The organism is Microbacterium sp. NPDC055502 (genome assembly GCF_053643635.1).
Map to the genome: position 1 here is coordinate 168,957 of NZ_JBSHKJ010000003.1, position 55,100 is coordinate 224,056.

Annotated in this window: 58 protein-coding genes, 1 tRNA gene and 1 riboswitch (2 of these 60 cut by a window edge); of the genes, 44 read left to right on the top strand and 15 right to left on the bottom strand. The window is 71.6% G+C overall.

The features are described 5' to 3' along the window. On the bottom strand, positions 1 to 137 hold the 5' end (the start) of the coding sequence (locus ACWH95_RS17105; RefSeq protein WP_454121062.1) for a hypothetical protein. Its footprint begins 757 nt before the window's first position; only the first 137 of its 894 coding nucleotides appear in the window; it begins with the start codon at positions 135 to 137; the stop codon falls past the left edge of the window. Between ACWH95_RS17105 and ACWH95_RS17110 the strand changes: the two genes are divergently transcribed. Genes ACWH95_RS17110 through ACWH95_RS17120 form a run of 3 tightly spaced genes read left to right on the top strand, consistent with a single transcriptional unit; the run spans position 118 to position 3,360 of the window. After that, positions 118 to 1,512 (top strand): ATP-binding cassette domain-containing protein, encoded by a 1,395-nt coding sequence (locus ACWH95_RS17110; RefSeq protein WP_454121063.1) that lies wholly within the window; start codon positions 118 to 120, stop codon positions 1,510 to 1,512. The two genes, ACWH95_RS17105 and ACWH95_RS17110, sit on opposite strands and share 20 nt — an antisense overlap. Continuing rightward, the gene (locus ACWH95_RS17115; RefSeq protein WP_136030619.1) at positions 1,488 to 3,053 is read left to right on the top strand and encodes a hypothetical protein; all 1,566 of its coding nucleotides are present in this window, start codon (positions 1,488 to 1,490) and stop codon (positions 3,051 to 3,053) included. The genes ACWH95_RS17110 and ACWH95_RS17115 overlap by 25 nt, the downstream gene beginning before the upstream one ends. Before the next feature lie 40 nt (positions 3,054 to 3,093). Continuing rightward, complete coding sequence (locus ACWH95_RS17120; protein WP_028503536.1) at positions 3,094 to 3,360, top strand: DUF3039 domain-containing protein; 267 nt, start codon at positions 3,094 to 3,096, stop codon at positions 3,358 to 3,360. A gap of 2 nt (positions 3,361 to 3,362) precedes the next feature. Here the strand turns inward: ACWH95_RS17120 and ACWH95_RS17125 are convergent, their stop codons facing one another. Continuing rightward, on the bottom strand, positions 3,363 to 4,688 hold the full coding sequence (locus tag ACWH95_RS17125; RefSeq protein WP_454121064.1) for a nicotinate phosphoribosyltransferase: 1,326 nt from the start codon (positions 4,686 to 4,688) through the stop codon (positions 3,363 to 3,365). Between the two features lie 61 nt (positions 4,689 to 4,749). Here ACWH95_RS17125 and murI point away from each other — a divergent pair, with 61 nt between their 5' ends. The 4 genes from murI (at position 4,750) to ACWH95_RS17145 (ending at position 7,976) form a co-directional block, all read left to right on the top strand. Next, complete coding sequence (gene murI, locus ACWH95_RS17130) at positions 4,750 to 5,586, top strand: glutamate racemase (RefSeq protein ID WP_136030623.1); 837 nt, start codon at positions 4,750 to 4,752, stop codon at positions 5,584 to 5,586. 32 nt (positions 5,587 to 5,618) lie between these two features. Continuing rightward, entirely contained in the window at positions 5,619 to 6,356 is a 738-nt protein-coding gene (rph, locus tag ACWH95_RS17135; protein ID WP_136030625.1) for a ribonuclease PH, read from the top strand. After that, complete coding sequence (gene rdgB / locus ACWH95_RS17140) at positions 6,353 to 6,952, top strand: RdgB/HAM1 family non-canonical purine NTP pyrophosphatase (RefSeq protein ID WP_136030627.1); 600 nt, start codon at positions 6,353 to 6,355, stop codon at positions 6,950 to 6,952. Before rph ends, rdgB begins: the two co-directional genes overlap by 4 nt. Before the next feature lie 103 nt (positions 6,953 to 7,055). Beyond that, on the top strand, positions 7,056 to 7,976 hold the full coding sequence (locus ACWH95_RS17145) for a cation diffusion facilitator family transporter (RefSeq protein WP_136030629.1): 921 nt from the start codon (positions 7,056 to 7,058) through the stop codon (positions 7,974 to 7,976). A 15-nt stretch (positions 7,977 to 7,991) separates the two neighbouring features. Here ACWH95_RS17145 and ligD read toward each other — a convergent pair whose 3' ends face one another. Next, the gene (gene ligD / locus ACWH95_RS17150) at positions 7,992 to 9,980 is read right to left on the bottom strand and encodes a non-homologous end-joining DNA ligase (protein ID WP_454121065.1); all 1,989 of its coding nucleotides are present in this window, start codon (positions 9,978 to 9,980) and stop codon (positions 7,992 to 7,994) included. Between the two features lie 57 nt (positions 9,981 to 10,037). On the opposite strand from ligD, the gene ku reads away from it, so the two are divergent. Continuing rightward, a complete protein-coding gene (gene ku / locus ACWH95_RS17155) occupies positions 10,038 to 10,847 on the top strand; it encodes a non-homologous end joining protein Ku (protein WP_136030633.1) in 810 nt (269 codons plus the stop codon). A 23-nt stretch (positions 10,848 to 10,870) separates the two neighbouring features. Here the strand turns inward: ku and ACWH95_RS17160 are convergent, their stop codons facing one another. The 5 genes from ACWH95_RS17160 to ACWH95_RS17180 form a co-directional block, all read right to left on the bottom strand. Beyond that, entirely contained in the window at positions 10,871 to 11,635 is a 765-nt protein-coding gene (locus ACWH95_RS17160) for a DedA family protein (RefSeq protein WP_136030635.1), read from the bottom strand. A gap of 78 nt (positions 11,636 to 11,713) precedes the next feature. Continuing rightward, positions 11,714 to 11,795, bottom strand: a tRNA-Leu gene (locus ACWH95_RS17165). Positions 11,796 to 11,861: 66 nt separating this feature from the next. Further along, a complete protein-coding gene (locus tag ACWH95_RS17170; protein ID WP_136035702.1) occupies positions 11,862 to 12,443 on the bottom strand; it encodes a hypothetical protein in 582 nt (193 codons plus the stop codon). Then, positions 12,440 to 13,288, bottom strand: coding sequence for an endonuclease/exonuclease/phosphatase family protein (locus ACWH95_RS17175; protein WP_136035704.1), 849 nt, complete (start codon positions 13,286 to 13,288; stop codon positions 12,440 to 12,442). Before ACWH95_RS17175 ends, ACWH95_RS17170 begins: the two co-directional genes overlap by 4 nt. After that, complete coding sequence (locus tag ACWH95_RS17180; RefSeq protein ID WP_454121066.1) at positions 13,285 to 14,085, bottom strand: glycosyltransferase family A protein; 801 nt, start codon at positions 14,083 to 14,085, stop codon at positions 13,285 to 13,287. Before ACWH95_RS17180 ends, ACWH95_RS17175 begins: the two co-directional genes overlap by 4 nt. Before the next feature lie 141 nt (positions 14,086 to 14,226). On the opposite strand from ACWH95_RS17180, the gene ACWH95_RS17185 reads away from it, so the two are divergent. The 7 genes from ACWH95_RS17185 (at position 14,227) to ACWH95_RS17215 (ending at position 18,703) form a co-directional block, all read left to right on the top strand. After that, a complete protein-coding gene (locus tag ACWH95_RS17185) occupies positions 14,227 to 15,414 on the top strand; it encodes a CpaF family protein (RefSeq protein ID WP_454121067.1) in 1,188 nt (395 codons plus the stop codon). Continuing rightward, entirely contained in the window at positions 15,411 to 16,268 is an 858-nt protein-coding gene (locus ACWH95_RS17190; protein WP_206253168.1) for a type II secretion system F family protein, read from the top strand. Before ACWH95_RS17185 ends, ACWH95_RS17190 begins: the two co-directional genes overlap by 4 nt. Next, positions 16,265 to 17,203, top strand: a complete 939-nt coding sequence (locus ACWH95_RS17195) for a type II secretion system F family protein (RefSeq protein WP_454121068.1) — start codon at positions 16,265 to 16,267, stop codon at positions 17,201 to 17,203. Before ACWH95_RS17190 ends, ACWH95_RS17195 begins: the two co-directional genes overlap by 4 nt. 65 nt (positions 17,204 to 17,268) lie before the next feature. Beyond that, positions 17,269 to 17,448, top strand: coding sequence for a hypothetical protein (locus ACWH95_RS17200; protein WP_136030645.1), 180 nt, complete (start codon positions 17,269 to 17,271; stop codon positions 17,446 to 17,448). Between the two features lies 1 nt (position 17,449). Beyond that, a complete protein-coding gene (locus ACWH95_RS17205; protein WP_454121069.1) occupies positions 17,450 to 17,851 on the top strand; it encodes a TadE/TadG family type IV pilus assembly protein in 402 nt (133 codons plus the stop codon). After that, entirely contained in the window at positions 17,841 to 18,275 is a 435-nt protein-coding gene (locus tag ACWH95_RS17210) for a TadE family protein (protein ID WP_454121070.1), read from the top strand. The genes ACWH95_RS17205 and ACWH95_RS17210 overlap by 11 nt, the downstream gene beginning before the upstream one ends. After that, entirely contained in the window at positions 18,272 to 18,703 is a 432-nt protein-coding gene (locus ACWH95_RS17215) for a hypothetical protein (protein WP_136035714.1), read from the top strand. The genes ACWH95_RS17210 and ACWH95_RS17215 overlap by 4 nt, the downstream gene beginning before the upstream one ends. 12 nt (positions 18,704 to 18,715) lie before the next feature. Here ACWH95_RS17215 and ACWH95_RS17220 read toward each other — a convergent pair whose 3' ends face one another. Further along, entirely contained in the window at positions 18,716 to 19,945 is a 1,230-nt protein-coding gene (locus ACWH95_RS17220; protein ID WP_241115755.1) for an MFS transporter, read from the bottom strand. A gap of 122 nt (positions 19,946 to 20,067) precedes the next feature. Between ACWH95_RS17220 and prfB the strand changes: the two genes are divergently transcribed. Further along, positions 20,068 to 21,180, top strand: a complete 1,113-nt coding sequence (gene prfB / locus ACWH95_RS17225; RefSeq protein WP_136030651.1) for a peptide chain release factor 2 — start codon at positions 20,068 to 20,070, stop codon at positions 21,178 to 21,180. Between the two features lie 47 nt (positions 21,181 to 21,227). On the opposite strand, the gene ACWH95_RS17230 is transcribed toward prfB, so the two are convergent. Together ACWH95_RS17230 and ACWH95_RS17235 are read right to left on the bottom strand one after the other, a co-directional pair. Beyond that, a complete protein-coding gene (locus ACWH95_RS17230) occupies positions 21,228 to 22,343 on the bottom strand; it encodes a DUF2510 domain-containing protein (RefSeq protein ID WP_454121071.1) in 1,116 nt (371 codons plus the stop codon). A 31-nt stretch (positions 22,344 to 22,374) separates the two neighbouring features. Further along, on the bottom strand, positions 22,375 to 23,787 hold the full coding sequence (locus ACWH95_RS17235) for a DUF2510 domain-containing protein (RefSeq protein WP_454121072.1): 1,413 nt from the start codon (positions 23,785 to 23,787) through the stop codon (positions 22,375 to 22,377). 163 nt (positions 23,788 to 23,950) lie between these two features. Between ACWH95_RS17235 and ftsE the strand changes: the two genes are divergently transcribed. The 3 genes from ftsE (at position 23,951) to smpB (ending at position 26,489) form a co-directional block, all read left to right on the top strand. Next, complete coding sequence (gene ftsE, locus ACWH95_RS17240; protein ID WP_454121073.1) at positions 23,951 to 25,039, top strand: cell division ATP-binding protein FtsE; 1,089 nt, start codon at positions 23,951 to 23,953, stop codon at positions 25,037 to 25,039. Continuing rightward, positions 25,036 to 25,950 carry a permease-like cell division protein FtsX gene (gene ftsX / locus ACWH95_RS17245; protein WP_136034313.1) on the top strand — a complete coding sequence of 305 codons (915 nt, stop codon included), beginning with the start codon at positions 25,036 to 25,038 and terminating at the stop codon, positions 25,948 to 25,950. Before ftsE ends, ftsX begins: the two co-directional genes overlap by 4 nt. Before the next feature lie 62 nt (positions 25,951 to 26,012). After that, a complete protein-coding gene (smpB, locus tag ACWH95_RS17250) occupies positions 26,013 to 26,489 on the top strand; it encodes an SsrA-binding protein SmpB (RefSeq protein WP_136034311.1) in 477 nt (158 codons plus the stop codon). A gap of 9 nt (positions 26,490 to 26,498) precedes the next feature. On the opposite strand, the gene ACWH95_RS17255 is transcribed toward smpB, so the two are convergent. After that, positions 26,499 to 28,367: a S9 family peptidase gene (locus ACWH95_RS17255; protein WP_454121074.1), complete on the bottom strand. Its 1,869-nt coding sequence runs from the start codon at positions 28,365 to 28,367 to the stop codon at positions 26,499 to 26,501. Positions 28,368 to 28,554: 187 nt separating this feature from the next. Here ACWH95_RS17255 and ACWH95_RS17260 point away from each other — a divergent pair, with 187 nt between their 5' ends. Further along, the gene (locus ACWH95_RS17260; RefSeq protein ID WP_454121075.1) at positions 28,555 to 29,502 is read left to right on the top strand and encodes a methylenetetrahydrofolate reductase; all 948 of its coding nucleotides are present in this window, start codon (positions 28,555 to 28,557) and stop codon (positions 29,500 to 29,502) included. Between the two features lie 22 nt (positions 29,503 to 29,524). Continuing rightward, the gene (metE, locus tag ACWH95_RS17265; protein ID WP_454121076.1) at positions 29,525 to 31,837 is read left to right on the top strand and encodes a 5-methyltetrahydropteroyltriglutamate--homocysteine S-methyltransferase; all 2,313 of its coding nucleotides are present in this window, start codon (positions 29,525 to 29,527) and stop codon (positions 31,835 to 31,837) included. Between the two features lie 55 nt (positions 31,838 to 31,892). Here the strand turns inward: metE and lexA are convergent, their stop codons facing one another. Beyond that, positions 31,893 to 32,585 carry a transcriptional repressor LexA gene (gene lexA / locus ACWH95_RS17270; RefSeq protein ID WP_136034303.1) on the bottom strand — a complete coding sequence of 231 codons (693 nt, stop codon included), beginning with the start codon at positions 32,583 to 32,585 and terminating at the stop codon, positions 31,893 to 31,895. Between the two features lie 288 nt (positions 32,586 to 32,873). On the opposite strand from lexA, the gene ACWH95_RS17275 reads away from it, so the two are divergent. Genes ACWH95_RS17275 through hisH form a run of 4 tightly spaced genes read left to right on the top strand, consistent with a single transcriptional unit; the run spans position 32,874 to position 35,617 of the window. Further along, a complete protein-coding gene (locus tag ACWH95_RS17275) occupies positions 32,874 to 33,242 on the top strand; it encodes a LysM peptidoglycan-binding domain-containing protein (RefSeq protein WP_136034301.1) in 369 nt (122 codons plus the stop codon). A 34-nt stretch (positions 33,243 to 33,276) separates the two neighbouring features. Then, positions 33,277 to 34,371: a histidinol-phosphate transaminase gene (locus ACWH95_RS17280; RefSeq protein ID WP_205814367.1), complete on the top strand. Its 1,095-nt coding sequence runs from the start codon at positions 33,277 to 33,279 to the stop codon at positions 34,369 to 34,371. Next, positions 34,368 to 34,985: an imidazoleglycerol-phosphate dehydratase HisB gene (hisB, locus tag ACWH95_RS17285; protein ID WP_136034298.1), complete on the top strand. Its 618-nt coding sequence runs from the start codon at positions 34,368 to 34,370 to the stop codon at positions 34,983 to 34,985. Before ACWH95_RS17280 ends, hisB begins: the two co-directional genes overlap by 4 nt. After that, positions 34,982 to 35,617, top strand: a complete 636-nt coding sequence (gene hisH / locus ACWH95_RS17290) for an imidazole glycerol phosphate synthase subunit HisH (protein WP_136034296.1) — start codon at positions 34,982 to 34,984, stop codon at positions 35,615 to 35,617. The genes hisB and hisH overlap by 4 nt, the downstream gene beginning before the upstream one ends. 48 nt (positions 35,618 to 35,665) lie before the next feature. Here the strand turns inward: hisH and ACWH95_RS17295 are convergent, their stop codons facing one another. After that, complete coding sequence (locus ACWH95_RS17295; protein WP_240745374.1) at positions 35,666 to 36,532, bottom strand: MinD/ParA family ATP-binding protein; 867 nt, start codon at positions 36,530 to 36,532, stop codon at positions 35,666 to 35,668. Positions 36,533 to 36,788: 256 nt separating this feature from the next. Here ACWH95_RS17295 and ACWH95_RS17300 point away from each other — a divergent pair, with 256 nt between their 5' ends. Genes ACWH95_RS17300 through ACWH95_RS17310 form a run of 3 tightly spaced genes read left to right on the top strand, consistent with a single transcriptional unit; the run spans position 36,789 to position 39,020 of the window. Then, positions 36,789 to 37,496, top strand: coding sequence for a hypothetical protein (locus ACWH95_RS17300; protein WP_454121077.1), 708 nt, complete (start codon positions 36,789 to 36,791; stop codon positions 37,494 to 37,496). After that, entirely contained in the window at positions 37,493 to 38,239 is a 747-nt protein-coding gene (priA, locus tag ACWH95_RS17305) for a bifunctional 1-(5-phosphoribosyl)-5-((5-phosphoribosylamino)methylideneamino)imidazole-4-carboxamide isomerase/phosphoribosylanthranilate isomerase PriA (RefSeq protein WP_136034294.1), read from the top strand. The genes ACWH95_RS17300 and priA overlap by 4 nt, the downstream gene beginning before the upstream one ends. Beyond that, positions 38,223 to 39,020, top strand: a complete 798-nt coding sequence (locus ACWH95_RS17310; RefSeq protein WP_454121078.1) for an SseB family protein — start codon at positions 38,223 to 38,225, stop codon at positions 39,018 to 39,020. The genes priA and ACWH95_RS17310 overlap by 17 nt, the downstream gene beginning before the upstream one ends. A gap of 18 nt (positions 39,021 to 39,038) precedes the next feature. Here the strand turns inward: ACWH95_RS17310 and ACWH95_RS17315 are convergent, their stop codons facing one another. Then, positions 39,039 to 39,437 carry a DUF1844 domain-containing protein gene (locus ACWH95_RS17315; protein WP_136035894.1) on the bottom strand — a complete coding sequence of 133 codons (399 nt, stop codon included), beginning with the start codon at positions 39,435 to 39,437 and terminating at the stop codon, positions 39,039 to 39,041. 207 nt (positions 39,438 to 39,644) lie between these two features. Between ACWH95_RS17315 and infC the strand changes: the two genes are divergently transcribed. The 16 genes from infC to ACWH95_RS17395 all read left to right on the top strand — a co-directional run. Further along, positions 39,645 to 40,319 (top strand): translation initiation factor IF-3, encoded by a 675-nt coding sequence (gene infC / locus ACWH95_RS17320; RefSeq protein WP_136034288.1) that lies wholly within the window; start codon positions 39,645 to 39,647, stop codon positions 40,317 to 40,319. Positions 40,320 to 40,393: 74 nt separating this feature from the next. Further along, positions 40,394 to 40,588 (top strand): 50S ribosomal protein L35, encoded by a 195-nt coding sequence (rpmI, locus tag ACWH95_RS17325; protein ID WP_136034285.1) that lies wholly within the window; start codon positions 40,394 to 40,396, stop codon positions 40,586 to 40,588. A 31-nt stretch (positions 40,589 to 40,619) separates the two neighbouring features. After that, positions 40,620 to 41,006 carry a 50S ribosomal protein L20 gene (rplT, locus tag ACWH95_RS17330; protein ID WP_017202428.1) on the top strand — a complete coding sequence of 129 codons (387 nt, stop codon included), beginning with the start codon at positions 40,620 to 40,622 and terminating at the stop codon, positions 41,004 to 41,006. 84 nt (positions 41,007 to 41,090) lie between these two features. Then, positions 41,091 to 41,903, top strand: coding sequence for a TrmH family RNA methyltransferase (locus ACWH95_RS17335; protein ID WP_454121079.1), 813 nt, complete (start codon positions 41,091 to 41,093; stop codon positions 41,901 to 41,903). A 38-nt stretch (positions 41,904 to 41,941) separates the two neighbouring features. Beyond that, the gene (locus ACWH95_RS17340) at positions 41,942 to 42,613 is read left to right on the top strand and encodes a response regulator transcription factor (protein WP_136034281.1); all 672 of its coding nucleotides are present in this window, start codon (positions 41,942 to 41,944) and stop codon (positions 42,611 to 42,613) included. 3 nt (positions 42,614 to 42,616) lie between these two features. Beyond that, positions 42,617 to 43,993, top strand: a complete 1,377-nt coding sequence (locus tag ACWH95_RS17345) for a sensor histidine kinase (RefSeq protein ID WP_168443078.1) — start codon at positions 42,617 to 42,619, stop codon at positions 43,991 to 43,993. Then, a complete protein-coding gene (locus ACWH95_RS17350; RefSeq protein ID WP_454121080.1) occupies positions 43,990 to 44,949 on the top strand; it encodes a TAXI family TRAP transporter solute-binding subunit in 960 nt (319 codons plus the stop codon). The genes ACWH95_RS17345 and ACWH95_RS17350 overlap by 4 nt, the downstream gene beginning before the upstream one ends. 273 nt (positions 44,950 to 45,222) lie before the next feature. Next, positions 45,223 to 45,969: an amino acid ABC transporter ATP-binding protein gene (locus ACWH95_RS17355; protein ID WP_136034321.1), complete on the top strand. Its 747-nt coding sequence runs from the start codon at positions 45,223 to 45,225 to the stop codon at positions 45,967 to 45,969. A gap of 42 nt (positions 45,970 to 46,011) precedes the next feature. Further along, entirely contained in the window at positions 46,012 to 46,926 is a 915-nt protein-coding gene (locus ACWH95_RS17360; RefSeq protein ID WP_136034279.1) for a glutamate ABC transporter substrate-binding protein, read from the top strand. 81 nt (positions 46,927 to 47,007) lie between these two features. Then, entirely contained in the window at positions 47,008 to 47,655 is a 648-nt protein-coding gene (locus ACWH95_RS17365; protein ID WP_136034277.1) for an amino acid ABC transporter permease, read from the top strand. Beyond that, positions 47,652 to 48,578 carry an amino acid ABC transporter permease gene (locus ACWH95_RS17370; protein ID WP_454121081.1) on the top strand — a complete coding sequence of 309 codons (927 nt, stop codon included), beginning with the start codon at positions 47,652 to 47,654 and terminating at the stop codon, positions 48,576 to 48,578. Before ACWH95_RS17365 ends, ACWH95_RS17370 begins: the two co-directional genes overlap by 4 nt. A gap of 49 nt (positions 48,579 to 48,627) precedes the next feature. Beyond that, the gene (pheS, locus tag ACWH95_RS17375; protein WP_136034273.1) at positions 48,628 to 49,668 is read left to right on the top strand and encodes a phenylalanine--tRNA ligase subunit alpha; all 1,041 of its coding nucleotides are present in this window, start codon (positions 48,628 to 48,630) and stop codon (positions 49,666 to 49,668) included. Continuing rightward, a complete protein-coding gene (gene pheT / locus ACWH95_RS17380) occupies positions 49,668 to 52,172 on the top strand; it encodes a phenylalanine--tRNA ligase subunit beta (RefSeq protein WP_454121082.1) in 2,505 nt (834 codons plus the stop codon). The genes pheS and pheT overlap by 1 nt, the downstream gene beginning before the upstream one ends. An 81-nt stretch (positions 52,173 to 52,253) precedes the next feature. Then, on the top strand, positions 52,254 to 53,243 hold the full coding sequence (locus tag ACWH95_RS17385; RefSeq protein ID WP_454121083.1) for an NAD-dependent epimerase/dehydratase family protein: 990 nt from the start codon (positions 52,254 to 52,256) through the stop codon (positions 53,241 to 53,243). A gap of 7 nt (positions 53,244 to 53,250) precedes the next feature. Continuing rightward, positions 53,251 to 53,344, top strand: a riboswitch (TPP riboswitch). Then, the gene (gene thiM, locus ACWH95_RS17390; RefSeq protein WP_206253203.1) at positions 53,335 to 54,183 is read left to right on the top strand and encodes a hydroxyethylthiazole kinase; all 849 of its coding nucleotides are present in this window, start codon (positions 53,335 to 53,337) and stop codon (positions 54,181 to 54,183) included. It overlaps the preceding riboswitch by 10 nt. After that, a protein-coding gene (locus tag ACWH95_RS17395; RefSeq protein ID WP_454121084.1) for a bifunctional hydroxymethylpyrimidine kinase/phosphomethylpyrimidine kinase crosses the window boundary here: on the top strand, positions 54,180 to 55,100 show its 5' portion. The gene runs 1,230 nt beyond the window's last position; only the first 921 of its 2,151 coding nucleotides appear in the window; its start codon is at positions 54,180 to 54,182; its stop codon lies off the right edge, out of view. Before thiM ends, ACWH95_RS17395 begins: the two co-directional genes overlap by 4 nt.

The window sequence follows — 55,100 nt, forward strand, 5'->3', positions numbered from 1 at the left end:
TCAGCCGTGGCGCCCGCAGCGCGCAGCGCCGATGCGGCGCGACTCGCGGCGGCGAGGAACACGGCAGCGCGCACACCCGCGCGACCCCGACAGGCCGGCGCCTCCCGGGCGGCGGCGGTGAAGAACGCGGCGGCCACGCCGACGTCCCCACGGGCGGCGACGTCCACAGCGACCGCTGCGAAGACGGCGGCGGCGAAGGCGGCGGCGGCCAAGTCGGCAGCGGCGAAGAGCACGGCGCGCTCCGCGTCGGCGAAGACAGCGGCGGCCAAGACGGCTGCCGCGAAGGCCGCAGCCGAGAAGGCCGCAGCCGAGAAGGCCGCAGCCGAGAAGGCCGCAGCCGAGAAGGCCGCAGCCGAGAAGGCCGCAGCCGAGAAGGCGACGCACGAGGGGACCGGCGAGGAGGCGGCGGCCGACGGGGCTGCCGCGCTCGAGACCGTCACGGAGACGCCCGCCGTGGACGGTGAGGGCGTCGCGATTGCGTCCGCCACCGCGGTGGCGGACGACACGGCAGCTCCGATGTCCGCCGGCTCTGTGGGTGAAGCGGCGTCCGATGATCCGGGCGCGGACACCCTCGTCGCAGAGCTCGAACCGACCGCCGAGAGCACAGCCGTTCCCGTGCCCGCCGATGCGGTGGAGCCCGTGCAGAACCCCACAGCCGACGCGCTGACGGACGGCTCCGTCGTCGTCGTCGATCCGGAGACCTCGCAGGAGCCGCCGCTGCGTGCCGAGGGTTCCCGTGAGGACCAGCCGAGCACCGAGGCGATCCGCATCCGCGGCCTGGTGAAGCAGTTCGGCGACAACCGCGCCGTCGACGGCATCGACCTGTCGGTGCCCGCCGCCTCGTTCTACGGGATCGTCGGACCGAACGGTGCGGGCAAGACCACCACGCTCTCGATCGTCGCGGGGCTGCTGCGCGCCGACGAGGGGAGCGTCGTGATCTGCGGCATCGACCAGGCCGTCGACCCTCTCGCCGCCAAGCGCGTCATGGGAGTGCTTCCCGATCGCCTTCGCACCTTCGACCGCCTGACCGGCCGACAACTCCTCTACTACTACGGACTGCTTCGCGGGCTGGCGGCTGACGTCATCGAGAAGCGCGCCGCGGATCTGGCTCGCGCCTTCGATCTCGGAGACGCGCTCAACCGCGTGGTGTCGGACTACTCCGCGGGTATGACGAAGAAGATCATGCTCGCGGGCGCGATGATCCACTCGCCCCGCGTGCTGGTGCTCGACGAGCCCTTCGAGTCGGTCGACCCCGTGTCATCCGCCGTCATCCTCGACATCCTCCGCGCCTACGTCGCCCACGGGGGCACGGTGATCCTGTCGAGCCACGGCATGGACCTGGTCGAGCGGGTGTGCTCGCGTGTGGCGATCATCGTCAACGGCGAGGTGCTCGCGGAGGGGACGATCGACGAGGTCCGCGCGGGGCAGACCCTCGAATCGCGCTTCGTCGAGCTCGCGGGCTCCAGCGGCGAGGTGGAGGGGCTGGAATGGCTGCACACGTTCTCCGACTGAGGTTCGCGCTCCTCCTCGGCGCACTCCGCGGTGAACGCCGGATCCGCACACTGCTGTCCTTCGGGGCCGTCGTCGCCGTGACGGTCGTGGTCTGCGTCGCGGTGTTCAGCCTGACCGACGCCTCCGTGCCGGTCGCCAGCGCGGTCACCGTGCTCGGCGGTGCGGCGGTGCTGCTCGGCTTCCTCGTGGGGCCGCTGCTGGTCGGGGCGGTGGACCAGCTCGACCCCCGTCGGTTCGCGGTGTTCGGCGTCGACGAGCGCCGACTGCCCTGGGTGCTCATGCTCGCCTCGCTGGTGAGCGTGCCGAGCCTCGCCCTTCTCGCCGTCTATGCCAGCGTGTGCATCGTCGCGATCGAGGCGGGCGCGCCGTGGCCACTCGCGGTGATCATGTCTCTGCTCGGCCTGTTCATCACGGCCCTGATCGCCCGGATCGGCATGGCGCTGAACGCGATGCTGCTCCCGGAGCGTCGATCGAGGGAGCTCACCGCCCTGTTCGCGCTCGCCCTGATCGTGATCGCATTCCCCGTCGCCGTGTTCCTCGGTTCGTTGCGATGGGACGGTGACGTGCCCGCGTCGATCGCGACGCTCACGTCGGTGATCGGTGTCACTCCGTTCGCTGCGGCTCCGGCCTCTGCGTTCGCCGCGGCGGCAGGAGAGACCGGGACGGCGTGGGCGAGCGGTGCCGTCGCGGTGGTCACGGCCATCGCCCTCGCCCTCGTCTGGGCGTGGTTCGTCCGTCGTCTGCTGACGACCACCGAGCGGCCCGTCACGGCACGGGAGCGCACGGGCCTCGGCTGGTTCGGCCTGCTGCCGTCCAACGCTTTCGGAGCGATCGCGTCGCGCAGCCTCGTGTACTGGCTGCGGGACCGTCGCTACATCATGAACGTGATCGTCGTGCCCGTCGCCGGGGTGCTGACGGTGCTGCCGCTCATCGTCGCCGGTGTCCCGATCGAGATCGCGGCCCTCATCCCGGTTCCGGTGATGGCGCTGTTCTTCGGCTGGCTGCCCCACAACGACATCGCCTACGACTCGACCGCGCTGTGGACGCACGTGGCGAGCGGGGTACGCGGCCTTCCCGACCGCCTCGGACGGCTCGTCCCGGTGCTCCTCGTGGCCGTCCCGGTGCTCGCGATCGCGGTGCCGCTGTCGTTGCTGCTCGTGGGGAGCTGGACCCTCCTCCTTCCGCTGGTGGGTCTCGCGGTCAGTCTCCTGCTGTGCGCCCTCGGCATCTCGAGCGTGGTGTCGGTGGTCGCACCGTACGCGGTGTCGCGACCCGGGGACAGCCCCTTCCAGCAGCCACAGCGGCCGACGTCCCACGGTGCCTACGGCCCCGCCGCGGCGTTCCTCGGATCCATCGTCCTGAGCGTGCCGACGATCTGGCTCTTCGCCGCCACGATCGTCTCCGGTTCGGCGTTCGCGCCCGCGGCGTTCTGGGTGGGGCTGTTCACCGGCGCGATCGTGCTCGTCGCCGGGGCTGTGCTCGGCGGGCGCATCTTCGAGCACAGCGGAGAGCGGCTCATGGAGTTCGTCGAGACCGCGTGACGGCCGCCCACCGGCCCCACGACGCGGCTAGAATCGCGGAATGAGTACTCCGCTGGACAGCCCCGATCAGGGCGGCGTGGCAACGCTTGATCGCGAACTGGAAGAGCTCCTCCGGGAGGAGAACCTCGAACCGGGCGACCACGAGCGCTTCTCGCACTACGTGAAGAAGGACAAGATCCTCGAGTCCGCGATCACCGGGAAGCCGGTGCGCGCTCTCTGCGGCAAGAAGTGGACGCCGGGCCGCGATCCGGAGAAGTTCCCGATCTGCCCGACGTGCAAGGAGATCTACGAGTCGATGGTCGGCTGACCTCAGTCGGCCTCGAGGTAGACGGTCGGGATCGCCGGGTCGGACTTGCTGAGCGCCAGGGCGCGCACCGGCAGCTCCTCGCGCACGCGAAGGTGATGTGCGCGGGCGGCCGCCGTCCCGGCGACTCCCTCGTGCGCGGTGTCGATGTCGCCGTCCTCCACGAGAGTGACCTGGAGCGGCCGGCCGTCCGCGTGCTCAGCGGGCGTGTCGAGCTCTTCGAACCCGTCCGAGACGACGACGGTCTCCGCCGTCGCGACCCCGTCGGACAGCGTCCGGAACGCTGCCTTCCGCCCCCCGAACGACGCCTTGTCGGCGGAGGCCTTGGCCACCCCGATCCAGGCTCCGTCGGCATCCTGCCGCGCGACCAGCTTGTACACCATGCTCGCGGTGGGGTAGCCGGACCCGGTCACGACCGAGGTGCCGACGCCGTACGCGTCGACGGGTGACGCGGCGAGAGCGGCGATCGCGTACTCGTCGAGGTCGCTGGTGACGGTGATGCGCGTTCCCGTCGCTCCCAGCTCGTCCAGCTGTGCGCGGACCTCGGCGGCCACGATCGGCAGGTCACCGGAGTCGATCCGGACGCCGCCCAGCTCGGTTCCTGCCACGCGGATCGCCGTCTCGACGCCGCTGCGGATGTCGTACGTGTCGACCAGCAGGGTGGTGTCGACGCCCATGCTCGCGACCTGGGCGCGGAAGGCGTCCTCCTCGGAGTCGTGCAGCAGCGTCCAGGAGTGCGCCGCCGTGCCCATCGTGGGGATGCCCCACGTGCGGCCGGCCTCCAGGTTGCTCGTGGCGGTGAAGCCCGCGATGTAGGCGGCGCGGGCCGCGGCGACGGCGGAGCGCTCGGCCGCACGGCGAGATCCCATCTCGGCCAGCGGTCGCTCACCGGCCGCGATGCTCATGCGCGCCGCGGCCGTCGCGACCGCGGAGTCGTGGTTGAGCACGCTCAGCGCGAGGGTCTCCAGGACGACGGCATCCGCGAAAGATCCCTCCACCGTGAGGATGGGGGAGCCGGGGAAGTAGAGCTCGCCCTCGCGGTACCCGCGGACCGAGCCCGTGAAGCGGTAACGCTCGAGGTGGGAGAGCGTCTCGGTGTCGACGACCTGCTCGTCGCGCAGGAAGCGCAGCTCGTCGTCGCCGAACCGGAAGTCGCGGAGCAGGCTCAGCAGGCGCCCGGTGCCCGCGACGACGCCGAAGCGCCGGCCGCCGGACAGCCGACGCGAGAACAGCTCGAACACGCTCGGACGGAACGCGGTGCCGTCCCGGAGCGAGGCGGCGAGCATCGTGAGCTCGTAACGGTCGGTGAGCAGCACCGTCGACGTGGTCATCCGCCCAGCATAGTGAGCCGCGATACGCGCGCCCTGCCGCGCGCGGGTAGGCTGGGGAGTCATGAATGACGCGCCGATCGGGATCTTCGACTCCGGTGTCGGCGGGCTCACGGTGGCCAGGGCCATCCGCGCCCAGCTGCCCAGAGAATCCTTCGTCTACATCGGCGACACCGCGCACTCGCCCTACGGCCCGAAGCCGATCGCCGACGTGCGCCGCTACGCTCTCGAGGTGCTCGACACCCTGGTCGACCAGGGCGTGAAGATGCTCGTGATCGCCTGCAACACGGCCTCGGCGGCGATGCTGCGCGATGCGCGCGAGCGCTACGACGTCCCGGTGGTGGAGGTCATCGGCCCCGCGGTGCGCCGAGCCGTCTCGACCACGCGCAACGGCCGGGTCGGCGTGATCGGCACGGTCGGCACGATCGGCTCCCGCGCGTACCAGGACATGCTCGAGGTGAACGAGCGCCTGCAGGTCTTCACGGCCGCCTGTCCGCGGTTCGTCGAGTTCGTCGAGGCCGGGGTCACCGGAACCCCGGAGGTGCTCGCCGTCGCGGAGGAGTACCTCGCGCCGCTGCGAGAGGCCGACGTGGACACGCTCGTCCTCGGCTGCACCCACTACCCGTTCCTCCGGGGTGCCATCAGCTACGTGATGGGCGAAGGCGTGACCCTCGTGTCGAGCGATGACGAGACGGCCGGCGACGTCTACCGTCAGCTCGTGCGCGGCGATCTGCTGGCCCCTGCGGATGCCACCGCCACCTACGTCTACGAGGCGACGGGCGACTCGGCCGACGATTTCACCGCGCTCGCCAACCGGCTGATGGGCCGCGAGGTGCGCGACGTGCAGCTCGTCCACACCGGCGTCATCACCCTCCCCGACCCCGCGCTCGACGCGCGCTGATCCGCTCGCCCGTCCCGAACCGAGAGAAGCCCATGACCGACATCGTCCGTGCCGACGGCCGTTCCGCCTCGCAACTGCGCGAGATCACCATCGAGCGCGGCTGGAGCGCGCAGGCCGAGGGATCGGCCCTGATCAGCTTCGGGGGCACCAAGGTGCTGTGCACCGCCTCGTTCACGAACGGCGTGCCGCGCTGGCTCACCGGCAAGGGCAAGGGCTGGGTGACGGCCGAGTACGCGATGCTCCCGCGCGCGACCAACAGCCGCAACGACCGCGAGAGCGTGAAGGGACGCATCGGCGGTCGCACGCACGAGATCTCGCGGCTCATCGGCCGTGCCCTGCGCGCCGTGGTCGACACCAAGGCGCTCGGCGAGAACACGATCGTGATCGACTGCGACGTGCTGCAGGCCGACGGCGGCACCCGCACGGCGGCCATCACGGGCGCCTACGTCGCCCTTGCCGACGCCATCGAGTGGGGCCGCGAGAAGAAGTTCATCGGGCGCAACTCGACGCCGCTGCTCGACTCGGTCGCGGCGGTGTCGGTCGGGATCGTCGACGGCGAGCCCCTGCTCGACCTCGCGTACGTCGAGGACGTGCGCGCCGAGACCGACATGAACGTGGTCGTGACCGGTCGCGGCCTGTTCGTCGAGGTGCAGGGCACCGCCGAGGGGGCGCCGTTCGACAAGCGCGAGCTCGACGCGCTCCTGGAGCTGGGACTCGCGGGCTGCGAAGACCTGAAGGCGCGGCAGCTCGCGGCGCTGGCGGGGGAGTGACCGTGCGCGTCGTCCTGGCGACCCACAACCCGCACAAGGTCGAGGAGTTCCAGCAGATCGTCGCCCAGGCCAGGCCCGACCTGGAGGTGGTCGGCTATGACGGCCCCGAGCCCGTGGAGGACGGCGTGACCTTCGCGGAGAACGCGCTGCTCAAGGCCAGGGCGGCCGCCGCGCACACCGGGCTTCCGGCGCTCGCCGACGACTCGGGCATCTGCGTGGACGTGCTCGGCGGATCACCCGGTGTCTTCTCCGCGTACTGGGCCGGACAGAAGAAGGACGCGGTGGCGAACCGGGAGCTGCTGCTCGACCAGCTCCGCGACATCGCCGACCCGCACCGAGCCGCACACTTCACGTCGACGATCGCGCTCGTGGTCCCGGGTGGAGCCGAGCACGTGGTCGAGGGGATCTGGCCGGGGCGGCTCGCGCACGCGGCGTCCGGCGACGGCGGCTTCGGCTACGACCCCGTGTTCGTCCCGGACGGCCAGGACGCGGGAGCCGAGCGCACGGTCGGGGAGTTCACCGCCGAGGAGAAGCAGGCGCAGTCGCACCGCGCCCGCGCCTTCACCGCCCTGATGCCCCTGCTCGCGGGACTCTGACCTGGGCGGCCGCGGAGAAGTCCTGCTGACGGTGAGAATCGTTACCCTTCCCGACTAGCCAGGATCGGCCGTTCCGGGGCGATCCCCGGTCTAGCCTGGAGGCATGCACGATCACGCGCCCGCGCCCGGCGGTCTCCGCTCGGCGAGCAGCAGACGCCTGCTCGCCATCTCGTTGACGCTGACCGCCACGGTCATGATCGTGCAGGTGGTCGGCGCTCTGCTCACCGGATCGCTGGCGCTGCTCGCCGACGCGGCCCACATGTTCACCGACGCCTCCGCGCTCGTGATCGCGCTCATCGCGGCCACCGTCGCCGCCCGACCCGCGGACGACCGTCGGACGTTCGGCTACCAGCGCGCCGAGGTGTTCGGCGCGCTGGTCAACGCGGTGATCCTGATCGCGCTGGCCACCGTGGTGGCCGTCCAGGGGGTCGAGCGCCTGCTGAATCCGAACACGGTGGAGGTCGCCGGCGGTCTCATGCTCGTCGTCGCGGTCGTCGGCCTGGTGGCCAACGCCGTGTCGATGTGGCTGCTCAGCCGAGCCCAGAAGACCAGCATCAACGTGCGCGGGGCCTACCTGGAGGTGATGGGAGACCTGCTGGGCTCGCTGGCCGTCATCGTCGCGGCCGCCGTGATCCTGCTCACGGGCTGGATGCCGGCCGACGCCATCGCCTCGTTGTTCATCGCGGCCATGATCATCCCGCGGGCGATCTCGCTGTTGCGCGAGGTCTTCTCGGTGCTGTCCGAATCGGCTCCGAAGGGCACGGCCGTCAGCGAGATCCGCACACACCTGCTCGGCTATGCAGGGGTGGTCGGCGTGCACGACGTGCACGTGTGGCAGCTCACGCGCGGAGCCCCGGTGTTCACCGCCCACGTGAGTGTGGAGCCCGCGCTCCTGGCGGACGGGCGCTCCGCCGCTCTCCTCGCCGAGATGCAGTCGTGCCTCGCCGACCACTTCGACGTGGCGCACTCCACCTTCCAGATCGAGCCAGCCGAGCAGTCGGACTGCGAGCCGCACCACGCGTGACGCGGCGGGCGGCGCTCACTCCTCGACGGTGATCTCGTCGGGGGTCTTGTCCGGCCGGAGGCCCCGCCACCGCGCGTGACGCAGGATGCCGTCCGGTGTCCAGTTGCCGAACTCGACCTCGCCCACGAGCTGCGGTCGCACCCACAGCGCGTCCGAGGCGTCGGGCCTCGGCACGCCGTCGAGCGGCGGAGCGGACACCCGCAGCGGCTCGAGGCGCGCCATCAGCTCGCGGAGCATCCGGTCGCTGAACCCCGTGCCGACCCGTCCCACGTAGCGCAGTTCTCCCTCGTCGGGCACGGCCAGCAGCAGGGACCCGAGCGTGCCGTCGCGTTCGCCCTTGCCCGGACGGATGCCCACGATCACGGCCTCCTGCATGCGCGTGTTCTTCAGCTTGAGCCAGGACGGTGAGCGGACGCCGGGGCGGTAGCGGGACGCGGGGTCCTTGACCACGACGCCCTCGAGACCGAACTCGTCGCTCGCGCCGAGGGCCGCGTCCACGTCGTCGAACACCGGCGGCACCTGGACCGGCGCCTCGAGGTCGGCGACCAGGTCTTCCAGCAGCGTGCGGCGTTCGCGCAGCGGCATGCCCGTGAGGTCGTGCCCGTCGAGCCGGAGCAGGTCGAACAGCATGTAGACGACGGGCGTGCGCACCACCTCGCGCTCGATCTCGCGCGGGCGGGTCAGGTGCATCCGGTTCTGCAACAGGGAGAAGCTCGGCCGTGCGTGGGCGTCGAACGCGACGATCTCCCCGTCGACGATCGCCTCGTCGACCGGGAGGAACGGCGCCCCGTCGGCCGTGAGCTCGGGGTATCGCGCGGTGATGTCGGTGCCGCGCCGGGCGTGGAGCAGCATGCGACCGTCGCGCCAGGTGCCGATCGCCCGGATCCCGTCCCACTTCACCTCGACCCACGACGGGGAGCTGAGGCCCCGAGCGAGCGCCGGCGTGCCGGTCTCGGCGAGCATCGGGTCGAGCGAGGGCAGTGTGGTGCCCGCGGTGGGCGCGGCGGCGGTGGCCAGCGGGCGCCGCTTGCGGGCGGGGGACTCGGCCGGCCGGGATGTGGCGGCGACCGCGGACTCGCGCGCGGGAGGCGCCGCGACCGGAGCGGCGGTGTGGGGGGACGGGTGGAGCGATGCGAGCGGATCGATGCCCGAGGCGGCCCGTGCCAGCACCTCGTCGAGTTCGAGGTGCGCGAGCCCCGGATCGTCGAGCTCGTCCCACGTGCGCGGCGCCGCGACCCACGGCCGCTCGCGCCCCCGCAGCGAGTACGGGGAGATCGTGGTCTTCTTGGCGTTGTTCTGGCTCCAGTCGAGGAACACGCGCCCGCCACGGACGGCCTTCGACATCACGCTGGTGGCGAGGTCGGGGTGCTCGTTCTCGATGATGCGGGCGAGCTCCTTCACGACCGCGGAGACCTCGGTGCTGGTCTGTTCCCCTGGCAGGGCGGCGTAGAGGTGGATGCCCTTGCTGCCGCTGGTCACCGGGAGCGGATCGAGGCCCATGCCCCGCAGGAGCACCCGGGCCAGGCGGGCGACCTCGGCGCACTCGGGCAGCCCGACGCCCGGACCGGGATCGAGGTCGAGCACCAGGCGGTCGGGGCGTCCGGGCAGACCGTCCGCCGTGAACCGCCACTGCGGCACGTGCAGCTCGATCGCGGCCACCTGGGCGAGCCACACCAGCGTCGGCACGTCGTCGACCAGCGGATACTCCTTCGGTCCGTCGGAGTGCTGGATGGCCTGGCGGGCGATCCACTCCGGGGCGCCGGGTTCGAGCTGCTTCGTGAAGAACGCGTCGGCCGGGGCCTCTGCGGTCCCCACCCCCTCCACCCAGCGCTTCCGGGTGACGGGGCGACCGTGCAGGAGCGGCAGCAGCTGCGGCGCGATCGCGGTGTAGTAGGCGATGATCTCGCCCTTGGTGGTGCCGGTGGCGGGGTACACGATCTTGTCGAGGTTCGTGACGCGCAGCCGTCGGCCGTCGATCTGCACGACCTGCGCCTCTCCCACCATGGGCCCAGCGTAGTCAAGGGCTGGTCGTGACAGGTGGGGCTGGTGTCTACTGGTGGGATGAGGACCATCTGGAAGGGCGCGCTGACGTTCGGGCTCGTGAACGTCCCGGTCAAGGTGTACTCGGCGACGGAGGACCACGACGTGCCGCTGCATCAGGTGCACGACAAGGACGGCGGGCGCATCCGCTATCAGCGCACGTGCGAGGTGTGCGGCGAGACCGTCGCGTACTCCGACATCGACCGCGCCTACGTGGAGGACGGACAGACGGTCGTGCTCACCAAGGACGACCTCGCGGCCCTCCCGGCGGAGAAGAGCCGGGAGATCGACGTGGTCGAGTTCGTGCCGTCCGACCAGGTCGACCCGCTCACGCTCGACAAGCCCTACTACCTCGAGCCGGATTCGAAGTCGCCCAAGGCGTACGTGCTGCTGCGCAAGACGCTCGAGCAGACCGACCGCACGGCGATCGTGCGCTTCACCCTGCGGCAGAAGACGCGACTCGCGGCGCTGCGCGTGCGGGGCAAGGTGCTGGTGCTGCAGACGCTGCTCTGGTCGGACGAGGTGCGCGAGGCGGAGTTCCCCTCGCTCGACGAGGACGTGCGGATCTCGAAGAAGGAGCTCGAGCTGTCGTCCTCCCTGGTCGACAGCTACTCCGCCGACTTCGACCCGGAGGAGTTCGTCGACGAGTACCAGAAGGAGCTCCGGACCCTGATCGACGCGAAGATCGACGCGGGGGAGACCTTCGATGTCGCGGAGACCTTCGGAGACACCGAGAAGGCGGCGGACGGCGGCGAGGTGATCGACCTCATGGAGGCCCTGCGGGCGAGCGTGGCGCGGTCGAAGGAGAAGCGCGCGAAGAGCGCCGGCTGACGTGCCGGACCCGGTGGACCGGGTCAGTGCTTGCCGTCGCCGTCCAGGTCGGGCGCGCGGTCGAACACCTCGGGATCGAGGGCGAGCTCCTCGGCCTCGCGGTGGTCGGTCACCACATCCTCGCCCGCCGCCGCGGCCTTCTTCGCCTTGTGACGCTCCGTGAGGTAGTGCCACAGCGTGACCGCGGCCGTGCCACCGACGGCGATCAGGAGGATCACGTCGATGTAGTCGACGACGAGGTCGCGCACCCAGGGGATGTACGCGATCAGGTAGCCGACCATCGTGAGTCCGAAGCCCCACAGCATCGCGCCGATGAGGTTGTAGAGGGTGTAGCGCCGCCACGGCATGTGGCCCACGCCGGCCGCGACCGGGGCGAAGGTGCGCACGATGGGGACGAAGCGGGCGAGGATCACGGTGATGCCGCCGAACCGCTCGAAGAAGGCGTTGGTGCGCTCGACGTTCTTCCTGCTGAAGAGGCCGGACTCCTTGCGTTCGAAGATGGCCGGACCGCCCTTGTGGCCGATGTAGTAGCCGACCTCGCCGCCGATGAACGCCGACAGCGCGATGAGGAGCGTGACGACCCAGATGTTCACGCCGAAGACGTTGCTGGTGTGGGTGAGCAGCCCGGCGATGATCAGGAGCGTGTCACCGGGGAGCAGGAAGCCGACCAGGAGCCCGGTCTCGGCGAACACGATGAAGCACACGACGAGCAGTGCCCAGGGCCCTGCCGCGGCGATGATCGTCTGCGGATCCAGCCAGGGGATGAGGGCGGTCGGTGCGTGCAGCATGCTTTCGAGCACGGAAGGAGTCCCGTCGGTCGTGAATTGTCGGCGGTAGTGCGATGAGGGATGCCACAGCACCCGTCGTGCGGAAGGTGGGACTTGAACCCACACGCCGTGAGGCACAGGAACCTAAATCCTGCGTGTCTGCCAATTCCACCACTCCCGCGCGGTGGGTTCAGTCTACTGACCCGGGCCGAGCTCCACTCTGGGGATCGGCCCGCAGTTTCCCGTCTCAGCGGCGCGGATCGCGCTCGAGTCCGACCACCGCGACGACGGCTCCCGCGACCAGGGCGCCGAGCCCGCCCATCGCCATGTCCCCGATCGTGTCCTCGTAGGTGACGAAGATCTCCGTCGTGATGAACGTGCGGCCCGCCCACTCGACCATCTCCCACAGCGCGCTGGCCGCGAGTCCGATGAGCGGGCAGACGACGAGCGGGAGACGCGGGCGGAACGCGGGGGAGCCCTGGGGAGGGACGATGCCGAGGCGCGCGAGCACCACGTAGCCGGTGGCGGCGATCACACCCGTGCAGAGGAAGTGCACCACGAGGTCCCAGCCCGGCAGCGAGCGGTACAGGTCGAACACGTTGCTCACGGCCGCGATCAGCACGATCGCTCCGACCGCGAGGTCGGCTCCCCCGCGCAAGCCGAGCGCACGGGGCAGCATGAGCGCCGGGAGCGCGAACGCCAGCACGCCCGCGTCGGTGGGGGTCGACCAGATCGCCGCGATGATCACGCTCAGCACGCCGATCGCCCGCACGCCGTCGGCCGCGTACTCGGCGACGGTGCGGGGCGGGCGGAGGAAGTCGTCTTTCATGCGCCCTCCCCGAGGGGACCCGGTGCCGGCGGAGCGAGGTCGACCAGGGCCTGAACCGGAAGGTGGTCCGACGGCCAGCCGCCGCCGTGCTGCCGCGGATCGATCCCCGCCCGGACCACGTGCACCTCCGCGGACGCGATGATCGCATCGATGCGTCGGCCGACCCGGGGCGTCCGGTAGTGCGCGAACGTGCCCCACGCCGGCGTCGCCCTGCTGTCTGCCACACGCCAGGTGTCGCGCAGCGCCCCGCCCGCGGTGAGTGCCCGCCACGGCGCCGAGCCCTCGGCCGCGTTGAGGTCTCCGGTGACGACGACCGGAGTCCCCGCCGCGACCGCCGCGGCATGCACCTCTGCGGCCTGCCGCCTCCGCGCCCACGGCGAGAACGCGTCCAGGTGCGTGTTGAGGAGCGTGAACTCGACCCCGCAGCGCCGGTCGCGGAACCGCGCGCCCACGACGACCCGCGGCAGGACGCTCGTCCACGCGATCGAGCCCGGCACCTCGGGACGGTCGGACAGCGCGCGCTGCCATCCGTCGAGCAGCTCGAGCCGCTCCCTGTCGTAGAACACCGGGCATCCCTCGCCGCGGGGACCGGGACGCCGACCGTGGCCGATCGAGCCGTATGCGGGGCCGAGGGCCGCCCGGATCGCACGCGCCTGCGTGGGCAGGGCCTCCTGCACCGCGAGCACATGCGGCCGCTCGGCGCGCAGCATCGCGGCGACGTGGTCCCGGCGGGTGGCCCAGCGGTCGGCCGCCCGCACCGCCAGCACACCGAGGTCGCGGCGCACGTTGACGCTCATGATCAGCAGCTCGGTGTCGCGCGGACGGCCGAGGAGCGGCGCGCTCACGACCGCCACCTCGCCGGAGCGGGGACGCCGAGCCGATGCAGCGTACGGCGCAGGGCCAGCCGCGTCCACCGCACGGGCGGGAAGTCCTCCGGCCAGTGGATCAGCACCGTGCGGACGCCGCGGTGCACGCGGCGGGCGAACGAACGGCCGCTGTGGAAGGGACGCATCGAGATGCCCATCCCCGCCTCGCGCGCCCAGCGGATGCGGTGGCGTTCGCCGAGGTGGAACGCGAGGTCGAGGTCGTCGTGCACCTCGGGGTCGTCGCGGTGCACCCGCTCGCGCACGTCGCGCCACGCCCAGCGCCGGAGCGCGAGGTTCGAGCCGAACAGCGGTGCATGTCCGAGGGCGCTGCCGCACACCAGGGCGTAGGCGAGCAGATACGCGGTCGCGAGCGGGCGGCGCAGCAGTCGCGGTCCGTCGAGGAAGAGCGCGCCCCCGGTCCACGCCGCGACCCCGGGGTCGCGCACGCAGGCCGCGAGCATGACCTCGACCCACTGCCGGTCCGGGATGCAGTCGGCATCGAGACGCAGGAGCACGTCTCCCGACGCGGCGTCGTAGCCGGCTGCGCTCGCCGCGGCCGTGCCGGGTGTCGCGCAGTGGATGAGCCGCACGCCGTGAGCGGACGCGACCGCGCCGGACGCGTCGGTGGAGGCGTTGTCGACCACCAGGATCTCGTCCGGGGCGCGCGTCTGCGCGGCGAGCGCCGTGAGGCAGCGGTGCAGTTCGGCGGCGTCGTCCTTGACCGGGATCACCACCGTGACGGTGGGGTCGGGGGTGGCTGGTGTGGCGCGCTGCACGTCGTCTCCTCGCGGCTCGTCGGCCCAGCGTAGGCGGCGGGTGGGACCTGCCGCGACACGGTTGACAGCGCCCGGGGCTGGTCGATAGGGCGGTGTGGATAACTCCGGAGGGGCCGCGGCGATCCTTGTCAGGATGCTCGGGTGATCCATCCCTCCACGGCCATCGCCGAACACGTCCGTCGTCGCCTGCGTGCCGAGGGCGTCGACCCGGCCGACGACCCGGAGCGTGCGAGATCCATCGCGCGCTCGGAGGTGCGGCGCTACGACGATCTCGCGCTGGCGCGCGGGGCGGAGCCCGTGGACGACGAGACCGCGTGCATCAGGGAGGTGCTCGCCGCGGTCGGCGGCTTCGGGGTCCTGCAGCCGCTCCTCGATGCGCCGGACATCGAGGAGATCTGGGTCAACGGCGACGGGGGTGTGCACGTGGCCCGCGGCGGCACATCCGAGCGCACCGGCCTGCGCCTCGACGAGACCGTCGTGCGCGACCTCGTGGAGCGCATGCTGCACTCCTCGGGACGCCGCGTCGACATCGGCCAGCCGTTCGTCGACGCGTCGCTGCCCGACGGCTCTCGGCTGCACGTCGCGATCGCCGACGTGGTGCGCGGCGCGTGGAGCGTGAACATCCGCAAATTCCTCACCGGGCACCGCACGCTGGACGAGCTCGTCGCGCAGGGCTCGCTGCCGCCCGCGACGGCGGCGGAGCTGGCGACCGCCATGCGCGAGGGGGCGACCGTGATCGTGTCCGGGGCGACGCACGCGGGCAAGACGACGATCCTCGGGGCGCTTCTCGCGGCGTGCGCGTCGTCTCAGCGCATCGTCACGGTGGAGGAGACCTTCGAGCTCGCGGTCGGCGGGCCCGACGTGGTGGCGTTGCAAGGACGGCAGCCCAGTCTGGAGGGCACGGGGGAGATCACCCTGCGACGGCTGGTGAAGGAGGCGCTGCGCATGCGCCCGGATCGGCTCGTGGTCGGCGAGGTGCGCGACGCCGAGGCTCTCGACCTCGTCCTGGCGCTCAACACCGGCGTGCCGGGGGCGTGCACGGTGCACGCCAACAGCGCGGTCGAGGCGATCGAGAAGCTCTGCCTGCTGCCCCTGCTCGCCGGACGGAACATCGACCGAGGTTTCATCGCTCCCGCCCTGGCATCCGCGATCGACCTCGTGGTGCACTGCGAGCGGGATCGGGAAGGACGACGCCGCGTCCGCGAGATCCTCGCCCCGTCCGGCGAGGTCCGCGACGGTCGCGTGCAGTGCCGGACGGTGTACGACGCGATGGCAGAGCAGCGGGGCACGGCGGCATCGTTCGCGGAGTTCGTCGGGGGAGCATCGTGAGCGTGCTGCTCGGGGCGATGCTGGCGGCCGGCCTGCTCCTGCTGCTTGCGCCCTGGCTGTGGCCGGTGGAGCGACGGGCACCCCGTGCGATTGCGCAGGGGCGCCTGACGCGGCTCGGGGAGGAGGCCGGCTTCCCCTCGCTTCCCGCATCCGTGCTGATCGCCGCGATCGCCGCGGCGGCCCTCATCGCCGGGTCGATCGTCTGGCTGCTGACCGGGGTCGCGGTGCTGGCATCGCTGGCAATCCTCGCGGGAGGCGTCGCCCCCGTCGCCTTCCTGCGAGGCCGAAGGCGGCGACTGCGGCGACTGCGCCGACAGCTCTGGCCCGACGTATGCGATCTGCTGATCGCGTCGATCAGGGTCGGGCTGTCGCTCCCGGACGCGGTGGCGTCGCTCGGTGAGTCCGCGCCCCCGGCGCTCCGACCCGCCTTCCGCGCCTTCGCTCGCGACCTGGAGGGCAGCGGGCGGTTCGAGTCGAGCCTCGACCGGCTGAAGGATGCGCTGGCCGACCCGATCGGCGATCGCATCGTCGAGACGCTGCGGATGGCGCGACAGGTGGGCGGCACCGAGCTGATCGGGGTGCTGCGGGCCTTGTCCGCGTCGGTCAGGGCGGATGCGGCGCTGCGCGGCGAGGTCGAAGCGCGGCAGTCGTGGATCCGCGGGGCGGCGGTGCTGGGGGCGGTCGCGCCCTGGGTCATCCTGACGCTGCTGGTGCTGCGTCCGGAGGGAGCGAAGGCCTACGGCACCCCCGAGGGCGTGGTGGTGATCTGCGTCGGGGCCGTCGTGTCGGTCGCAGCCTTCCGCATCATGGTCCGCATCGGGCGCCTGCCCGAGCCGCGGCGGTGGTTCGGATGACCGGGATCACGGCGCTCGCGGCCGCGGTCCTGCTGGGCGGCGGGTTCGCGGCCGGGGTCCTCCTTCTCCTCTCCCGGCTGCCCCGGTGGCGGGCGGCGCCGCTGATGTCTCGCATCGCCCCCTACGTGCGCGACGTGGTGGACGATGAGCGGCTGCCGGCGGCGGCGCTTCCCGGCGTCGGACGGCTACCCGCGCACCGGAGCTCTCCGGGCGAGCGGGTGCGCGATGTCCTCGAGCGGCTGGTGGGCGACGGCGACGTGCTGCGCAAGCGCCTGGCACAGGCGGGATCCGCGCTGAGTCCTGTCGCGTTCCGGGGCAGACAGCTCGCCTGGACCCTGGCGGGTATCGTGACCGGCGCTCTCGCCGTGATCGTGCTCGTGCTCGCCGGTCGCTGGTCCGTGCCGGTCGGCGTGATCCCGCTGATCGCCGGCACGACGGCCGCGATCGCCTACGACATGCAGCTCTCCGCCCGCGTCCGGGCTCGGCGCACGCGGCTCGCCGACGAACTGCCGACGACCCTCGAGTTCCTGGCGCTGTGCCTCTCGGCCGGCGAGAGCTTCCTCGACGCGGTGCGGCGCGTGGCCGGGGTGGGGTCGGGTGAGCTGACCGGGGAACTGCGCCGCGTCGTGCTGGAGGTGGGGACCGGGTCGACGCTCGCGGAGGGGCTGGGCGATATGGCCGCACGGCTTGAGCTGCCCGGACTCTCGCGCGCGGTGGACCAGATCGTCGCCGCACTGGAGCACGGAGCACCGCTGGCCGCCGTGTTGCACGCCCAGGCCGGGGACGCGCGGGAGGAGGCCAAGCGCACCCTCATCGAGCAGGCCGGGCGCAAGGAGATCCTGATGCTCCTGCCGCTGGTCTTCCTGATCCTGCCGCTGTCGGTGGTGTTCGCGATCTATCCCGGGCTGTTCATCCTGCGGCTCGGCCTCGGCTGACGTGCCCGGTGCCCGCCTGTGGATAACCGCGGACGCGGGTGGGCGCTCCCGGGCAGACTGACGGCATGATCACACGCCTGCGTTCTCCGCTCCGTGCCCTGGCCGACGACGAGAGGGGAGACGTCCCCGGCTGGGTGCTCGTGACGCTCATGACGGCGGGGTTGGTCGTGGTGATCTGGGCGGTCGCGGGGCCCGCGCTGACCTCGCTGTTCGAGCAGGCGATCCAGCGGGTGTCGGGTCTCTGACGTGCCCCTCCGTGCGGCCGTGATCGACGACCGCGGGTCGAACCCGGTGGAGTTCGTCCTGGTCGGCACGCTCCTCACCGCCCTCACCCTCGCGGTGCTGCAGTTGGCGCTCGCGGTCTACGTGCGCAATGTGGTGCACGACGCGGCGGTGGAGGGCGCCTACTACGCCGCCCTCGCAGACGTCTCGCTCGGCGAGGGGAAGCAGCGCACGCAGGACGTGATCACCCGCGCGATCGGCCCCGCCTACGCGGAGGACGTCGCCGTCGGGACATCGCGCCTCGCCGGCCGGGAGTCGGTCGACGTGCGGGTGAGGACCAGCCTGCCGGTGTTCGGCCTGATCGGCGTGCCGTATGGGCTGCAGGTCGAGGCTCACGCACCGGCGGAGTCGTTCGATGCGGGATGATCGCGGCTCGAGCTCCCTGGAGTTCATCGCCGCCGGGGTTCTGATGCTCGTGCCGCTGCTGTATCTGGTGATCGTGCTCGGCTCCGTTCAGGAGCAGACGCTGGGGGTCGAGGCCGCCGCCCGGCACGCGGCGCGCGTGATCGCGACCGCTCCCGACGCGAGGACGGCCGCCTCCCAGGGCGATGCGGTGCTGTCGAGCATCGCATCGCAGTACGGCATCGACGACGACGACGTGCAACTGGCCGTGACGTGTCTGCCACAGGGCGTTCCGTGCCCCTCCGCCGGTGCGACCGTCACGGTCTCGGTCGCCACCAGCGCCCGCCTGCCGTTCGTGCCCGCGGTCCTGGGCCTGGACAGAGCCGTGTCGGTGCCGATCGAGGCCGTGTCGGCGCAGAAGGTGTCGCGTCAGTGGGGTGCCGAGTGAAGGCGGGGGACGCCGCCCGGGGCACGGACGCGGAGGAGGGGAGCGTGCTGCTGCTCGTGCTCGGCTACGTGCTGCTCGCGCTCGCCGTGATCTTCGTGTGCGCCTGCGCGACCGACCTGTACATCGCCCAGAAGCGCCTGGACGCCCTCGCCGATGCGGCCGCGCTCGCCGGAACCGACGGCTTCGTCCTCACGGTGCAGGGGGAGACGCCGCGCGCGGAACTCACGGACGAGGCGGTGGCGGCGCAGGCCCGGCCGCTCGTCGAAGGTGCGGGCGGGGAGGAGGTGCTGGTGTCGGCGACCTCCCCGGACGGGGCTTCGGCCCGCGTGACCGTTCGCACGGCGTGGCATCCACCGCTCGTGTCGCCGTTCGTGCCGGAGGGTCTTACGCTGCAGGCGACCGCGACGAGCCGCACCGCCCTGCGGTGACCAGCCGGGGCCTCACGCCTCGGCGGGCGGATCCGGGCGGGGGACGAAGCGGGGGATCCACCGCAGGAACCCGGCAGCGCCGAGCAGTCCGATCACGCCGATGGCGCCCGCGGCGACGGAGAGCGTCGACACCGCGGTGATGGCGGAGACGAGGAGCGGGGCGACGGCGCCGCCGGCATCGGTCAGCGTGCGCCAGGACCCGAGGAAGGCGGCGGGCTCGCGCTCCGGGGCGACGTCGGCGCCGAGCGTGAGCAGGATGCCGCTGGAGAGCCCGTTGCCCACGCCCAGGACGGCGGCGAACATCCCGAACCACAGCACCGCGGCATCCCCGTCGTGGGTGAAGGCCAGGGCGAGGAACCCGACACCCATGAGCAGCATCGCCGGCATGGCCGCCCACAGCCGCCCGAACCGGTCCATCACCTGCCCGCTCGCGTAGAAGAGGGCGAAGTCGATCGCGCCCGAGACCCCGACGACCAGCGCGATCGTCGACGCGTCGAGCCCCAGCGACAGGCCCCACAGCGGCAGGACCACCTGCCGGGCGGAGCGGACGGCGGACAGAGACGCGGCGGCGAGACCGAGCCGTGACAGCAGTCGTCGCTGCCGCCACATGGTCTGGAAGATGCCCGCGCGCTCGATCGTCGGGATCGAGCCGCTCACGGCCTCTCCGCTGTCCTCCACGAAACGCTCGGTCGAACGCACCGGCGGGATCGTGGCCTCCGGGTCCGGCCCGAACAGCACGAGCAGCACCATCACCACGAGGCAGACGGCGAAGAACCAGATCGCCGCGGACTCGCTGCCGAACAGCTGCAGAAGCCCCGCGGCGACGAACGGGCCGATGAAGATGCCCAGACGGAAGCTGCCGCCCAACAGGGACAGTGAGCGCGCACGGAACGGCAGGGGTACGCGCGTGGTCATGAACGCGTGCCGCGCCAGCCCGAACGCGGCCGCGCACAGCCCGAGCACGAACACGGAGGCCGCGAGCACGCCGAGCGACGGCGCGAACAGCATGCCCGCTCCGGACAGCAGCGCCGCCGTTCCGGCGATCACCATCGTGTATCGCTCGCCGATGCGGCCCACGGCCCAGCCGGCCGGGAGGTTCCCGCAGAGCTGTCCCACCACGAGCGCCGACGCGACCAGCGCCGCCGTCGCCACGTCTGCGCCCATCGACGCGGCGATCACCGGGATCAGGGGGATGACGGCCCCCTCGCCGAGAGCGAAGAGGACGGTGGGCAGATACACCATCGGTCCGAACTGACGAAGGACCGTGGATGCGCTGCTCACCCTGCTCACGCTACTCCCGCGCGGGAGCAGCACCCGACGACGGCGTCCCCGCGGGCGCGGGCGGCACGTTAGGCTGAGGTGTCATGCTCGAACTAGATCTCTCCGCCGAAATCCAGGCGCTCAGGCACACCTTCGGCGACATCAGCGAGGTCGTCGATGTCAACCGTCTGCGCGAGGACATCGCGCGACTCAGCGAGGAGGCCGGTGCGCCCGACCTCTGGGACGACACCGAGAACGCGCAGAAGGTGACGAGTGCGCTGAGCCACCGTCAGTCCGAGCTCGCGCGCATCACCGGCATCGCCCAGCGCCTCGACGACCTCGAGGTGCTCGTCGACCTGGCCAACGAGATGGGCGACGAGGACTCCGCCATCGAGGCGCGCAACGAGCTCGGCACCCTGACCGACCTCATCAACCAGCTCGAGGTGCAGACGCTCCTCGACGGCGAGTACGACGAGCGCAGCGCGATCGTCACGATCCGCTCCGGGGCGGGTGGCGACGACGCCACCGACTTCGCGGAGATGCTCATGCGCATGTACCTGCGGTGGGCTGAGCGGCACAAGTACCCCGTCAAGGTGATGGACACCTCGTACGCCGAGGGTGCGGGCATCAAGTCGGCGACCTTCGAGATCGATGCCCCCTACGCGTTCGGCACGATCTCCGTCGAGGCCGGCACGCACCGCCTCGCGCGCATCAGCCCCTTCGGCTCGGCCGACAAGCGGCAGACGTCGTTCGCCGCCGTCGAGGTGATCCCGCTGATGGAGGAGGCCACCGAGGTCGACATCCCGGAGAACGACATCCGCGTCGACGTGTTCCGCTCCTCGGGCCCGGGTGGGCAGTCGGTCAACACGACCGACTCCGCCGTGCGCATCACGCACCTCCCGACCGGCATCGTCGTGTCGATGCAGAACGAGAAGTCGCAGATCCAGAACCGGGCAGCCGCCATGCGCGTGCTGCAGAACCGCCTGCTGCTGCTGCAGAAGGAGCAGGAAGCGGCGAAGAAGAAGGAGCTGGCGGGCAACATCACCGCGAGCTGGGGCGACCAGATGCGCTCCTACTTCCTCTACGGCCAGCAGCTGGTGAAGGACCTCCGCACGGGGCAGGAGTCGGGTAACCCCGCCGCGGTGTTCGACGGCGACCTCGACGACTTCATCTCCGCCGGCATCCGCTGGCGCAAGCGCCGCGACGACGACGACTGACGCACGAAGGCCCCGGATCGCTCCGGGGCCTTCGTCGTGTGCGGCGGTCAGCGAGCGGCGCCGCGCAGCGTGCCGGTCACATCGTCGTAGCTGTAGGCGATGCACTGGATCGCGCGGTCGCCCGCACGGGTCCATGACGCCTTCGTGGGCTGGTAGCTGTAGAAGTCCAGCTCCGACTGCTCGTACGGGACGCCGACGAATCCCTCGAACTGCGCCAGGCAGCCGTCCCACGCCTCGTCGAGCAGTGCGCTCTCGCCGGGGAAGGTCTGGTCGTCGACCTCATAGATGAAGTACACCTCGTCGGTGTGCGGCTGATCGCACGGCACGACCGGGAGCTCGAAGATCGTGTCCTCGCCGGTGTAGTCCACGTAGGGGAGGCAATCGCCCACCTCGAGGTCTTCGAACGCGACCATCTCGGCGCCGTCGATCGTCGACGGGTCGACGGGCGAACCGGACTCCGTCGCCGGCGCGCTCGGCGACGGCACCGGGTCTCCGGACGCCTCGACCGACGTGAGCCCGACCGCGATCAGGGCGACCGCGCCAGCGAGGGTCGAGCCGAGCACGGCCACGGCGAGCCCGGCGATGCCCGGCCACTTCGTTCCCCGCAGGAACAGCGAGACGAGCGACACGACGAAGCCGGCAGCCACGACGACCCATCCGATCGGCGCCGTGAGGGGCACGCACGCGAGCACGACCCCGACCAGCGCGACCGCGAGCCCGACCAGGCCGGGGACCGACGGACGCCGCGCGGTCGTGCTCGATGCGGCGGTCGGTGCGCCCGGGGAGCCGGGGCCCGGTGGCACGGCCGCTCCGTTGCCCGGGGCCGCGGTGGCTCCGGACCCCGGGGCTGCGGCGTACGGGGGCGCCGCGTACGGGGAGGACGGGGTGAACGGCGAGGACGGCGGCACGAACGGCTCGAAGGCCGCCTGGACCGGGGTGGCTGCGAGCGGCACCGCGGGCGTCGGCATCGCGGGCGTCGGCACCGCGGGTGCGGGCTCGGTCCCCGCGGTGGAGGCGGGAGGCTGCGGTACGCCCGACGACGCCGGGATCTCGGGCGCAGAGGGGTTCGGGTCGATGCTGCGGACGTGCGCGGTCCACTGCTGGCCGTCCCACCACCGCAGGCTGCCGGAGCCGTCGTCGTACCAGCCCTCGGGTGTCGTCATGAGCGGTGCCTCTGTCTTCTTCGGGCGACGCTCAGCGCGCGGTGGCTTCCACGGTCACGCGGGCGACCTCCTGGAACAGCTCGTCGCTGACGATCACGACGTACGATCCGCTCTGGGCGACATCGAACGACACGGTGCCCTGCGTGGTCTCACCCGCCGGGAGTTCACTCGATTCGAGCGTGGCATCGCCGAAGATGTCGTACTCGCCCTCGGCACCCTCCGCGGTCTCGACCGAGAAGTAGAGCGGGTTCACATAGGTCGTGCCCTCGAGCGTCTCCCACGTGAGGTCGATCACCAGGTAGCCGCCGTTGGTCGCCTCGAAGTCCGAGCCGTTGGTGGTGCCCCAGGTGGCGGACGTGATCGTCAGCTCCGCGCTGCCGGACATCTGCGTCACGGTGATCGGATCGCCGAGGCTGCCCTCGACGACCGTGCCGGAGCCGGTGCCGTCGTCCGTTCCGGAATCCGTGCCGGAGTCGCTCGTCCCCGTGTCCGAGCCGTCGTCGGGCAGCGAGTCGGAGCGGTCGACCTGGCTGGCGACGGCACCGAGGAAGAACACGAAGCTCATGATCGCGGCGATGATCGCGCCGAGCACCGAGACGCCCAGGCCCGTGATGCCCGGCCACTTCTTGCCCTTCAGGAACAGGGAGATGAGCGACACGATGAAGCCCGCGCCGAGGAACAGCCACGAGAAGACGACCGTGAACGGCGTGAAGGCGAGGAGCAGGCCGAGGGCGGCGAGACCGAGGCCGACGAGGCCCAGCACGGAGATCTTCGCCGGCGCCGGGGCTGCCGCGGCGTAAGCCGGAGCGCCGGGGTAGCCGCCGCCCTGAGCGGGATACGTCTGCGCGGTGGGGTAGGCCGCCTGTCCGGGGTAGCCGCCCTGGCCCGCAGGCTGCGCGGCGGGGGAGTACTGCCCGGGGTAGCCGCCCTGCGGAGAGGCGGCCAGTCCGGCGGGAGGCTGCGCTCCGGTCGGAGGCGGCGTGACCGTCCCGGACGCCGTGGCTCCGGGCGCAGACCAGTCGGCCACCGGCGCGGCACCGGGAAGCTCGTGGGCGCCCGAGGCCGGCGCGGCCCAGTCGCTCGCGGGCTCGGGTGCGACCACGGCCTCTGGCGCGGTGGCGGCGGGAGTGGTGGCGTCAGGTGCGGTGGCGTCGGCGGCGGCGGCGGTGGCGTCGGGCGTGGTGGCCTCGGGTGCGGTGGCCTCCGGTGCGGTGGCGTCGGGTGCGGTGGCGTCGGCGGCGGTCGCGTCGGGGGCCGTGGCCTCGGGCTGCGCGTCGGGCACCGCCGCGGCGGGCGCACCCGGCGTCGTCTCGGACTCGGATGCCGGGGACTCCTGGGCGGGCACAGCGGGCGTCTCGGGCGCGAAGTGCTCGGTCCACTGCTGGCCGTCCCACCACCGCAGCCGACCGGAGCCGTCGTCGTACCAGCCAGCAGGTGTCGTCATGGAAGTCCCCTCCGTGTGCGCGCTCGCGTGGGTGACGCGAATCGACTCTCCATGTATAGCAGTGGGCAGCGACGCCGACACCGTTTGCACAGGTCGACGGCCTGAGGCCGCGCGGGGTGTCGCAGCGGGTCAGCGCAGAGCCCGCGCTTAGGCTCGAATCGCCATGATTCGGTTCGAGAACGTCACGAAGCGCTACCGCGGGACGTCGAAGCCCGCCCTGTCCGGAGTCGACTTCGAAGTGCAACGCGGGGAGTTCGTCTTCCTCGTCGGCGCTTCGGGATCGGGCAAGTCGTCCTGCCTGCGGCTCATCCTGCGGGAGGACGTGCCCACCAGTGGTCGCGTCGCCGTCCTCGGCCGCGATCTCCGCTCCCTCGCGAACCGGAAGGTGCCCTACTTCCGTCGCCACATCGGCTCCGTGTTCCAGGACTTCCGCCTGCTGCCGTCCAAGACCGTGCACCAGAACGTCGCGTTCACGCTGCAGGTCACCGGCTCCTCGCGCGGTTTCATCCAGCAGGCCGTGCCCGAGGCCCTGGCACTGGTCGGGCTCGAGGGCAAGGAGAAGCGCATGCCGCACGAGCTCTCCGGCGGTGAGCAGCAGCGCGTCGCGATCGCCCGTGCCCTCGTGAACCGTCCGCAGGTGCTGCTGGCCGACGAGCCCACCGGAAACCTCGACCCCGCGACCTCCGTCGACATCATGCAGCTGCTCGCCCGCATCAACGCCGGTGGCACGACCGTGCTCATGGCCACGCACGAGGCGGGGTTCGTCGACCAGATGCGTCGCCGCGTGATCGAGCTGCGCGACGGCGAGATGGTGCGCGACGAGGTCCACGGCGGCTACGGCGACACCTCGAACATCCCGCGACTCGCGCCGGAGGAGGTGCGGGGAGCCGCCGCCGCGGCCGCCCTCACCGCGGTGCAGGAGGTGCAGCGGCAGACCGCCGACCTGTCGGTGGTGCGAGCCGCCCTGGCGGAGGAGCTCGACGCGCAGCGCCGCGCCGCCGCGGTCGCGACCCCGCAGCCGGAACGCGAGCCGCAGGTGGTCGAGCCGCCCGAGCCGCCGCGCCGCGGAGTGGTCGAACCGCCGGATGAGGCGGAGCGCGTCCCGGCCGAGGAGAAGGCTCCGGTCGAGCGTCCGGCCACTCCCCGCACGCACCCGATCGTGCTGCCGGAGGTCGACGTCGCCGAGCTCGGCGTGGCCGACCGTCTCGGCCTCTCCGACCAGGACGACGAGGAAGTGGGCCCGACCTCATGAGAATCGGCCTGATCCTGACCGAGGCCCTCGTGGGTCTCCGTCGCAACATCTCGATGGTCATCTCCGTCGTGCTGGTGACGTTCGTGTCGCTGACCTTCGTGGGCGCGGCGATCCTCATGCAGTCCCAGATCGGCGTGATGCGGGGCTATTGGGCCGAGCGTGCCCAGGTGGCGGTGTACATGTGCTCGGCGGTGTCGGAGTCGGACACCTGCGTCGACGGCGCCGCCAGCGAGGAGCAGGTCGCCGCGGTGCGCGCCCAGCTCGAGGGCGACGCGCTGGCGCCGCTGATCAGCTCCATGACGTTCGACACCAAAGAGGAGACGTACGCCAAGCTCGTCGAGCAGGTGGGCGAGGAGCAGGCGAGCGTGCTCACGCCCGACCAGGCGTTCGAGGTGTTCTTCGTCACGATGAAGGATCCGGGGCAGTCGCAGGTGCTCGCCGAGGCGTTCAGCGGACAGGCGGGCGTGGAGCAGGTGCAGGACCAGCTGCAGTACCTCGAGCCGCTGTTCTCCGCGCTCACCGTCGCGACCTACATCGCGGTCGGGATCGCCGTGCTGATGCTGATCGCCGCGACCCTCCTGATCGGGACGACCATCCGACTATCGGCCTACGCGCGACGCAAGGAGATCGGGATCATGCGCCTGGTGGGCGCGTCCAACCGGTTCATCCAGACGCCGTTCGTGCTGGAGGGCGTCTTCGCGGCCTTCCTCGGCTCGGCGCTCGCGTGCGCGGCGGTCGTCGCCGGGGTGCACTTCGGCGTCAACGGCTACCTGCGCGGGCGGGTCCCGTTCATCACGACCTGGGTCACCATGAACGACGCGTTCCTCGTGGTGCCCGTGCTGGTGGGGATCGGCGTCGTGCTGGCGGCGCTGTCGGCCGGCTTCGCGATCCGTCGCTGGCTGCGCACCTGATACCCTGAAAGGCTGCTCGGCCGGATCCTCGGTCGAGCTCGTCACGGCAACAGGAGAGCATCATGCCCAGGGAACGCGGGGAGAAGGTCGTCGCGACCAATCGTCGCGCGCGTCACGACTACACCATCGAGAAGTCGTACGAGGCGGGAATGGTGCTCACCGGCACCGAGGTCAAGTCACTCCGTCAGGGGCGCGCGAACCTCAGCGACGGATACGCGTTCGTCAAGGGGAACGAGGTGTTCCTCGACGCCGTGCACATCCCGGAGTACTCGCAGGGGCACTGGACCAACCACTCCGCCAAGCGCATCCGCAAGCTGCTGCTGCACCGTGAGGAGATCGCCAAGCTCTCCCACGCGGTCTCGGCCGGTGGTTACACCCTGATCCCGCTGAAGCTCTACTTCTCCGACGGCAGGGCCAAGGTCGAGATCGCTCTCGCGAAGGGAAAGCGCGAGTACGACAAGAGGCAGACGCTGCGCGAGCGGCAGGACACGCGCGAGGCCGAGCGGGCCATGCGCCTGCGCAACCGCGTCGGCGAGTAGCCCGCGCCGTCAGGGCGCCGGGGTGAAGCCGAACACGCGGCCGAGGAACGCGAGCTCGCGCTGCAGAGCGTCCACGATGTTCTCCGCGCTGCGGAAGCCGTGCCCCTCGGCCGGATACAGCGCGTACTCGTGCTCGATGCCGTTCGCGGCGAGGGCGTTGCGGATCGCCTCGGACTGCGACGGAGGCACCACGCGGTCCTCGCCGCCCTGGAGCAGCAGCACGGGCACGTCGATCCGGTCGGCGTGCGTGAGGGGTGAACGCTCGACGTACACGTGCTCGTCCTCCGGCAGCCGCCCGACCAGACCGTCGAGGTACGGCGCCTCGAAGTCGTGCGTCTCGGCGGCCAGCAGGCGCAGGTCCGCCACACCGTAGCGGCTGATGCCCGCCGCGAAGGTCCCGCCCCGCACCAGCGCCGACAGAACGGTCCAGCCGCCGGCCGAACCGCCGCGGATCGCGATGCGCGCGGGATCGGCGAGCCCCGCATCGGCCAGGCCCCGCGCGGCGGCGACCACGTCGTCCACGTCGACCACGCCCCACTGCCCGACGAGGCGGTCGCGGTAGGCGCGGCCGTAGCCGGTGGAGCCGCCGTAGTTCACGTCGAGCACGCCGATGCCGCGGCTCGTGAAGAACGCGACCTCGGACGACGCGGCCCCCGTCACATGCGCCGTCGGTCCTCCGTGGACGAACACGACGTACGGCGGAAGCTCGCCGGGAGCCGCGGTGTGCGCGGGGTTCGCGGGCGGGTAGGCGAACGCGTGCACCGAGCCGTGCGCGCCGTCCACCACGATCGGCTGCGCGCCGGGCATCCACTCCGGATCGGACGGGACCCCGCCCGCCACAGCCTCCACGCGGCCCGAGTCGAGGTCGACGCACCACACCCCGGGCGTGGTGCCCGAGCTGTTGCCGCTGAGCAGCACGCGGGAGCCGGACACGTCGTCCACGCTCACGTGCCCGTCGGCGGGGAGGTCCAGCGCGGTGCTCGTCGTGCCGTCCGCCGGGAGCACGTGCACCTCGTCGCGGCCGTTCGTGCGCGCGGCGACCACGCGTCCGTCCGCCAGCGGCTGGAACCACCGGTTGCCCAGCACCCACAGGCCGTAGCCGGTGTCGGCGTCGGTCCCGGTCAGGGCGATCGGCGCGGCTACGGGTGTCACGCCGTCGACGTGAAGGCGCTGCACCTGCCAGCGCCCGGACGCGTCGTCGGCGTACACGAGCGCGGTGTCGTCGAGCCACTCCGGCTGCAGGGCGGCGGACGACGCGATGCGCACGATCTCGCCGTCGGCGAGCGACGCGATCGCGAGCTGCGCCTCGTCCCACGGCATCGTCCGCTCGTGCCACTCGACCCAGGCCACCCGCGTGCCGTCGGGCGACAGCGCCGGGTGCGCGAAGAAGCCCGTGCCCTCCGCGATCACCCGGAGCGCGCCGTCGTCCTCGGCCGTGGATCCGTCCACCGGGATCTCGACGATGCCGCGCCGGTGCGGGTCCGGACGGAGGTCTTCGCGCACGGCCAGCAGTCGTCCGCTCTGCAGTCGGAGTCCGCCGTACGACGCACCGGCGGGCGTGAGCGGCTCGGGCTCGCCCCCGGGGACGAGGCGATGCACGCGCTGATCCGCGCCCGAGACGAAGAACAGCGCACCGTCGCCGGCCGTCCACGCCCCGCCGCCGTACTCGTGCACGCGCGACCGCGCACTCCACGGAGCCGGCAGGATCTCGGCGCCGGAGGAGCTGCGTACGGTCACGCGTCCGGCTTCGGCCGGCACGGACTCGCCCCACCAGATCTCCGACCCGGCGAACCGGGCGCCGTCGATGCGCGGTGCGGAGGTCGCGACAGACGCGGCGGTGAAGGGGGAGGGCCAGGAACCGAAGGGCAGCGACGACATGCCTCGAGCCTAGGCGGACCGACACACGGCGTCACACACGTGCGGGCCCGCGCGGGGCTGTTCTAGGTTGCTGGAAACGCCCGGTTCGTCCAGGGCGTGGAGCGACAGCCGAGCCCGGCACCCGCCCGCGAACGACACGCCTCCCGTGCCGTCCGCGCGCCCCGGCCCCCTGTCCCCAGGAGTGAAGATGTCCACCGAGATCGACACCACCGGCACCGCCCGCGTGCCGTTCTCCTTCGAGCTCTACCCCCCGCGCAACGCGTCGAGCGAGGAGGCGCTGCACGAGACCGTCCTGCGCCTGGCCGCAGCCAGTCCGGAGTTCCTGTCGGTGACCTACGGTGCCGGCGGCTCCACCGGGGGGCGCTCGCTCGACGTGCTGCGCTTCATCCGCACCCACACCGACGTCGAGCCCCTCGCTCATCTCACGTGCGTCGGCAACACCTACGCCGGGGCGACCGCGCTCATCCGCGAGTTCCTCGACGCGGGGATCCTCAGCTTCCTCGCCCTGCGGGGCGACCCGCCCGCCGGGCAGACCGAGGACTTCCTCGGCGACCTGGAGAGCGCGGCCCAGCTCGTCCAGCTGATCGACCGCGTGCAGGCCGAGCGTGCGCCGTACGAGGAGTCGCCGGTTCCCGGGATCCCCGGTGCCGCCCGGGTCGCGCCGCGGCGGAGGGTGAACATCGCGGTGGCCGCGTTCCCGAAGGGCCACCCGCGGGCGACCCACCGCACGCAGGACGTGGAGGCCCTGCTCGCGAAGCAGGCCGCCGGTGCGACGTTCGCGATCACACAGCTGTTCTTCCACGCCGACGACTACCTGGCCTTCGTGGAGCGTGCCCGCGCGTCCGGGGTGACCATCCCGATCCTGCCCGGCATCATGCCCATCACCTCGCCCGCTCGGCTCTCCCGCGTGCTGGAGCTCACGGGAGAGGAGCTGCCCGGAGAGCTCTCCATCGCCCTCGACGTGGAGCCGACCGCCGAGGGCCGCCGCGAGATCGGCATCGCCTGGGCCGCGCGCCTGGCCGCGCAGGTCGTGGCCGGCGGCGCCCCCGGCGTGCACCTCTACGCCTTCAACCAGCACGAGACCGTCCTCACCGTCCTCGCCGAAGCCGGCATCCTCCCGGCTCTGCGCCGTTAGACCCCCGCCGAAAGGAAACACCATGACCGCATTCCCCGAGGGAACCATCCTCGGCTACCCCCGCATCGGCCGTCGCCGCGAGCTCAAGAAGGCCGTCGAGGCGTTCTGGGCGGGCCGCATCGACGAGCAGGAGCTGGAGCGCACGGCCGCCGAGCTGCGCGCCGCCACCCGAGAGCGGCTCGCCGCGCTCGGCCTCGGCCGGGACGACTCCGCGATCCCGGAGTCCTTCTCGTTCTACGACCAGGTGCTCGACGCCGCGGTGACCGTGGGCGGGATCCCCTCGCGCTTCGAGCACCTGCGCGCCGCCGACGGCACGGTCGGCCTCCCGGCGTACTTCACGATCGCGCGGGGCGAGGGGGAGCGCGCGCCGCTGGAGATGACGAAGTGGTTCGACTCGAACTACCACTACCTCGTGCCGGAGATCGGTCCGGAGACGGTGTTCTCGCTGTCCAGCGACCGGCTCGTGCGCGAGGTCGCAGAGGCCGCTGCCGCAGGCTTCACCACGCGCCCGGTCGTGGTCGGCCCGGTCACCCTGCTGGCGCTCGCGAAGGCCTCGGACGACGCCCCCGAGGGCTTCGATCCGCTGTCGCGCCTGGACGACGTGCTCCCCGTGTACCGGGAGCTGCTCGCCCGCCTCCGGGCCGCGGGAGCGACCTGGGTGCAGCTCGACGAGCCGGCGCTCGTGAGCGAGTCGCTCCCCGCCGACACCGCCGCCCTGGCGACCGCGGCCGAACGCGCACTCGCCGTGCTCGGGGGAGCGGAGGACCGTCCGTCGATCCTCGTCGCCGCCCCGTACGCGGCGCTCGACGCCGTGTTCCCGGTCCTCGCGGCCGCGCCCGTCGAGGCGATCGCGGTCGACCTGGTCCGTGGCGCTGTGCCGTCCGCGGCGGAGGGTCTCGCGGACAAGACGCTCGTCGGCGGCGTGATCGACGGGCACAACATCTGGCGGGGCGACCTGGCCGCGGCGTTCGCCACGCTCGAGCGTCTGCGCGACCTGGGGGCCGCGGCCGTGTCGGCCTCCACCTCGACCTCGCTGCTGCACGTGCCGCACGACGTCGCCGACGAGACCTCGCTCGACCCCCGCCTGGTGTCGTGGCTGGCGTTCGCCGATCAGAAGGTGCAGCAGGTCGGCGTGCTGGCCCGCGGGCTGTCGCAGGGTCCCGAGGCGATCGCCGCCGAGCTCGACGAGGCCTCGGCGGCCCTGCGCGACCGGCTGGACGCGCCGGGCGTGCGCGACGGCGCGGTGCGCGAGCGGACGCTCGTCGACGCCGACTTCTCGCGGGTGTCCTACGAGGAGCGGGAGAGTGCGCAGGAGGCCCTCGGCCTCCCGGTCCTGCCCCTGACGACGATCGGGTCGTTCCCGCAGACCGCCGACATCCGTCGCGCACGGGCACGGTTCACGCGCGGTGAGATCCCCCGCGACGACTACGACGACTTCCTGCGCCGGGAGATCGCCGCGGTCGTGTCGCTGCAGGAGGACCTCGGACTCGACGTGCTGGTGCACGGGGAGCCGGAGCGCAACGACATGGTGCAGTACTTCGCCGAGAACCTCGACGGCTTCGCGGTCACGGAGCACGGGTGGGTGCAGTCGTACGGCTCCCGCGCCACACGCCCGTCGATCCTGTGGGGCGACGTCTCCCGGCCGGCACCGATCACGGTCGACTGGTCCGGATACGCGCAGTCGCTCACCGCGAAGCACCTCAAGGGCATGCTCACGGGGCCGGTGACGATCCTCGCGTGGTCGTTCGTGCGCGACGACCAGCCGCTGGGGGAGACCGCGAACCAGGTCGCCCTGGCGCTGCGCGAGGAGATCGCCGACCTCGAGGCGGCGGGCATCGCCGTGATCCAGGTCGACGAGCCGGCCCTGCGCGAGCTGCTGCCGCTGAAGAAGGCCGATCAGCCGTCCTACCTGGACTGGTCGGTGGCGTCGTTCCGTCTGGCGACCGGTGGGGCAGCACCGGGCACGCAGGTGCACACGCACCTCTGCTACTCGGAGTTCGGTGTCGTGATCGACGCGATCCGCGCGCTGGACGCCGACGTCACGTCCATCGAGGCCGCCCGCAGCCGGATGGAGGTCGTCGCGGACATCGCCGAGGCCGGGTTCGACCACGGCATCGGCCCCGGCGTCTACGACATCCACTCCCCGCGGGTTCCCGCGGTGGAGGAGGTGGAGTCCCTGCTGCGTCGCGCCGTGGAGGAGATCCCCACGCGGCAGCTCTGGGTCAACCCGGACTGCGGCCTCAAGACCCGCGGCTACGAGGAGACCACCGCGTCGCTGCGGAACATCGTCGAGGCCACGCGCCGCGTGCGCGCCGAGGTGGGCGCCTCGGTCTGATCACGTGACGAAGGCCCTCTCCGAGCGATCGGGGAGGGCCTTCGTCGTGTCCGGGTCAGACGGCTCGCAGCACCGCGACGACCTTGCCGAGCACCACGGCCTCGTCGCCGAGGATGGGCTCGAAGGCGGTGTTCCGCGGCAGCAGCCACGTGTGTCCATCGCGGCGACGGAGCACCTTGACGGTGGCCTCGCCATCGAGCATCGCCGCGACGATCTCGCCGTTCTCGGCGTCGTGCTGCGAGCGGACGACGACCCAGTCGCCGTCGCAGATGGCGGCGTCGATCATCGACTCGCCGGAGACCTTGAGCATGAACAGGTCGCCCTTGCCGACGAGCTGCCGGGGGAGCGGGAAGATCTCCTCGACCTGCTGGTCCGCGGTGATGGGCACGCCGGCGGCGATGCGGCCGACGAGGGGCACGAGCGCGGCGTCGCCGACGGGAGTCGTGACATCGGCCGGGTTCTCGGCGCCGGAGCCGGTGCCGGGCAGGTCGATCAGCACCTCCATGGCCCGCGTCTTGCCCGGGTCTCGACGCAGGTAGCCGCTCAGCTCCAGCTGGCCGAGCTGGTGCGTGACGCTGGAGAGCGACTTGAGCCCCACGGCGTCGCCGATCTCGCGCATGCTCGGCGGGTAGCCGTTCTGGGCGATGGCGGCCTGGATGACCTCCAGGATCGCCATCTGCTTGGGGCTGAGGCTCTTGCGACGGCGGGTCCGCGGCGCCTCCGACTCCGGGGCTGTGGTCTCGCTCATGATGCTCCTTCAGTGCGTGAGATCCGACGTCGCTCTTCGAATGTCGGTGGCCCGTGGTGGGGTGTCCTTGTCGAAACCGTATCCGAGAATCGCGCCGATCTGGAAGATCTGTTCGAGCGTGTCGGACGATTCGTGGACAGGGTTTCGAAGACAGCTTGACAGATGTTCGAACTCGAAGATATCTTCGGAACGTAGCTTCGCATTCACGGCTCCCGGCCGAGTCGCGGATGCGAACGCTACGCCAACCTCCCCGGGCCCTCGCGGCGCCGGGACAGTGAAGGAGCAGACATGAGCACCATCAGCCTCAGCACCGCGACCGCGATCTCCGCCACGGCCCGTCCGGCCACGCGGCTCCGGCTCACGGCTCGCGGTCGCGGTGTGCTGCTCGCGGTCGCGTCCGTCCCGCTCGCCGTCGGCATCGCCTTCGCGGCGATCAGCGGCGGCAGCGCCATCGCCTCCGGTGCCGACAAGCCCGTGGCCGCCGTCGAGACCATCACGGTCATGCCCGGTGACACCCTCTGGTCGATCGCCGGCTCGATCGCTCCCGAGGCCGACCCGCGCGACGTGATCGGCGACATCAGCCGCATGAACCTGCTCCGCGGCGGAGAGATCCAGATCGGTCAGGAGCTCGCGATCCCGGCGCAGTACGCGGAGTGACGCATGGCCGTCGGTGCCGCCTCGTCCTCTTAACATGGATAGGGTGACCCTCTCCCTCAACGATCTCCCGCTGCGCGACGATCTGCGCGGACTCACTCCGTACGGCGCACCGCAGGCACCGCTCCCGATCGCCCTCAACGTCAACGAGAACACGCATCCCGTTCCTGACGAGGTCGCCAGCGACATCCTCGACGACATCGCCGTGGCGATCCGCGACGTCAACCGCTATCCCGACCGGGAGTTCACCACGCTGCGGGAGGCGTTCGCGGACTACCTCGGTCACGGGCTCACGGCCGAGCAGATCTGGGCGGGCAACGGCTCGAACGAGGTGCTGCAGCACATCCTGCAGGCGTTCGGCGGACCGGGGCGGACGGCGTTCGGCTTCGCTCCGACCTACTCGATGTATCCGCTGATCGCGCAGGGCACGGGTGCGTCATGGGTCGCCGGCACCCGGCACCCCGACTACTCGATCACCCCGGAGGAAGCCGCGGAACAGGTGCGCGCCGCCGACCCCGACGTGGTGATCCTGTGCTCGCCCAACAACCCCACCGGTACGCCGCTCGGGCTCGACGTCGTCGCGGCGGTCTACGAGGCCGCGCGCGGCGTGGTGATCGTCGACGAGGCGTATCAGGAGTTCGCACCGCACGACGCGCCGTCCGCGCTCACGCTCCTCGACGGCCGTCCGCGGCTCGCTGTGTCGCGCACCATGAGCAAGGCCTTCGCGTTCGCCGGAGCGCGCGTCGGCTACCTGGCCGCAGACCCCGCGTTCATCGACGCGCTCCGCCTCGTGCGGCTGCCGTACCACCTGAGCGCGCTCACGCAGGCCGCGGCGGTGGCGGCGCTGCGCAACGCCGACGTGATGCTCGGCATGGTCGAGGAGATCGTCGAGCAGCGCGACCGCATCACAGCGACGCTGGAGGCACTGGGGTACACGCCCCACGAGTCCTGGTCGAACTTCGTGCTGTTCGGTGGCGTGGCCGACCCGCAGGCCACGTGGCGGCAGTTGTACGACCGCGGTGTGCTCGTGCGCGACGTCGGCATCCCCGGCCACCTCCGCGTCAGCGCGGGCACCGAGGCCGAGACGACCGCGTTCCTGGACGCCCTGGCCTCGATAGGATCGGCATCATGACCACCCCCGCGAACCCCGCCCGCACCGCGCGTCGCGTGCGCAGCACGTCGGAGTCGACCGTCGAGCTGGAGCTGAACCTCGACGGCACCGGGGTGAGCCGCATCGACACCTCCGTGCCGTTCTTCGACCACATGCTGACGGCGTTCGCGAAGCACTCGCTGACCGATCTCACCGTCCGCGCCTCCGGTGACACGCACATCGACGCGCACCACACGGTGGAAGACGTCTCGATCGTGCTGGGTCAGGCCATCCTGGAGGCGCTGGGTGACAAGGCGGGCATCTCCCGCTACGGCGATGCGCTCGTGCCGCTCGACGAGGCGCTGGCGCAGGCCGTGGTCGACATCTCCGGTCGTCCGTACCTCGTGCACGAGGGCGAGCCCGTCGGTTTCGAGCAGCACCTCATCGGCGGGCACTTCACGGGCTCGCTCGTGCGCCACTCCTTCGAGGCCATCGCGTTCAACGCGGCGCTGACGGTGCACGTGCGCGTGCTCGGCGGCCGTGACCCGCACCACATCGCCGAGGCGGAGTACAAGGCCTTCGCGCGCGCGTTCCGTCAGGCGAAGGCGCTCGACCCGCTCGTCGACGGCATCCCGTCCACCAAGGGGGCCCTGTGAGCGCGGCACCCCGCGTCGCGGTCTTCGACTACGAGTCCGGCAACGTGCACTCCGCGGTCAAGGCGCTCGTGGCCGCGGGTGCCGACGCGGTGCTCACGCGCGACCGCAGTGAGGCGCTCGAGGCCGACGGCTTCGTCGTGCCGGGGGTCGGGGCGTTCCAGGCCGTGCGTGATGCGCTGCACGCGCACGGGGGCGACGAGATCATCGGGCGGCGTCTCGCGGGCGGTCGCCCCGTGCTGGGCATCTGCGTCGGCATGCAGGTGCTGTTCGAGCACGGGGTCGAGCGCGGCCACGACACCGCGGGCCTGGGGGAGTGGCCGGGCGCGGTCACCGAGCTCAACGCTCCCGTGCTGCCGCACATGGGCTGGAACACGGTCGACCCCGGCGAGGACACGGTGCTGTTCCGCGGCATCGAGGAGGAGCGGTTCTACTTCGTGCACTCCTACGCGGCGCAGTCGTGGGAGCTCGACGTGATCCCGCCGTTCCCCCAGCCGGTGCTGACCTGGGCCACCTACGGCGATCCCTTCCTGGCGGCCGTGGAGAACGGACCGCTGTCGGCGACGCAGTTCCACCCGGAGAAGTCGGGCGAGGCGGGCATCCAGCTGCTGCGCAACTGGGTCACCAGCCTCTGAGCCCGTGAGCCGGGGGCTGTCGCACGCGGCCGGTCCGGCCGTTCGGCGTCAGAGCCCTCTGGCGACGGCCGCCGCCGCCGACAGCCACGCTCGCTGCGTCCGTCCGGCGAGGGCGGTGTAGCGCAGCGGGCCGTCGACCATCTCCCGGTCGAACGGGATCGCATGCACCTCTCGGCAGAGCGAGCGGTACCCGTCGGACACCGCGCCGATCTCGGTCGGTGTCGCGTGGGGATCGGCCTGCGAGACGATCACGACCGCCTGCTCGACGAGGTGAGCCGAGCGCTCGTCGCGTTCGGCGAGGGCTTCGAGCAGGAGGGCCCCGGCCTCGGCGTGGTCTCCGCGGGAGGTGGTCGCGACCACGAGCTGATCCGTGTGGTCGATCATCCGGCGCCACAGCGGGTCGGTCTCATCGTTGCCCGAGTCGACGAAGATGAGTCGGTAGAACCGGGAGGCCACCGTGTGCAGCACGTCGACCTCGGCCGGGCCCAGGCGATCGTCGTGTGCCAGGCGTGGCGGCTGCGAGCGGAGGACGTCGAAACGGTCGCGCGGCTGGTGATGAACGTAGTCCGCCAGGTCAGCGGCTTGGGCGCCCGGGCTGATCAGGCGGCTGCTGTCGGAGAGCATCTCCCGCAGGGTGTTGCGGTGTGATGCCGATTCCGTGCGCCAGCCGAGGGTCCCGCGCGTCTGGTGGTTGTCCCAGGCGAGCACGCCCGCACCCCCGAACCGGGCGAACACCGCGGCGAGAAGCGCTGTGGTGGGTGTCTTCCCCGCGCCGCCCTTGCTGTTCACGATCGCGATCGTGCGCGGCCCGGACCACTGGCGACTCACAGCGGCCTCGTCGCGGCGGAACGCCTCCTCGACGGAGCCGGGACCGAAGTCCATGCCGATGCGGTTGAGGGCGCCGCGGAACCCCATCCGGGCGGGCTCGGCCGGAAGCTCCTCGGTGAGGAAGGACGGGCGGGTCGTGGTCTCGCGCTGCGGCGAGCGACGGCGGCTTCGCCCGGACGATGCGGCGTGCGCAGATGCGTTCTGCGCGGACGCGTCGGCGGATCCGGCGGCGCGGGACTCGGCGGGTTCGGGGGACCGGGGGGATGCGGATGCGGATGCGTGGGCAGGGGACGCGACGGGTTCGGGGGACTCGGCGGATGCGGATGCGGATGCGGGGGCAGGGGTGATGATCTCTGCCGGAGTGCTGGTGGGGGTGGGCGCCACAGGCGGCATCTGTGCCTGTGTCGGTGTCTGTACCGGTGTCGGTGCCGGTGTCGCGGTCGGTGTCGGTGTCGCGGTCACCGTCGGTGTCGGTGTCGCGGTCACCGTCGGTGTCGGTGTCGCGGTCACCGTCGGTGTCGGTGTCGGTGTCGGTGCCGGTGCCTGTGTCGGTGTCGGTGTCGGTGTCGGTGTCGGTATCGCGTTCGGTGCCGAGGTCGAGGCCGGTGTCGAGGCCGAGGCCGGTACCGGTGCCGAGGTCGGTGTCGGCGTCGCGGCGCGCGTGGGTGCCGCGATCTGTGCGGGTGCGCGGGTGGGGGTGACCGCGGGGGTCGCGGACTGGGACGCGCGCCCCGAAGCGCGTGCGGGCCACGGCGCCGGGGAGGCGGACGACTCGGCGGCCGGGCGGGGAGCGGCCGAGCCGCGGATGGCGGACCGGGGGCGGGGGACGGCGATCTCCTGGTCGGCTCGGACGCGTCGGTACTCGGACGGGGGCCCTGGTTCTCGCGCTGACATCCGTAGCATGTTACCCGACGAAATGTCAGGCATGGATGGCGGCGCCGCTGCGACCGACGGCCGGCGTCATGCATTTGAGTGGGTGCCGACCGCCGCGGTAGCCTCGTGTGTCGCGCCCGCTCGGGCCGCAGAGACACCCGAACCAAGGACCCCATGAACGACTTCGCGCAGTCACCTTCGCTCACGCTCCTCCCCGCGGTGGACGTCGCCGGCGGCAAGGCCGTCCGACTCACCCAGGGCGAGGCCGGCACCGAGACGAGCTACGGCGACCCGCTCGACGCCGCAGGGGAGTGGGTCGCGCAGGGCGCCTCCTGGATCCACCTGGTCGACCTCGACGCGGCGTTCGGCCGCGGCAGCAACGCACCGATCCTGCGCAAGGTCATCAAGCAGTTCCGCGGCGTGAACGTGGAGCTCTCCGGAGGCATCCGCGACGATGCGAGCCTGGAGGCGGCGCTCGAGAGCGGCGCGGCGCGCATCAATCTCGGTACCGCCGCGCTGGAGAACCCGGAGTGGGCGGCCGACGTCATCAGCCGCTTCGGCGAGGCGATCGCGGTCGGCCTCGACGTGCGCGGCACCACTCTCGCCGCCCGCGGCTGGACCAAGGAGGGCGGCGACCTCTGGGAGGTGCTGGAGCGCCTGGAGGATGCCGGCTGCAGCCGCTACGTGGTCACCGACGTCACGAAGGACGGCACGCTCCGCGGCCCGAACCTGGAGCTGCTGCGCGAGGTGACCTCGCGCACGCCGAAGCCGGTCGTGGCGTCCGGCGGGGTCTCCAACCTCGACGACATCGCGGCGCTGCGCGAGCTGGTGCCGCTGGGCGTCGAGGGCGCCATCGTCGGCAAGGCGCTCTACGCCGGAGCCTTCACCCTGGCCGAGGCGCTGGATGTCGCCGGAGACTGACCCCCACGGCCACGGCCCGGAGGTGCACAACCACGCCGATTCCGCGGGTGTTCCGTGGGAGGGCCGCAGCTTCGAGTCGAACCCGCACGCGGCCGACGACGGCTCCGCCGATCCCGCCCTGCTCGACGCCCTTCAGCGCTTCCGGGCGGGCGAGGGATCGCAGGCGGAGGTCGTCGACGCCTTCCGCGCCGCGCGCGTGCTGATCCCGCTGATCGCGGAGAAGGGCGAAGAGGGGGTCGCGCCGAGCGGGCTCGCGGTCGACAAGACCCAGGAGCTGTCGATCGTCACGGTCGCGGCGCCCGATGGCCGGCGCGTCCAGCCCGTGTTCTCCTCGGTCGAGGCGATGCAGCGGTGGGACGCGACGGCGCGACCGATCCCGGTGGAGGCGGTGCGTGCGGCTCTGGCCGCATCCGCGGAGGACACCGACCTGATCGTGCTCGACCCCACATCCGACACGGAGTTCGTGATCCGGCGCCCGGCGGTCTGGGCGGTCGCGCAGGGGCACGCGTGGGAGCCGAGCTTCCTGTCGCCCGAGGTGTTCACGGCGCTGCAGGAGAGCGTCGCGCATGAGCTCGCGGTGATCGACGTGGCCGTGGCCGCGGGCGACCCCGACGCCCGCCTGCGCGGGCCCGAGCTGGTCGTGATCCTCGAGCTGGTCGACGGGCTCGAGCGCGAGGTGCTCGACGCCGTGCTCGGTCGTCTGGCTCAGCGCTGGGCGGCCGACGACCGCATCGCCGTGCTCGCGGACTCGCTCACGGTCAAGCTCCGCCGCAGCGCCTGAACCGCGACGGGCGCCGGCTCAGGTGACCGGGCCGGTCCACTTCTCGCCGGGGCCCTTGCCGATCGGGTCGGGGATGGTCGATGCCTCGCGGAACGCGAGCTGGAGCGAGCGGAGGCCGTCGCGCAGCGACCGCGCGTGCATGTCGCTGATCTCGGGGGCGCCGGCGGTGATGAGCCCGGCGAGGGCGTTGATGAGCTTGCGGGCTTCGTCGAGGTCGAGCTGTTCGGCCGCGTCGGGCTCGTCGGCGAGGCCGAGCTTGACGGCGGCGGCGCTCATGAGGTGCACGGCCGCGGTCGTGATGACCTCGACGGCGGGGACGTCCGCGATGTCGCGAACCGCGGACGAGGCCGCCTCCTCCTGTCGTGCCCAGCGCTCTTCGCGCTCGCGTGCCGCCTCGTCGGGTGCCTGGTTCGTCACTTCGCCTTGCCTTCTGTTAGACTTTGGCGGGCTCCGGAGCGTCATGCTCTGGAACGAAAGAGGATTCACTTCCCACCCGCGCTTGCCGTTCCAGGCTACCGGGTCTTGCACTCCGCCGGTTCACTCGTCACGAGAGGACCGGTAGACAGGGTGTGGAGCCGGCGTCTGAGTGCCGGCGGGTGGGAGACGAGTTCGATTTCGCCCGGGATGCATCCGCATCACGGTGGCCGAATCACATCGTCTAAGGAGCTCCGCATCAGCGATCCCCGCACCAATGAGCGCATCCGAGTCCCCGAGGTCCGCCTCGTCGGCCCCTCGGGTGAGCAGATCGGCGTTGTCCGCATCGAGGCAGCGCTGCGTCTCGCACAGGAAGCCGATCTCGACCTCGTTGAGGTCGCCCCGAACTCGAAGCCGCCCGTGGTCAAGATCATGGACTACGGCAAGTTCAAGTACGAGGCCGCCCAGAAGGAGAAGGAAGCGCGTCGCAATCAGGCGAACACGATCCTCAAGGAAGTCCGCTTCCGACTGAAGATCGAGGCGCACGACTACACGACGAAGCTCAAGCGCGCCGAGGGCTTCCTCAAGGCCGGCGACAAGGTCAAGGCGATGATCCTCTTCCGCGGTCGCGAGCAGTCGCGCCCGGAGCAGGGTGTGCGCCTGCTGCGCAAGTTCGCGGAAGACGTCGCCGAGTTCGGCACCGTCGAGTCGAACCCGACGATCGACGGCCGCAACATGGTCATGGTGGTCGCGCCGATCAAGAGCAAGTCCGAGGCCAAGCAGGAGCAGAACGCGGTGCGCGACGCGCAGCGTGCGGCGAACAAGCAGGCTGCCCGCGACGCCAAGAGCGACTCGGCCGCCCCGGCCGCACCCGCCGCGGAGTGACATCCGCCCCACGAACTCCCGCAACGCGGGTAGACACCGTCGCCTGAGAAGGCGCCATCACGAAGGAAGAGAAGATGCCGAAGCAGAAGACCCACTCGGGTGCTAAGAAGCGCTTCAAGATCACCGGCAGCGGAAAGCTGAAGAAGCAGCAGGCGAACATGCGCCACAACCTCGAGCACAAGTCGAGCCGTCGCACCCGTCGTCTGAACCAGGACCAGGTGCTGTCGAAGGCTGACACCAAGGTCGCGAACAAGCTTCTCGGTCGCTGACGCGCCGAACGCACGATAGGAACACAGGAAAATGGCAAGAGTCAAGCGGGCAGTCAACGCCCACAAGAAGCGTCGGGTCATCCTCGAGCGCGCCTCCGGCTACCGCGGTCAGCGTTCGCGCCTCTACCGGAAGGCCAAGGAGCAGGTCATCCACTCCCTGGTCTACTCGTACCGGGACCGTCGCAAGCGCAAGGGAGACTTCCGTCGCCTCTGGATCCAGCGCATCAACGCCGCCGCGCGTCAGAACGGCATGACGTACAACCGCTTCATCCAGGGCCTCGGCCTCGCGGGCGTCACGGTCGACCGTCGCATGCTCGCCGACCTCGCGGTCAACGACGCGGCCACGTTCACCACGCTGGTCGAGACGGCGAAGAAGGCTCTGCCCTCCGACGTCAACGCGCCGAAGTCGGCTGCGTAAGCATCTCGCTCCGAACGGGCGTCTTCCTGCGGGAAGGCGCCCGTTCCGCGTTTCCGGGCGTCGTCGTCGCCCTAGACTGAGATCGTGCTGGAGAACCCTCGTTCCCCCCGAGTCCGTGCCGTCGCCAAGCTGACCAAGCGCAGCGCGCGCACCGAGACCGGGCTGTTCCTGCTGGAAGGCCCGCAGTCGGTCCGCGAGGCGCTGACCTACCGCCCCGAGGCGATCGTCGAGCTGTTCGCGACACCCGGCGGCTGGGAGCGGCATCAGGACATCCGGGCGAAGGCGGCCGACGCCGACGTGCGGGTCGAATACGTCACCGAGGACGTGTTGCACGCGATGGCCGATACCGTCACCCCGCAGGGCCTCGTCGCTGTCGTGCGGCAGACCCCGACCTCGGTGCGCGACATCTTCGACGCGTCGCCCCGGCTGGTCGCGATCTGCGAGGAGGTGCGCGACCCGGGCAACCTGGGCACCATCATCCGCGCCGCGGATGCCGCAGGAGCGGACGCCGTGGTGCTGACGGGACGCACGGTCGACCCCTACAACCCGAAGGTCGTGCGCGCGACGACGGGCTCGCTCTTCCACCTGCCGGTGTCGGTCGGCGCCGAGCTGCCCGATGTCCTCGACCGCGCGCACGCCGCCGGTCTGCGCATCCTCGCGGCAGATGTGAAGGGCGACGACCTGCTGGGGGCCCGCGCGGACGGCGTGCTGGCCGAGCCCACCGCCTGGCTGTTCGGCAACGAGGCGCGCGGCCTGGAGGACGAGGCGCTGGAGCTCGCCGACCGCGTCCTGCGGCTGCCGATCTTCGGTCGTGCGGAGTCGCTCAACCTCGCCACGGCGGCGAGCGTGTGCCTGTACGAGAGCGCGTTCGCACAGCGCGCGGCGCCGACGGGCTGAGCGGGCGGGAAGAGCGGGGAAGCGGGGAAGCGGGGGCGATGAGGGTACTGATCGTCGAGGACGACGAGCGGGTCGCGGCGGCACTGGAGGCGTTCCTGGCGCGCTCCGGGTACGCGACGGTGCGGGCGTCCGACGGTGCGCAGGCGCTCACCCTCGTGGACGCCGACACCGAGGTCGTGCTGCTGGACCTCGGGCTGCCCGACGTGGACGGCATCGACCTGTGCCGTCGCATCCGTGGGCGCTCCGACGTGCCGATCGTGATCGTGACCGCCCGCAACCAGGTGGCCGAGCGCATCAAGGGGCTGCGGGCGGGCGCGGACGACTTCGTCGTGAAGCCGTACGACGTGCACGAGCTGCTGGCGCGCATCGAGGCCGTGACGCGACGCTCCCGTCCCCTGCGCACCGAGGCGGACACCCGGGTGCTGTTGCATGACGGGAGCGTGCACATCGACCTGGTGGCGCGCGAGGTGCGGGTCGACGGCGCCGTGGTGGGCCTGACCCGCAAGGAGTTCGACATCGTGGGTGTGCTCGCCCGCTACCCCGGGGTGGCGGTACCGAAGGAGCGGCTGATCCGGGAGGTGTGGAACACGGACTGGCGCGGCTTCGGGCACTCGCTCGAGGTGCACGTGGCGGCGATCCGGCGCAAGACCGGCGACCGCGGCTTCATCGAGACGGTGCGCGGTGTCGGCTACCGGCTCGCGGAGTCCTGAGTCGTGCGCCGTCGCCTGATCGTCATGTTCCTGGTGCCGCTGGTCGCGGTCCTGGTGTCGCTCGGGGGAGTGGCGGCGTGGAGCGCGTCGCGCAGTGTCCAGCAGGCGTTCTACACCGAGCAGCTGGGCGACCTCGGCTACTTCGTCACCAGCGCACGACAGGCGCTGCGCTCGGGCAGCCCCGCGGTGGTCGACGCGGAGGTACGGCGCTTCCAGGAGGTGTACGGCATCGAGGTGACCGTGTTCGACCTCGCGGGGGCCGCGTGGGCCGCGGGCGCGCACGGCGACGCGGTGCTGTCGGAGGCGGATGCGGAGCGCGTGCGGCTGGCGCTCTCCGGCCGTCGTGCCGAGCAGCCCGCGCCCGCGCCGCCGTGGGCCGTGCCGGATGCGGCGCTCGTGGAGCCGGTGTTCGACGACGGTGACGTGATCGGCGCGGTGCTGGTGGCCGGCGACGTCGACCGTCCTCGCGCCGCGATCCTGCAGCAGACGCTGCTCCTGGGCGCCGTCGTGGTGGTGCTGAGCGGGCTCGGCGTGCTTCTCGTGGCCGGGCTCGCGCGGTGGGTGCTCTCGCCGGTGCGACGGCTGGACGAGGCGATGGTGGCGATCGAGCGCGGCGAGATGGATGCCAGGGTCGCAGAGGACACCGGACCCCCGGAGCTGCGGCGCATGACGCGGGTGTTCAACGGCATGGCCGACGAGATCGAACGGGTGATGACGCGGCAGCAGGAGTTCGCGTTGAACGCCTCGCATGAGCTGCGCAACCCGCTGAACGCGCTGCTGCTGCGGGTCGAGCACCTCGCGACGGGGCTCGGAGCGGAGTGGGACGCCGACGTGGAGGAGACGCGTGAGGAGGGCCGGCGGATGAGCCGCATCCTGGAGACGCTGCTCGGGCTGGCCCGCGGCGGGCGCACGGACTCCACGCTGTCGGCCGTCGACCTGGCGGCCGTGGCGTCGCGGCGGCTGGAGGCCTGGCGCGACGTGGCCGAGCATCGGGGCATGACGCTGCACCGCACCGGCGAGGACTCGGTGATGACGATCACGGACCGCACGATCGTGGAGGCCGCCCTGGACGCGGCGATCGACAACGCCGTCAAGTACTCGCCCGCCGGAGGCACGATCGAGATCGGGGCGCGGCGCCACGCCGACGGGTGCCATCTCACGGTGCGCGACCACGGGGCGGGGCTCAGCCGGGAGGACGCGGAGGCGGCGACGGATCGGTTCTGGCGCAGCGCCGACAGCGGCGACCAGCCGGGCACGGGCCTGGGGCTGGCGATCGCGACGGACCTGCTGACGACGGTGGGCGGAGAGCTGCGGGTGAGCTCGGCCGACGGCGGCGGGCTGCTGGTCGCGCTGGTGCTCCCCGCGGAGGGCGCCGCGTGAGCCGGGTGGGGCGCCTGGTCGCCGGACTGCTCGTGACGTGCCTGGCGCTGACGCTCGGGGCGTGTGCGACCCGGTCGGGCGAGTGGGGCGACGAGGAGTACACGATCGCGAGCGGAGGCTCGACGGGTGTGTACTTCGCCTACGGCACCGCGGTGGCCGACGCGGTGTCGAGCGCCAGGACGGTCGACCTGGTGGCGGAGCAGACGGCCGGATCGGTCGACAACCTGCTGCGGGTGAGCGCCGGGGAGGCGCTGCTGGGGTTCGCGCAGGGCGACGCCGCTGCCGACGCGGTGGCCGGGACGGGAGCTTTCACCGAGCCGCAGGACGTGACGGCGGTCGCACGGCTGTACGACGAGTACCTGCAGGTGATCGTGCGCGGTGACTCCCCGGTGCACGACCTCGCCGATCTCGCCGGGATGACGGTGTCGCTCGGGGCGGAGAACTCGGGGGTCAACGTGATCGCGGGGCGCGTGCTGGACGCGGCGGGGGTGGACGCGGCGTCGATCCGCGACCCCCAGCTCGACCTCGGTGCGTCGATCGCGGCCATGGCGGAGGGCGAGATCGACGGGTTCTTTTGGGTGGGCGGGCTGCCGACCCCGGGGATCGCGCAGCTGGCACGGACCGCGGACGTGCGCCTGCTGCCGATCGAGCAGGAGTGGGTGAACGAGGTCAACGACCGCTACTCGCACGCGTACAGGCCCGCCGACGTGCCGGCGGGAACGTACGGGCTCGCTGCCGCGGTCACCACCCTCGCCGTGCCGAACTACCTGGTCACGGCGGGCTCGACGCCCGCGGGGGTGGTGCGCGATGTGCTGGCGACGCTGTTCGATGCCAGGACGGCTCTCGCGCAACAGGTGCCGGCGGCGGCGCTGCTCGACCGGAGGTCGGCCATCTTCACGGGTCCGGTGCCGTTGCACCCCGGCGCGCAGGAGTACTACCGCGACCTGCGGGGGTGATCCGCGGCGGCCGTCCGGCTGCTCAAGAAATCCTCAAGAAGTCGGACGGCACCCGAGCAGCTCTGCCAGGGTGAGGTCGATCGCACACGATCGGACACCTGCTGCCTGCTGTCGCTGGGAGCGTGGCAGCAGGGCGATCCCACGGCCCGAGGGGGCGGGCCGTGGGGCGACCCTGCACTGCCGCATTGTCGCCGCGATCAGGTGATTACGAACGTGTAAACCTCACCGTGGTGCCTGGAACCGCGCGCAACGCGTGGCTAGTTTGGAGAAATGATGACCTCTGAAACCCCTCTCGTCGTCGTGGAGAACGTCCAGAAGCACTACGGCGAGTTCCAGGCGCTCAGCGACATCGACCTGACCGTGAACACCGGCGAGGTCGTCGTCGTGATCGGCCCGTCCGGGTCGGGCAAGTCGACGCTGTGTCGCACGATCAACCGCCTGGAGACGATCACGAGCGGCTCGATCCGCATCGACGGCAAGGAGCTCCCCGCCGAGGGCAAGGCGCTCGCGCACCTGCGCGCCGACGTCGGCATGGTGTTCCAGTCGTTCAACCTCTTCGCCCACCTCACGATCCTGGAGAACGTGACGCTCGGGCCGATCAAGGTCCGCGGCCTCAAGAAGTCGGAGGCCGAGGCCGAGGCGATGACGCTGCTGAAGCGCGTGGGCGTCGCGCAGCAGGCGAACAAGCTCCCCGCGCAGCTCTCCGGCGGTCAGCAGCAGCGCGTCGCGATCGCGCGGGCCCTGGCGATGCAGCCCAAGGTCATGCTGTTCGACGAGCCCACCAGTGCGCTCGACCCGGAGATGATCAACGAGGTCCTCGACGTCATGGTCGAGCTCGCCCAGGACGGCATGACGATGATCGTCGTCACGCACGAGATGGGCTTCGCGCGCAAGGCCGCCGACCGTGTCGTGTTCATGGCCGACGGCCGGATCGTCGAGGAGGCGAAGCCGGAGGAGTTCTTCACCAACCCGAAGAGCGACCGCGCCAAGGACTTCCTCTCGAAGCTCCTCACCCACTGACCCCACCAGACCCTGCACCCACAGCACACGAAGGAGACGCACATGCGACGCACACGGACACTGGCAGGCATCGGGATCGCGGCGGCGGCGCTGCTCGCCCTGACCGCCTGCAACAGCGGCACCCCGTCCAGCACCGGAGCACCCGAGGACGGCGACGAGGACACCTCGAGCGCCACGCCGTGGACGGTGCTGGAGGACGTCAGCATCGACGGCAGCCCGACCTTCGACCGGATCTCGGAGTCGGGGACCGTCAAGGTCGGCGTCAAGGAGGACCAGCCCGGTCTCGGCTACCTCGACCCCGTGACCGGCGACCGCACCGGCTTCGACGTCGACATCGCGCGCTGGATGGCCGCATCGCTCGGCGTGGACCCGGAGAAGATCGAGTTCCAGGCGATCGCCTCCGCGAACCGCGAGCAGGCCATCGTCAACGGCGACATCGACTACTACGTCGGCACCTACTCGATCACCGACAAGCGCAAGGAGCAGATCTCCTTCGCCGGCCCGTACTTCGTCACCGGTCAGGGCCTCCTCGTCGGCGCCGACAGCGACATCGAGAGCGTGGACGACCTGAGCTCGTCCACCACGGTGTGCTCGGCGACCGGCTCGACCCCGATCCAGAACATCAAGACGAACTACCCCGATGTCCCGACCAAGGAGTACGACACGTACTCCAAGTGCGTCGAGGACCTGAAGAACGGTCAGGTCGACGCGGTCACGACCGACGAGGCCATCCTCATCGGCTACGCCGCCCAGGACCCCGACAACCTGAAGGTCGTCGGCGAGCCCTTCAGCGAGGAGCGCTACGGCATCGGCGTGGCCAAGGGCGACGACGCGCTGGTCGAGTACTTCAACACGCAGCTGACGGACGGTGGCGACATCTGGCAGCAGATCTTCGACAACAACCTCGGTGCCTCCGGTGTGAAGGCGGAGCAGCCCGAGGTCGACCCGGTCGGTTGATCACCGCGGGGCGGGCGGCACGGTCGCCCGCCCCGCTTCCGTCGCCTCATCTGACGTAGAAACGAACCGAAAGGCACAGCAGTGGGAGTGATCTCAGACCACCTCGATCTCTGGGGTGAAGCGCTGTGGGGGACCATCGCGCTGTTCCTCGGCGGTGGCCTCATCGCCGTGGTGCTCGGCCTCATCGTGGGCGCGGCCAGGGTGTCGCCGGTTCCGATCGCGCGCGCCGTCGGTGGCGTGTACGTGAACTGGATCCGCAACACCCCGCTCACGCTGGTGATGTTCTTCTTCGCATTCTGCCTCCCGATCCTGCTGGGGGAGCGGGTCAACGCCCTGCTCCTCGCCGTGATCGCGCTGGGCCTCTATACCGCCACCTATGTCGCGGAGGCCATCCGCGCCGGCATCAACACGGTCCCGGTCGGGCAGGCGGAGGCCGCGCGGGCGATCGGACTGAACTTCGGCCAGGTCATGCGCTACGTCGTGCTCCCGCAGGCGACGCGGTCCGTGGTCCCGCCGCTCATGAGCGTGCTGATCGCCCTCATGAAGAACACCACGGTGGCCGCCGGGTTCTCGGTGGTCAACCTCGGCACGATCAGGGCGGCACTGAGCGAGCGCGGCGAGAACGCGCTGGTCGTGCTGCTGTGGGTCATGGTCATCTTCGTCGTGCTCGTGCTGCTGCTCAGCTGGGTGCAGCGCGTGCTCGAGAACAAGTGGAGGATCGCGCGATGAGTTCCGTCCTGTTCGACGTCCCCGGGCCCCGCGCGGTCGCCCGCAACCGTCTCATCGGTGCCGTCACGGTGCTGGTGGTGCTGGCCGTCCTCGGCTGGGTGGTCTGGCGGTTGTACGCCACCGGCCAGTTCGCCCCCGAGAAGTGGAACATCTTCACCTACTCCGCGGTCTGGGTGCGCTTCGGCGAGGGGCTGCTGAGCACCCTGGCCGCCTTCGCGGTCGCGGGGGTCGGCTCCCTCGTGCTCGGTTTCGTCCTCGGCATCGGCCGGCTCTCCGAGCACGCCTGGGTGCGTGAGCCCGTGCGGTGGATCATCGAGATCCTGCGGGCCGTGCCCGTCCTGATCCTGATGATGCTGCTCTACTACGGTCTTCCCGTGCTCGGCGTCAAGATGCCGCCCTACTGGGCCGTGGTCATCGCGCTGATCGTCTACAACGGCTCCGTGCTCGCCGAGGTCCTGCGCGCCGGGATCGAGTCGCTGCCGCGCGGACAGCAGGAGGCCGGTTACGCGATCGGTCTGCGCAAGACGGGGGTCATGTCGCTCATCCTGCTCCCGCAGGCCGTGCGGGCCATGATGCCCGTGATCATCGCGCAGCTCGTGGTGGCGCTGAAGGACACCGCGCTCGGCTTCATCATCACGTACAAGGAGCTGCTGTACGTCATCAACCAGATCGGCAACCAGGCGCCCTACGGCTCGCCGCTGATCCCGGCGGCGATCGTCGGCGGCTCGATGTACGTGGCGGTCTGTCTCCTGCTCTCCTACATCGCCTACCGGCTGCAGCGTCGGGCGAAGCGCTCGCCGAAGGCGGGACCGGCCGAGCCCGATCCGCGGCAGCACGGCGGCGAGACCAACACCTCGCTCATCGTGCTCCAGAAGGGCGCGGGGAAGTTCGACGCCGACAACGCCGGAGGTCCGGGTCTCTGAGTCGCGACCGGCGCGGGACGCGCGTCCCGCGCCGGTAGACTCGACTCCCGTGTCAGAGTCTCCGGAAATCACCCCCGACGCGGTCGAAGCCGCCGTCGCCGACGCCCTCGCGGCGATCGATGCGGCCGCCGACACCGCCGAGCTGAAAGCCGCCCGAGCCGCGCACGTCGCCGAGGGATCGCCGCTCGCGGTCCTGAACGCCTCGATGCGCCAGGTCGCCCCCGAGAACAAGGCCGCGTTCGGCAAGCTCGTCGGCCAGGGGCGGGGGCGCGTGACCCAGGCGCTCGCGGCGAAGGAGGCCGAGCTGGCCGCCGCCGAGGTCGCCGCACGGCTCGAAGCCGAGCGGGTCGATATCACCGCGGTCCCCTCGCGCACGCGCGTCGGTGCCCGCCACCCGCTCACGCTGCTCCAGGACCAGGTCGAGGACATCTTCGTCGGCATGGGGTGGGAGATCGCGGAGGGGCCGGAGCTCGAGCACGAGTGGTTCAACTTCGACGCGCTGAACTTCGACGTCGATCACCCCGCTCGCCAGGAGCAGGACACGTTCTACGTCGACCCGACCTCGCGTCACCTGGTGATGCGCACGCACACCAGCCCGGTGCAGGTGCGCTCGATGCTCGACCGCGAGGTGCCGATCTACGTGCTGTGCCCCGGGCGGGTGTACCGCACCGACGAGTTCGACGCCACGCACCTGCCGGTGTTCACGCAGTTCGAGGGGCTCGTGATCGACAAGGGCATCACGATGGCGCACCTGAAGGGCACGCTCGACCACTTCGCGCGTCAGCTCTTCGGCCCGGAGGCGAAGATGCGCTTCCGCACGAACTACTTCCCCTTCACCGAGCCCTCCGCCGAGCTCGACCTGTGGCACCCGACCTTCAAGGGCGGCGCGCGCTGGATCGAGTGGGGCGGCTGCGGCATGGTCAACCCGAACGTGCTGCGCGCGGCAGGGATCGATCCAGAGGTCTACAGCGGCTTCGCGTTCGGCATGGGCATCGAGCGGGGACTCATGTTCCGCAGCGATGTGCAGGACATGCGGGACATGGCCGAGGGCGATGTCCGTTTCAGCGAGCAGTACGGGATGGTGGTGTGATGCGCGTCCCGCTTTCGTGGCTGCGTGAGTACGTCGATCTGGCTCCGGAGACCACGCCAGAGGATGTCCTCGCGGCGCTGGTGACGGTCGGCTTCGAAGAGGAGGACGTGCACCGCTTCGCCATCACGGGTCCCGTGGTGGTCGGCCAGGTCGTGTCGCTCGAACCGGAGCCCCAGTCCAACGGCAAGACCATCAACTGGTGCCAGGTGGACGTCGGTGAGGAGCACGGCGGTGTCCGCGGGATCGTGTGCGGGGCGCACAACTTCGTCGCCGGGGACAAGGTCGTCGTGACCCTTCCCGGTGCGGTGCTGCCCGGCCCGTTCCCGATCGCCGCGCGCAAGACCTACGGGCACGTGTCCGACGGGATGATCGCCTCCGCGCGCGAACTCGGCCTCGGCGACGAGCACAACGGCATCGTCGTGCTGTCCGACCTCGGCATCGACGCCCCGGTGGGCACCGACGCCATCGCGCTGCTCGGCCTCGACGACGTCGCGGTGGAGATCAACGTGACCCCCGATCGCGGCTACGCCTTCTCGGTCCGCGGTGTCGCCCGCGAGTATGCCCACGCCACGGGCGCGACCTTCCGCGACCCCGCGGAGCGCGACTTCGCCGAGCTGCAGCCCGGCTCCGGTCACACGACCGTCGTCGACGACCGGGCCCCGGTGCGCGGCAACGTCGGTGCGAGCGAGTTCGTCACGCGCGTCGTGCGGGACGTGGACCCCTCGCGCCCGACGCCGCCGTGGATGATCGCCCGGCTGAGCCTCGCCGGCATGCGGTCGCTGGGCGTGCTGATCGACATCACGAACTATGTGATGCTCGAGCTCGGGCAGCCGCTGCACGGCTACGACCTGGACAAGCTCGCGGGCGGCATCACGGTGCGTCGCGCGACGCCGGGCGAGAAGATGACCACGCTCGACGGCGTGGAGCGTGCGCTGCACGAGGAGGACCTGCTCATCACGGACGAGTCCGGTCCCATCGGCCTCGCCGGTGTCATGGGTGGCGGCACGACCGAGATGAGCGACACCACGCGCAACGTGCTGATCGAGGCGGCGACGTTCGACCCCACGACCATCGCCAGGACGGCCCGTCGCCACAAGCTGCCCAGTGAAGCGTCCAAGCGCTTCGAGCGGGGCGTCGACCCGCTGATCCCCTTCGTGGCGGCGCGTCGGGCGGCCGACCTCATGGTCGAGCTCGCCGGCGGGACGCTCACCGACGAGGGTGGCGCGCTGTTCGCCGAGGTGTTCGTGGGGGACATCGCGCTGCCGGCCGGCTTCGTGCAGGGGCTCATCGGCGTGGACTACACCGACGACGAGATCACGGGCGCCCTCACGACCATCGGCGCCGAGGTGACGGAGGCGGAAGCCGGCTGGACCGTGATCCCGCCCACCTGGCGACCCGACCTCACCGACAAGTGGACGCTCGCGGAGGAGGTCGCCCGCATCCACGGGCTCGACCGCATCCCCGCGGTCTTGCCGACGCCGCCGTCCGGTCGCGGCCTCACCGCCCACCAGCAGGGTCGTCGCCGCGTGGCGAACGCACTCGCGGCGGCGGGCTTCGTCGAGACGCCGGCCTTCCCGTTCACGACCGAGGCGCAGAACGACCTGCACGGTTTCGCGTCGGGGGAGCACCTGCCGAGCATCCGCCTGGCGAACCCGCTCGACGGGCAGGCCCCGTACCTGCGCCGCTCGCTGATCCCGGGGCTGCTGCAGACCGCGCACCGCAACATCGCCCGCGGCATGACCGACCTGGCCCTCTTCGAGACGGGCCTCGTGTTCCTGCCGGAGCCGGGCGTCGAGTACGGAACCGACGAGGTGCCGCCGCTCGGCGTGCGCCCCTCCGACGAGACGCTCGCCGCGCTCGACGCGTCCATCCCACCCCAGGAGCGCCACATCGCGGTGCTCCTCACCGGCAACGTGTCGCCGCGTCAGCCGGGTCGTCCCGCCGAGGCGTCGGGGCTCGCGGAGGCGCTGGACGCGGTCCGCGTGATCGCTGCCGCCGCGGGCATCGACATCGACGTGCGACAGGCGCAGCGCGCCGCGCTGCATCCCGGCCGCACCGGGGCGCTCGTCGCGGCCGGCGAGGAGGTCGGCTACGTCGGGGAGCTGCACCCCTCGGTGGCGGAGGACGCCGACCTGCCCGGTCGCGCCACCGTGCTCGAGCTCGACCTCGACCGCATCCTCACCCTCGCGGGGACGCGGATCGTGGCGGCCTCGCTGTCGACGTTCCCCGCGGCCACGCAGGACGTGTCGCTGACCGTGGCCGCCGATGTGCCGGCGGGCGAGGTGCGGGCGGCGCTCGCCGACGGGGCGGGCGCGCTGCTGGAGTCGGTGCGACTGGTCGACGACTACCGCGGTGAGGGCGTGTCCGAGGGAGCAAAGAGCCTGACGTTCGCGCTGCGTTTCCGCGCCGACGACCGGACGCTCACCGCTGCGGAGGCGACCGACGCCAAGCTGGCGGGTGTCGCGGTCGCGGCGGAGCGATTCGGCGCCGCACTGCGCGACTGATCGACCCCGTCGCGAAGGCCTTCCGCTCTGCACTGAGCGGAAGGCCTTCCGCCTTTCCCCGGATGCTGCTGACATGGGCACATGACGGATGTGCTGATCCTGGGCGGGACGGGCTGGCTCTCGGGGCGGATCGCCCACGGCTGGCTGGAGGCGGGCGCGGACGTGACCTGCCTCGCGCGCGGGGGGCGTGCCGCTCCCGACGGGGCGGCGCTGATCGTCGCCGACCGGGACGCAGCGGACGCCTATGCGGAGGTCGCCCGCCGCGAGTGGGATCACGTCGTGGACGTCTCCTCACGGGCGGCGCACGTCGCGGGGGCCGTCGCGGCCCTGGGCGATCGTGCGGCGCAGTGGACGTACGTGTCGTCGATGTCGGTGTACGCCGATGACATGACCGCGGGCGCCGACGAGTCCGCGCCGCGTCACGCGCCGGCGTGCGTCGGCCAGGGGGAGGACGACTACGCGGCCCAGAAGGTCGCGGCGGAAGACGCCGTCGCGGCCCTCGGCGCACGCGCGCTCGTCGCGCGTCCCGGGCTGATCGTGGGCGACGGAGACCCCAGGGATCGCTTCGGCTACTGGGCCGCCGCCTTTCTCCGCGCGGCCGACGGTCCGGTGCTCCTGCCGCCCCTCGACGGGAAGACCGCGCAGGTGATCGATGTGGACGATCTGGCGGCGTTCCTCGTGACGGCGTCTCCCGGTTCTCCCGTGAATGCGATCGGCGACGCGCGTCCGCTCGGGGAGGTGCTGGACGCCGTGCGTCGTGCCGCGGGTCACGAGGGGGCGACGGTGATCGCCGACGCGGATCGGCTGGTGGCCCGGGGCGTGGAGTACTGGATGGGCCCGCATTCGCTCCCGCTCTGGTTGCCCGAGGAGATGACCGGATTCATGACGCGGTCGAACGTCGCCTATCGGGCGCGCGGCGGGGCGCTGCGTCCGCTGGCCGACACGATCGCGCGCGTGATCGACGACGAGCGCGCACGCGGCGTCCACCGGGAACGGAGGGCGGGGCTGACCCGCGCCGAGGAGCTGCGGGTCCTCGCGGCCGTCACGGAGGGACCCGCCGGGGCTCGCTAGACTGCGAGGCAGTGACACGGGGTGCCGCATCCGCGGCTGAGATCACACCCGTCGAACCTGATCTAGTTCGTACTAGCGAAGGGATGTCGCGATGAGCGATCTTCTGCGTCCTGTTTCCACCCCCGACCTCGCCGCCTCGGCGGGAAGACTGCGGGAGGCGCTGCGGCAGTCGCCTCCGTTGACGCACTGCGTCACCAACGCGGTCGTCACGGGCTTCACCGCCAACGTGCTGCTCGCCCTGGGCGCCGCGCCCGCGATGGTCGACATCGTCGGCGAGGCCGAGATGTTCGCCGGTGTGGCCTCCGGTCTGCTGATCAACCTGGGCACGCCGACGCCCGAGCAGCGCGCCGCGAGCGTGGAGGCCGTGACGGGAGCCGCGGCGTCCGGCACCCCGTGGGTGCTCGACCCGGTCGCGATCGGCGTGCTGCCGGTGCGCACGACCCTCGCGCATGAGCTCGCGGCGCGGCGTCCGACCGCGATCCGCGGCAATGCGTCCGAGATCCTCGCCCTGGCAGGCCACACGGCCGGCGGTCGCGGCGTCGACGCGACCGACGGCACCGAGGCCGCTGCCGGGGCGGCGCAGGAGCTCGCCCGCACCACGGGAGCCGTGGTGGCCGTGTCCGGGCCCGTCGACCTGATCACCGACGGCGATCGCGTCGTGCGCATCGCCAACGGCCACGAACTGCTCACGCGCGTGACGGGTGGCGGCTGCGCTCTGGGCGCCGTGATGGCGGCCTTCCTCGGAACCGCTCGGCAGACGGGAGACGATGCGTTCACGGCGGTCGCCGCGGCGACCCTCGTCTACACCGTGGCGGCCGAGCGCGCCGCCCCGGTCGCCGCAGGGCCCGGCACTTTCGCTGTCGCGCTGCTGGACGCGCTCGACGCCGTGACCGCGGATGACGTCGCCGCGGGCGCCCGCGTGTCGGAGGAGACCCGATGAGTGCCGACTTCTCGCTGTATCTCGTCACCGATCCCGGGCTGTGCGGGAAGCGCGGTGTGGTCGAGACCGTGCGCCGCGCGGTCGACGGCGGCGCACGCATCGTGCAGCTGCGCGACAAGAACGCCGCGCACGAGGAGACCGTCGAGCAGCTGATCGCGCTCTCCGCCGTGATCGACGGGCGGGCGCTGCTGGTGGTCAACGATCGTCTGGACGCCGCTGTCGAGGCGCGGGCGCGCGGCGCGCGGGTCGACGGCGTGCATCTCGGCCAGGCCGATGCGTCGGTGCGGCGTGCGCGAGAGCTGCTCGGTCCGGACGCGCTCATCGGACTCACCGCGAACACCCGTGAACACCTCGATGCCGTGCGCGCACTGCCGCAGGGCACCGTCGATTACCTCGGTGTCGGGGTGATCGGCCCCACGAGCACCAAACCGGACCACCCGGAGCCGCTGGGCGTCGAGGGGTTCGCGGCCTTCGCGGCCGAGAGCCCGCTCCCGTGCGTCGCGATCGGCGGGGTCGGCATCGATGACACCGAGGCGCTCCAGGCCGCAGGCGCGGCGGGGCTCGCCGTGGTCTCCGCGCTCTGCGCCGCCGCGGACCCCGGGGAGACGGCCTCCGCGTTCCGTCGTCGTTGGCGGGCGGGGGTCGTGCCGCGTGTGCTCAGCATCGCCGGCAGCGACCCGTCGGGCGGCGCCGGCATCCAGGCCGACCTGAAGGCGATCGCCGCGAACGGCGGATACGGGATGGCGGCGCTCACCGCCCTCACGGCGCAGAACACGCGGGGAGTGCGGGCGGTCCACGTTCCTCCGGCGGATTTCCTCCGCGCGCAGCTGGACGCCGTGTCCGACGACATCGTCATCGACGCCGTGAAGATCGGGATGCTCGCCGACGCCGAGGTCATCCGCACGGTGGCCGACTGG

Bases quoted from the DNA above. Each gene is read 5' to 3' on its own strand.
- ACWH95_RS17115 (WP_136030619.1), top strand. From the start codon at position 1,488: ATGGCTGCACACGTTCTCCGACTGAGGTTCGCGCTCCTCCTCGGCGCA.
- ACWH95_RS17120 (WP_028503536.1), top strand. From the start codon at position 3,094: ATGAGTACTCCGCTGGACAGCCCCGATCAGGGCGGCGTGGCAACGCTT.
- ACWH95_RS17125 (WP_454121064.1), bottom strand. From the start codon at position 4,688: ATGACCACGTCGACGGTGCTGCTCACCGACCGTTACGAGCTCACGATG.
- murI (WP_136030623.1), top strand. From the start codon at position 4,750: ATGAATGACGCGCCGATCGGGATCTTCGACTCCGGTGTCGGCGGGCTC.
- rph (WP_136030625.1), top strand. From the start codon at position 5,619: ATGACCGACATCGTCCGTGCCGACGGCCGTTCCGCCTCGCAACTGCGC.
- ACWH95_RS17145 (WP_136030629.1), top strand. From the start codon at position 7,056: ATGCACGATCACGCGCCCGCGCCCGGCGGTCTCCGCTCGGCGAGCAGC.
- ligD (WP_454121065.1), bottom strand. From the start codon at position 9,980: ATGGTGGGAGAGGCGCAGGTCGTGCAGATCGACGGCCGACGGCTGCGC.
- ku (WP_136030633.1), top strand. From the start codon at position 10,038: ATGAGGACCATCTGGAAGGGCGCGCTGACGTTCGGGCTCGTGAACGTC.
- ACWH95_RS17160 (WP_136030635.1), bottom strand. From the start codon at position 11,635: ATGCTGCACGCACCGACCGCCCTCATCCCCTGGCTGGATCCGCAGACG.
- ACWH95_RS17170 (WP_136035702.1), bottom strand. From the start codon at position 12,443: ATGAAAGACGACTTCCTCCGCCCGCCCCGCACCGTCGCCGAGTACGCG.
- ACWH95_RS17195 (WP_454121068.1), top strand. From the start codon at position 16,265: ATGACCGGGATCACGGCGCTCGCGGCCGCGGTCCTGCTGGGCGGCGGG.
- ACWH95_RS17200 (WP_136030645.1), top strand. From the start codon at position 17,269: ATGATCACACGCCTGCGTTCTCCGCTCCGTGCCCTGGCCGACGACGAG.
- ACWH95_RS17210 (WP_454121070.1), top strand. From the start codon at position 17,841: ATGCGGGATGATCGCGGCTCGAGCTCCCTGGAGTTCATCGCCGCCGGG.
- ACWH95_RS17220 (WP_241115755.1), bottom strand. From the start codon at position 19,945: ATGGTGTATCTGCCCACCGTCCTCTTCGCTCTCGGCGAGGGGGCCGTC.
- prfB (WP_136030651.1), top strand. From the start codon at position 20,068: ATGCTCGAACTAGATCTCTCCGCCGAAATCCAGGCGCTCAGGCACACC.
- ACWH95_RS17230 (WP_454121071.1), bottom strand. From the start codon at position 22,343: ATGACGACACCCGAGGGCTGGTACGACGACGGCTCCGGCAGCCTGCGG.
- ACWH95_RS17235 (WP_454121072.1), bottom strand. From the start codon at position 23,787: ATGACGACACCTGCTGGCTGGTACGACGACGGCTCCGGTCGGCTGCGG.
- ftsE (WP_454121073.1), top strand. From the start codon at position 23,951: ATGATTCGGTTCGAGAACGTCACGAAGCGCTACCGCGGGACGTCGAAG.
- ftsX (WP_136034313.1), top strand. From the start codon at position 25,036: ATGAGAATCGGCCTGATCCTGACCGAGGCCCTCGTGGGTCTCCGTCGC.
- smpB (WP_136034311.1), top strand. From the start codon at position 26,013: ATGCCCAGGGAACGCGGGGAGAAGGTCGTCGCGACCAATCGTCGCGCG.
- ACWH95_RS17255 (WP_454121074.1), bottom strand. From the start codon at position 28,367: ATGTCGTCGCTGCCCTTCGGTTCCTGGCCCTCCCCCTTCACCGCCGCG.
- ACWH95_RS17260 (WP_454121075.1), top strand. From the start codon at position 28,555: ATGTCCACCGAGATCGACACCACCGGCACCGCCCGCGTGCCGTTCTCC.
- metE (WP_454121076.1), top strand. From the start codon at position 29,525: ATGACCGCATTCCCCGAGGGAACCATCCTCGGCTACCCCCGCATCGGC.
- lexA (WP_136034303.1), bottom strand. From the start codon at position 32,585: ATGAGCGAGACCACAGCCCCGGAGTCGGAGGCGCCGCGGACCCGCCGT.
- ACWH95_RS17275 (WP_136034301.1), top strand. From the start codon at position 32,874: ATGAGCACCATCAGCCTCAGCACCGCGACCGCGATCTCCGCCACGGCC.
- ACWH95_RS17280 (WP_205814367.1), top strand. From the start codon at position 33,277: ATGGATAGGGTGACCCTCTCCCTCAACGATCTCCCGCTGCGCGACGAT.
- hisB (WP_136034298.1), top strand. From the start codon at position 34,368: ATGACCACCCCCGCGAACCCCGCCCGCACCGCGCGTCGCGTGCGCAGC.
- ACWH95_RS17295 (WP_240745374.1), bottom strand. From the start codon at position 36,532: ATGGGGTTCCGCGGCGCCCTCAACCGCATCGGCATGGACTTCGGTCCC.
- priA (WP_136034294.1), top strand. From the start codon at position 37,493: ATGAACGACTTCGCGCAGTCACCTTCGCTCACGCTCCTCCCCGCGGTG.
- ACWH95_RS17310 (WP_454121078.1), top strand. From the start codon at position 38,223: ATGTCGCCGGAGACTGACCCCCACGGCCACGGCCCGGAGGTGCACAAC.
- infC (WP_136034288.1), top strand. From the start codon at position 39,645: ATGCATCCGCATCACGGTGGCCGAATCACATCGTCTAAGGAGCTCCGC.
- rpmI (WP_136034285.1), top strand. From the start codon at position 40,394: ATGCCGAAGCAGAAGACCCACTCGGGTGCTAAGAAGCGCTTCAAGATC.
- rplT (WP_017202428.1), top strand. From the start codon at position 40,620: ATGGCAAGAGTCAAGCGGGCAGTCAACGCCCACAAGAAGCGTCGGGTC.
- ACWH95_RS17340 (WP_136034281.1), top strand. From the start codon at position 41,942: ATGAGGGTACTGATCGTCGAGGACGACGAGCGGGTCGCGGCGGCACTG.
- ACWH95_RS17355 (WP_136034321.1), top strand. From the start codon at position 45,223: ATGACCTCTGAAACCCCTCTCGTCGTCGTGGAGAACGTCCAGAAGCAC.
- ACWH95_RS17360 (WP_136034279.1), top strand. From the start codon at position 46,012: ATGCGACGCACACGGACACTGGCAGGCATCGGGATCGCGGCGGCGGCG.
- ACWH95_RS17370 (WP_454121081.1), top strand. From the start codon at position 47,652: ATGAGTTCCGTCCTGTTCGACGTCCCCGGGCCCCGCGCGGTCGCCCGC.
- pheT (WP_454121082.1), top strand. From the start codon at position 49,668: ATGCGCGTCCCGCTTTCGTGGCTGCGTGAGTACGTCGATCTGGCTCCG.
- ACWH95_RS17385 (WP_454121083.1), top strand. From the start codon at position 52,254: ATGACGGATGTGCTGATCCTGGGCGGGACGGGCTGGCTCTCGGGGCGG.
- thiM (WP_206253203.1), top strand. From the start codon at position 53,335: ATGAGCGATCTTCTGCGTCCTGTTTCCACCCCCGACCTCGCCGCCTCG.